The sequence below is a fragment of the Achromobacter sp. AONIH1 genome (assembly GCF_002902905.1).
Classification (GTDB): Bacteria; Pseudomonadota; Gammaproteobacteria; order Burkholderiales; family Burkholderiaceae_B; genus Achromobacter.
Genome location: NZ_CP026124.1, coordinates 3,779,618 through 3,836,612, shown reverse-complemented (window position 1 = coordinate 3,836,612; position 56,995 = coordinate 3,779,618). Strand labels below are relative to the sequence as shown.

Below are 56,995 nucleotides of genomic sequence, written 5' to 3'. Positions count from 1 at the left end.
CTGTACGGCCGCGCTGCCGCCGTCAGCAAGAGCGACTTCGCCAGCTTCACCTTCGCCGTGCGCGCGCTGGAGGCCGTGGCCGCGCCCCGCCATGGCGCGGTCGAGCTGCATTTCACCTATGACGAGGAATTCGGCGGCCTGCTGGGACCGGGCTGGCTGCTGCGACAGGGCCTGACCAAGCCCGACCTGCTGATCGCGGCCGGCTTCAGCTACGCCGTGGTGTCGGCGCACAACGGCTGCCTGCAGATGGAAGTCACCGTGCACGGCGAAATGGCGCACGCGGCCGTGCCCGAGACCGGCGTGGACGCGCTGCAGGGCGCGGTCCGGGTCCTGAACGCGCTGTACGCGCAGAATGCGCGCTATCGCGAGGTCCGCTCGCAGGTGCCGGGCATCACCCACCCCTACCTGAATGTCGGCCGCATCGAAGGCGGCACCAACACCAACGTGGTGCCCGGCAAGGTCAGCTTCAAGCTGGACCGCCGCATGATCCCCGAGGAAAACGCCGCCGAGGTGGAAGCCGACATCTACCGCATCATCGAAGACGCCGCCGCGACCTTTCCCGGCATCCGCGTCGAGATCAAGCGGCTGCTGCTGGCCAACGCCATGCGTCCGCTGCCCGGCAACAAGCCGCTGGTGGACGCCATCCAGCGGCACGGCCGGGAGATCTTCGGCGAGGACATCCCGGCGCTGGGCACCCCGCTCTACACCGACGTGCGGCTGTACGCCGAGGCCGGCATCCCCGGCGTGATCTACGGCGCCGGCCCGCGCACGGTGCTGGAGTCCCACGCCAAGCGCAACGACGAACGCGTCGCGCTGGAAGACCTGCGCCGCGCCACCAAGGTCATCGCCCGCGCGCTGGCCGACCTGCTGCAGCCGCAGTAGCCCCTGTCCCCAAGCCTTGATCCGCGCTCCGCAGCCCCCGGCCGCGGGTGCGCGCGGCATCCCGCGATTCACCGTCGAATTCCCATTTCCGAATACACAAACCAAGCCAGCCAGAAGTCAGACTAGGCACATACGTAACGCAGCAGTTGTATCCACCAGGAGACCACGCATGCCGTCCACGCCGTCCGCTTACTCCCAGGGGTGTCCGCCAGACCGGCATCCCGTCGACCAACGCCTTCCCAATATCAAGCTGGCCGCCCTGGGCCTGCAGCACGTGCTCGTGATGTACGCCGGCGCCGTCGCGGTGCCGCTCATCATCGGCCGGGCGCTGCAGCTCAGCGCCGAGGAAGTGGCCATGCTGATCTCCGCCGACCTGTTCTGTTGCGGGCTGATCACGCTGATCCAGACGCTGGGCGCCACGCGCTGGTTCGGCATCCAGCTGCCCGTCATGATGGGCGTCACCTTCGCCTCGGTCGCGCCCATGGCGGCCATGGCCACGGCCGAGCCGGGGCCGGCGGGCGCGCAGCTGCTGTTCGGCTCCATCATCGGCGCGGGCGTGGTGTCCATCCTGATCGCGCCCGCCGTCAGCCGCATGCTGCGCTTCTTTCCGCCGGTGGTCACCGGCACCATCATCGCCGTCATCGGCATCACGCTGATGCGGGTGGGCATCAACTGGATCTTCGGCAACCCCGTCGGCCCGACCGCGCCCGCCATCGTCGACCCGGCCTACGCCAAGTGGCTGGCCGACGTGACCGCGCCCGGCGGCCAGGCGCCGCCCCTGCCGCAGGGCTTCGCCATCCAGCCCTCGGTGCCCAACCCGAAGTACGCCGACCCGGTCGGCCTGGGCATCGCGGCCGTGGTGCTGCTGTCCATCCTGCTCATCGTCAAGTACGCGCGCGGCTTCGTCGCCAATATCTCGGTGCTGCTGGGCATCGTGGTCGGCGCCATCGCCGCCTCGGCCGCCGGCATCATGACCTTCGAGAAAATGGACCAGGCCGCCTGGTTCGACATCGTGCTGCCCTTCCACTTCGGCATGCCCCGATTCGACATCATGATGATCCTGACCATGTCGCTGATCATGGTGGTGGTGATGATCGAGTCCACCGGCATGTTCCTGGCGCTGGGCTCCATGACGTCGCGCGAAATCACCCAGAAGGACCTGGCCCGGGGCCTGCGCACCGACGGCCTGGGCACGCTGCTGGGCGGCATCTTCAACACCTTCCCGTACACCAGCTTCTCGCAGAACGTGGGACTGGTCGCGGTGACCGGCGTCAAGAGCCGCTATGTCTGCGCCGCCGGCGGGCTGATCCTGCTGGTGCTGGGCCTGCTGCCCAAGATCGCCGCGCTGGTCGAGTCGCTGCCCACCGTGGTGCTGGGCGGCGCCGGCATCGTCATGTTCGGCATGGTCGCCGCCACCGGCATCCGCATCCTGTCGGGCGTGGACTTCAAGACCAACCGCAACAACGCCATGATCGTGGCGGTCTCGATCGGCATCGGCATGGTGCCGCTGATCGCGCCCCACTTCAAGCAATGGATGCCGCATTCCGTGCATCCGCTGGTGGAGTCCGGCATCCTGCTGTCGTCGGTGACGGCGGTGCTGCTGAACCTGTTCCTGAACGGCGCGCAGCATGATGAACGCGCGGTGATCGCGGCGGCGAGCCAGGCGGAGAGTCATTGAAGGGGTGAGCCGCCAGGTGTGCCGTAGCTGACATACCGCCAACGGCACCCTCATGACGTTTCATCTCCATTTACGGCCCGTCGCGGATTTGGTCCGACAATCGGTGGAGCTGGACGCATGTGGATTGAGAGTTTGCTTGCATATTGATAAAATGCAAGCAAATCCATCAATTGGAGGATTTGAAACATGCCATCCGTGACCATCCGTAATGTACCGGACGAGGTGCATCGCGCCATCCGCGTGCGAGCCGCTCAACACGGGCACAGCATCGAAGCGGAAATGCGAGACATCCTGGAAAGCGCTGTAAAGCCGGCTGGCCGGGTCAAGTTGGGTTCCCTGCTGTCCGAGATCGGACGCAAGGTCAAACTGACCGAAGAAGAGCTCGCCCTTTTCGACAGCGGGCACGACCAGGCGCAAGCCCGAGCAGCGAGTTTTGAATGATCCTGCTCGATACGAACGTCATTTCGGAACCGCTGCGCCCCTCGCCCGAGATTCGTGTCATTGATTGGATAGACGCGCAGCCGCTGGAAACGTTGTACCTGTCAGCCATCACTGTCGCCGAACTGCGTGCGGGCATCGCGCTGATGCCCGCAGGCAAGCGCCGTACCGCGCTGCACGAGCACATCGAAAAACGCGTATTGCCGATGTTTGCCGGGCGCGTCCTGCCGTTCGATATGGCCTGCACGAATGCCTACGCCGAACTGATAACAAAGGTGCGCGAGGCAGGAAGCGGTATCCAGACCGCCGACGCCTGCATCGCGGCGGTGGCGCTTGCCAACGGATTTGCCGTTGCCACGCGCGACACCAGCCCCTTCCTGGCCGCCGGCCTGGACGTTATTGATCCTTGGAAGCACGCGTAGGGCCCAGGTCGCGCAAACGCGACCTCCCGCCCTACGCGTCCCTGGTCACCCGCAAGATCTCCTCCGGCGAAGTCCGCCCCTCATCCACCCAGCGCTGCCCGTCTTCCCGCATGCTGCGCATGCCGGAGGCCGTGGCCGCGATCCGCAGTTCGCGCTCGTCGCGGCCCTCGTGGATCAGACGGCGGGCCTCGTCGTCCACGCTGAACAGCTCGTGGATGCCCGAGCGGCCGCTGTAGCCGGTGTGGTTGCAGGCGGCGCAGCCGACCGGATGGTAGACGCGGCGGCCCTCGAGTTCGGCCGGCTGCTTGCAGGCCGGGCACAGCTGACGCACCAGGCGCTGGGCCAGCACGCCCAGCAGCGACGAGGCCAGCAGGAAGGGCTCCACGCCCATGTCGGTCAGGCGGGTGACGGCGGACACGGCGTCGTTGGTGTGCAGCGTGGCCAGCACCAGGTGGCCGGTGAGCGAGGCCTGCACCGCGATCTGCGCGGTTTCGAGGTCGCGGATCTCGCCGATCATGATGACGTCGGGGTCTTGCCGCAGGATGGCGCGCAGCGCCAGCGCGAAGCTCATGTCGATCTTGGCGTTGACCTGGGTCTGGCTGATGCCGGGCAGGTCGTACTCGATCGGATCCTCGACGGTGAGGATGTTGCTGGTGGACGCATCCAGCCGGCTCAGCGCGGCGTACAGCGTGGTGGTCTTGCCGCTGCCGGTGGGGCCGGTGACCAGCACGATGCCGTGCGGCTGGCGGATCAGGCGGTCGAGCCGCTCCAGCACGCCGGCGCTCATGCCCAGGCGTTCGAGCTTGAGCCGGCCGGCTTCCTTGTCCAAAAGGCGCAGCACGGCGCGCTCGCCGTGACCGGTCGGCAAGGTGGACACGCGCACGTCGATGGGCCGTCCACCCACGCGCAGCGCGATGCGGCCGTCCTGCGGCAGGCGTTTCTCGGCGATGTCCAGGTGGGCCATGATCTTGATGCGCGAGATCAGCGCGGCATGCAGCGCCTTGCGCGGGCTGACCACGTCGCGCAGCGTGCCGTCGACACGGTAGCGCACCACCGAATGGGTCTCGAAGGGCTCGATGTGGATATCGCTGGCGCCGTCGCGCGCGGCCTGGGCGAACAGCGCGTTGATCATGCGGATGACGGGCGCGTCGTCCTGGGCCTCCAGCAGGTCGGCCACCTCGGGCATGTCCTGCAGCAGCCGGTCCAGGTCGATCTCGTTCTCGGCCACGCCCATGACCGAGGCAGCGTCCTCGGCATGACTGTAGGCGGCCGTCAGCAGCGTTTCCAGCGCCTCGTCCTCGACCTGCGCCACCTCCACGTCGCCGTGGCAGCGGCGGATCTCGCGCAGCGCCCATTCCGGCGTGCGCGGGCTGACCGTCAGCTGGGCGCGGCCGCCGCGCAGCGACAGCACAGCGCGCTGGGCGCGCGCCCAGGCATAGGGCAAGGGGTGGGCGCTCATGCGGCCGCTCCCGCCGTCGCTTGCAAGGCGGCGTTCATAGGTGCGACACCACTTCGCTCTTGTAGCCCAGCTCGCGCAACAGGCGGGTGGCGGTGGACACCGTGCCCGGATCCTTGGCGACCTGACTGCGCACCACGTAGCCCATGCCGCCGGGACCGGCCTGCACATAGGCCTGCAGGCCGCTGCCACGCACGCGCTGGGCGATGCGCTCGGCGTCGGACTGCGAGTCCACCGAGGCGAATTGCAGCGTGGCGCTGGATTTGTCGGCCTCGCCATACAGCGAGGCGGGGTCGCGCGCCACGCTCACGCCCAGCGGCATGCTGACGCGGAACGGCTGGGCCGGATCGCTGGTCTGGCGCGCGGCCGGATACTGGCGCACGGCGAAGGACTCCACCGTCGCGGGCGGCGGGCGACGCATGGTCTCGGCCAGGTTCTCCGGCCGCATGTCGTAGGCATTGCCCGACACCGACGGCGCCGAGCCCGGCGCCGTCAGCATGGGCGCCTGCTGGTTGGGCAGCAGCCAGTGATCGCCCGGCTGCGCGCCGGCCTGGGCGCGGCGCATGTAGTCGTAGCGATCCATGGTGACGCCGGCGGCGCGGTTGGCGTCGCGCATCACGTAGGGGCGCAGGAACACCATCAGGTTGGTCTTGGTGCGCTTGCGGCTGTCGTAGCGGAACAGATTGCCCAGCACCGGAATGGCGCTCAGGCCCGGAACGGCGTTGGAGCTGAGCGTGACGCTGTCTTCCAGCAGGCCGCCCAGCACGATGATCTGGCCGTCGTCGACCAGCACGCTGGTGTCGATGGCGCGCTTGTTGGTGACGATGCCGTTGGTGATCGACGAACGACTTTCGTCGATGCTGCTGACTTCCTGGTAGATGTCCAGCTTGACCGTGCCGCCTTCGGAGATCTGCGGGCGGATGTTCAGCTTCAGGCCCACGTCCTCGCGCTCGATGGTCTGGAACGGGTTGTTGCTGCCGTTGCTGCCGTTGGTGACGTACTGGCCGGTCACGAAGGGCACGGTCTTGCCGACCAGGATGCTGGCGGACTGGTTGTCCAGCGTCAGCAGGTTCGGCGTGGACAGGATGTTGGCCTCGCCGGTGTTCTGCATGGCGCGCGCCAGCACGCCCAGGTTGATGACCTTGTTGCCCAGCACGTCGACCGTGCCCTTGACCACGCCCAGCGTCATGCCGCCGCCCAGCGCGTCGATCGAGGTCGGCCCCTTGCCGGACAGGCCGCTGCCGCCCAGGTTGGTGCCGCCGATGAAGCTGGTGCCGCCGCTGTTGATGTTGCCGGCGCCGGTCATCCACTGGATGCCGAACTCGGCCGCCTTGGCCTCGCTGACTTCCACGATCAGGCTTTCCACCAGCACCTGCGCGCGGCGCTGGTCGAGCTGGTCGATCACTTCGCGCAGACTGCGGTACAGCGGCTCGGGCGCGGAGATGATCAGCGAGTTGGTGGCCGGATCGGCCTGGATGGTGGCGCCGCCGGCGGAATACGACACCGCCTGGTTGCCGTTGTCGTCGCGCGCGATGCGGTCCTGCTCGCCGGACAGCCCGCCCTTGCTGGACGACGTGGACGAGGACGCGCCCATCCCCTGCGGGTTGCCCTGGTTCATGGACGTGCGCTGGGCGCGCGCGCCGCCGCCCTGCGCGCCCGGCCCGGTCGCGCCTTGCGGGGCCCCGGCGCCGGTCGCGGCGTTGGCCTGCCCGGTCAGCAGGCCGCCCAGCACTTCGGCGATGCGGGTGGCCTGGGCGTTGCGCATATAGACCACGTGCAGGTTGCCGCCTCGGTTCTGCTGCGCGTCCAGCTTCTGGATCAGCTCGCGCGCCAGCTTGGTGCGCGCGGGACTGCCGGCGCGCACCAGCACGCTGTTGCTGCGCGGGTCGGCCACCACCGCGATGCGCTGGGTCGGGTCATTGCCCTGCGTGTCCAGCAGCTGCGAGGCCAGCACGGCGATGTCGGACGCAATGCCGGAGCGCACCGGCACCACGTCGGTGTCGATGGAGCTGGGCACGTCGATGCGGGCGATCACCGCCGCGATGCGCTCCAGGTTGTCGGCGTAGTCGGTGACCACCAGCGTGTTGTTGCCGGGATAGGCGTTGACCGGATTGTTGGGCGGCACCATCGGGCGCAGCACCGGCACCAGGTTGGCGGCGTTCTCGTACTTGAGCGGGAACACGCGGGTCAGCATCTCGCCGCCGCCTCCCGCGCCGCGCGCGAAGCTGGACACCGACACCGGCGCGCCCTTGGCCGCCGGACGCGGATCGCCCACCACCGCGCTGCCCTGCAGCTTGGCGTCGGCTTCGGGCACCACGCGGGTCACGCCGTCCACATCGACAATGGCGAAGCCCTGCAGGCGCAGCGCGCCGGTCAGCATGGACAGGGCCTGGTTGCTGTCCACCGGACGGTCCGAGACCAGCGTGAGCTTGCCCTTGACGCGCGGGTCCACCAGGAAGTTGCGCTGCGTGAAGAGCGACAGCGCGCGCAGCACGGCGGGAATATCGGTATCCACGAAATTCAGGCTGACACGATTGTCGGCCTGTTGGGCGTAGGCGGGGCTGGCCGCCGGCCCGATCTGGCTGGCGGCCAACAGGACCGCCAGGCTGAGTTGCGCGAATTGACGCATGACGAAGGTGTGCCTGAGACGTGAAATCGTGTGAAAAAACGTGAATTCGCGTCGGAGTATACGGGGTGACACTGCAACACTACGGTCATATTCCAAGGGCAAGGTGGCGGCCTGGAAACCCTTTGAATATGCGGCTCTCCGGGCGATTCTCCGCACCGGGATCTGAACCAGGAACATGCCATCCTTTCGTTACGAAGCGACTGACGCGCTCGGAAAAATCGTGCGCGGCACGGTCGAGGCCGACACCGAGCGCGGCGCCCGCAACCAGCTGCGCGGCCGCGGCCTGCTGCCGCTGTCCACCGCCCCCGCCGCGCGCGCCGAGGGCCTGGGCGGCGCGCTGCGCGCGCGCCTGTCCGACGCCGACCTGGCCTGGCTGACGCGCCAGCTGGCCAGCCTGCTGGCCGCGCGCCTGCCGCTGGACGCGGCGCTCAGCGCCACGCTGGACCAGGCCGAGAAAAAGCACATCGCCACGGTGCTGCTGGGCGTGCGCGACGACGTGCGCGCCGGCCACAAGCTGTCGGCGGCGCTGGCCGCTAGGCCGCGCGACTTTCCCGAGATCTATCGCGCGCTGATCGGCGCCGGCGAGGAATCCGGCGACCTGGCGCAGGTGATGGAAAAGCTGGCCGACTACATCGAGGAACGCAACGCGCTGCGCGGCAAGGTGATGACGGCCTTCATCTATCCCGTCGTGGTGGCCTGCGTGTCGGTGATCATCGTGGTGTTCCTGCTGGGCTATGTGGTGCCGCAGGTGGTGTCGGCCTTCAGCCACGCCAAGCAGCAGTTGCCCATGCTGACCCGCGTCATGCTGGCGCTGTCGGACTATGTGCGCGAATGGGGCCTGGTCACCGGCGCCGCGCTGGTCGTCGCCTTCGCGCTGTGGCGCTACGCGCTGCGCGCGCCGGCGGCGCGCACCGCCTGGCACGCGCGCGTACTGCGCCTGCCGCTGATCGGGCGCTTCGTGCTGGGCGTGAACGCGGCGCGCTTCGCATCCACGCTGTCCATCCTGTGCGGCAGCGGCGTGGCGCTGTTGACCTCGCTGGAGGCCGCGCGCCGCACGCTGAGCAACGACGTGCTGCGCCAGGCCGTGGACGAGGCCTCGGCGCGCGTGCGCGAAGGCGCGCCGCTATCGACCGCGCTGGACACGCAGAAGGTATTCCCCAGCCTGCTGGTGCACCTGATCGGCAGCGGCGAGAAGACCGGCCAGCTGCCCGAGCTGCTGGACCGTGGCGCTCGCAACCTGTCGCGCGACCTGGAGCGGCGCGCCATGGCCATGACCGCGCTGCTGGAGCCGGCCCTGATCCTGGTGATGGGCGGTTTCGTGCTGCTGATCGTGCTGGCGGTGATGATGCCGATCCTGGAGATGAACCAGCTGATCCGCTAGACGCCGCCCCATGGCCGGCATGGCGCGCCGCCCGGATGGCCGTCACGTCATCCAGACAAGCCGGAAAAACAAAGGCCGCGCGACCCGATGGGCGGCGCGGCCTGAGCCGGACGACAGGAACGCGTCAGAGCGCTTCTTCGTCGGCTTCGCCGGTGCGGATGCGGATGGCCTGCTCGACCGGAGTGACGAAGATCTTGCCGTCGCCGATCTTGCCGGTGCGCGCGGCCTTGACCACGGCCTCGATGGCCTGCTCGACACGGTCGTCGGGCAGCACCACCTCGACGCGGATCTTGGGCAGGAAATCGACCACGTACTCGGCGCCGCGGTAAAGCTCGGTATGGCCCTTCTGGCGGCCGAAGCCCTTGACCTCGGTGACGGTCAGGCCGCTGACGCCGACCTCGGCCAGCGCTTCGCGAACTTCGTCGAGCTTGAAGGGTTTGATGATGGCGGTGACTTGTTTCACTTTGCTTGTCCTGGTTTTTCGATCTGCGTGGAAGGCCGGGCGCGGCCGGGGCGCTCGCGGCGCCTATTTGCCGATGGCTTCGCGGAATCCGTTGGTGACAGGATAACGCCAATCCCGGCCGAACGCGCGCGGCGTGATGCGCGGTCCGGGCGGCGCCTGGCGGCGCTTGTACTCATTGATGCGGATGAGGCGCACGACCTGCTCCACCGCCTCGGGCGGATAGCCGGCGGCGACGATCTCGCCAGCCGATTCGTTGTGTTCCATGTAGCGTTCCATGATGCCGTCCAGCACATCATAGGGCGGCAGGCTGTCCTGGTCGGTCTGGTCGGGACGCAGCTCGGCCGAGGGCGGCCGGGTGATGATGCGCTCGGGAATGACCTCGCCGTCGCGGTTGCGCCAGACGGCCAGGCGGTAGACCAGGGTCTTGGGCACGTCCTTGATGACGGCGAAGCCGCCGGCCATGTCGCCGTACAGCGTGCAATAGCCGGTGGTCATCTCGGACTTGTTGCCCGTGGTCAGTACCAGGCGGCCGGTCTTGTTGGACAGGGCCATCAGCAGCGTGCCGCGCACCCGCGCCTGGATGTTCTCTTCGGTGGCGTCCACCGGCAGGCCGGCGAACTGCCCCGCCAGCAGGCCCTCGAAGGCGTCCACGGCCGGGCCGATGGCGATGTCGTCATAGCGCACGCCCAGCCGCCGCGCCATGTCGGCGGCGTCGATCTGGGAAATGTCGGCGGTGTAGCGCGTGGGCATCATGACGGCGCGCACATTGTCGGCGCCGATGGCGTCCACCGCCACGGCCAGCACCACGGCCGAATCGATGCCGCCGGACAGGCCGATGATGGCGCCGGGGAAACGGTTCTTGCCCAGGTAATCACGCACGCCCAGCACCAGCGCGTTCCAGACCTGCTCTTCCAGGCAGTACGGCGCCACGTCGGCCTGCGCCGAGGCCGGCTTGACGCCGCCCTGGGCGTCGACCTCGACGAAATTCACGCCCTCGGCGAAATCGGGCAGGCGCGCCGCCGGCTCGCCGGCGGCGTCCAGCGCGAAGGACGCGCCGTCGAACACCAGTTCGTCCTGGCCGCCCACCATGTTGGCGTAGATCAGCGCGTAGCGGTTCTCGCGGGCGCAGCGACGCGCCACTTCCAGCCGCTCTTCCTGCTTGCCGGTGTTGTACGGCGAGGCGTTGGGCACCAGCAGCACCTGGGCGCCGGCCTGGGCGGCGGCGCGCGGGGCTCGGTCGAACCAGATGTCCTCGCAGATGTTGACGCCGAAGCGCACGCCCTTGACGTTGAACACCAGCGCTTCGCCGTGAGCCGAGAAATAGCGCTGCTCGTCGAACACCGAATAGTTGGGCAGCTCGCGCTTGCAGTAGGTGCCCAGCACGCGGCCCTCGCACAGCACCGAAGCGGCGTTGTACAGGCGGCCCTGGCGCGCCTGGACGTGGCCCACCAGCACGTGCAGTCCGGCCAGCCCGGCCAGATCCTGCCGCAGGCGGTCCAGCACGTCCTGCTGGGTCTGGACGAACAGCGGGCGCAGCAACAGGTCCTCGGGCGGGTAGCCGGTCAGGACCAGCTCGGGCGTGACCAGCACGTCGGCGCCTTCGGCATGCGCCTTGCGGGCGGCCTCCAGCACCTTGGCGGCATTGCCCGCCAGGTCCCCCACCAGGGCGTTGATCTGCGCAATTCCTACACGGGCGGCGCTCATGGACAGCGTTTCCAAATACGTGACAATCGATCGGAAAATTATCGCATGAGGCGGCCTGGGCGGGCGGCCGGGGCTAGCGTGGCAATTCCTGCCCCTGCGGCCCGACGCCGTCGCGGCCCATTTCCCGCATCGCGCTCTCGCGCAGGCGGCCGCCCATTTCGCCGATGTCCGCGCCGGAGGGCTGCTGGTACAGGCGCATGCCCAGCTCGGGCAGGATGGCCAGCAGGTGGTCGAAGATGTCGCCCTGGATGCGCTCGTATTCCACCCAGGCGGTGACGGCGGTGAAGCAATAGACCTCGACCGGGATGCCATCGGACTGAGGCTCCATCATGCGCACCATCATGGCCATGTCCTGGCGCACCTCGGGATTCTGCTTCAGGTAGGCCAGCGCATACATGCGGAAGGTGCCGATATTGGTCAGGCGGCGGCGGTTGGCCGGCACGGCGGCCTGCTCGCCCATGTGCTGGTTGGCCTGGGCGATGTCGCTGGTCTTGGCCTGCAGGTAGTCGCGCAGCAGCCGGAAACGCATCAGGCGCCCGGCTTCCTCGTCGGTCAGGAAGCGCACGCTGGCCGCGTCGATGCGCAGCGTGCGCTTGATGCGGCGCCCGCCCGACTCGAACATGTGGCGGTAATTGCGGTAGCTCTCGGAGAACAGCTTGTAGGTCGGCACCGTGGTGACGGTGTTGTCCCAGTTCTGCACCTTGACCGTGTGCAGGGCGATGTCCTTGACGAAGCCGTCGGCGTTGGACTGCGGCATCTCGATCCAGTCGCCGATGCGCAGCATGTCGTTGCTGGTGAGCTGGGTGCTGGCCACCAGCGACAGCAGCGTGTCCTTGAACACCAGCAGCAGCACGGCCGACAGCGCGCCCAGGCCGGAGATCATCCACAGCGGCGAACGGTCGATCAGGATCGAAAGCACCAAAACGGTGCATATGGCCATCAGCACCAATTTGCCGATCTGGATATAGCCCTTGATCGAGCGCGTCTGCGCCCGCGTGGTGGCCGAATAGGTGTCCTGCCAGGCGCTCAGCACGCCGGACAGGGCCACGAACACGCAGATCCAGGCCCCGGCGTGCGCCAGCCGGCCGACGATCTCGGCGGCGCGGTCCACGTGCGGCACCAAGTCGATGCCCATCGACACCACGGCAAAGGGCACGGCGTACCACAGGTTCTGGTAGGCGCGGCGGCGCTGCAGCGCCTTGTCCCAGTCGTCATGGCCGGTCAGCACCAGCAGGCGGTGAGCCAGCAGCAGCACCACCCGCGCCACCACCCACTGCACGAACAGGGCAGTCAGCACCAGCACGCCGACGCCGATCAGGGTCTGCGCCCAGACTTCCTTCGGCAGCTGGGCGTCGATTTGGGTCACCAGGTCTTCCCAGTCCATGGGCATAGGGTTTCCACTCACTCAAACGGATCGAATCAAAGCCGAATTATCCGACACCCGTTCCCGTGCCGGGGTTCCTCGGACCGACACGGCCCGCCGGCGCCGCCCTGGCCCCCGCCGGAGACAGCGCCGCGCGCCGGCGTCCGGCCCGCGGACGCCCCCGGCAGGCCCTATAATCCCGCCCATCATGGCAAACACCCCCTCCCCCGACCAAAACCAGTTCGCCAACAAGGCGCAAGCCTGGTCCGCCCGGTTCTCGGAACCGGTTTCCGAACTCGTCAAACGCTACACCGCGTCCGTGGATTTCGATAAGCGCCTGGCGCGCCACGACATCCAGGGTTCGCTGGCCCACGCCGACATGCTGGCCGCCCAGGGCATCATCAGCGCCCAGGACCTGTCCGACATCCAGCGCGGCATGGCCCAGATCCGCGCCGAGATCGAGGCCGGCAGCTTCCAGTGGCTGCTGGACCTGGAAGACGTGCACCTGAACATCGAGAAGCGCCTGGTGGAGCTAGTTGGCGATGCGGGCAAGCGCCTGCACACCGGCCGTTCGCGCAACGACCAGGTCGCCACCGACATCCGCCTGTGGCTGCGCGAGGAAATCGACACCCTGATCGAGCTGCTGCGCCAGCTGCGCCGCGCCCTGGCCACGGTGGCGCTGGACAACGCCGGCACCATCATGCCCGGCTTCACCCACCTGCAGGTGGCCCAGCCCGTCACCTTCGGCCACCACCTGCTGGCCTACGCCGAGATGTTCGGCCGCGACGCCGAGCGCCTGGCCGACTGCCGCAAGCGCGTCAACCGCCTGCCGCTGGGCGCGGCCGCGCTGGCCGGCACGTCCTACCCCATCGACCGCGAGCGCGTGGCGCGCACGCTGGGCTTTGATGGCGTCTGCCGCAACTCGCTGGACGCCGTGTCCGACCGCGACTTCGCCATCGAATTCTGCGCCGCCGGCGCGCTGGTCATGACGCACGTCTCGCGCCTGTCCGAAGAATTGGTGCTGTGGATGAGCCCGCGCGTGGGCTTCATCGACCTGGCCGACCGTTTCTGCACCGGCAGCTCGATCATGCCGCAGAAGAAGAACCCCGACGTGCCCGAGCTGGCGCGCGGCAAGGCCGGCCGCGTCAACGGCAACCTGGTCGCCCTGCTGACCCTGATGAAGGGCCAGCCCCTGGCCTACAACAAGGACAACCAGGAAGACAAGGAAGGCCTGTTCGACACGGTGGACACGCTGCGCGACACGCTGACCATCTTCGCGGACATGGCCGGCGGCATCAAGGTCAAGGCCGACAACATGCGCGCCGCCGCGCTGCAGGGCTTCGCCACCGCCACCGACCTGGCCGACTACCTGGTCAAGCGCGGCCTGCCCTTCCGCGACGCCCATGAAGTCGTGGCCCACGCCGTGCGCGACTGCGAACAGCGCGGCTGCGACCTGGCCGACCTGACGTTGGCCGAGCTGCAGGCCTACAACGCCGGCATCGGCGAGGACGTACATCAGGTATTGACGCTGGAAGGCTCGGTCGCGGCCCGCAAGCACGTGGGCGGCACCGCCCCCGAGCGTGTCGCCGAGGAAGCCCGCCGCGTGCTGGCGGAGACGGCTGGCGAATAACACCCGCCGCGCATCCGCAGCGCCACGACATCGGCCCTGGACAATTCCAGGGCCGATTTCTTTTGTGCCCAAGCCCGCCGCCCCGCACGCCGTGGACCCCTTCGGGGATCAGGGGCATTGAGCGGCCCGCCCCCGCAGGCTCCTATACTCAAGCGTTTTTTTGCGCCGACGCTCCCGCCGCCACCTGGCTGCGGAACGTTCGCCGCAAGCCGGCTACCCCCGAAAGCGCGATCACGCCGTTTTCCCAGCCTTTGGCGTCGCGCCCGACAGGATCCCACTCCTTCCTCGACCCCGACGCCACATGCCGACCGCCGCCTCAGCCAGCACACCCGCCCCCGCCGACGAAGAAGGCTTCGACATTCCCCGCCGGTATTTCGCGGCGGCGGCCATCCTGATCGGCGTGCTGATGTCGGCGCTGGACAGCTCCATCGTCAATATCGCGCTGCCCACCATCTCGGCCGATCTCGGCGTCAGCGCCGCCTCGGTCATCTGGGTGGCGAACGGCTACCAGGTGGCCAGCGCGGCGGCCATGCTGACCTGTGCCTCGCTCGGCTCCCGAATCGGCGAACGGCGCTTCTACACCGCCGGACTGGCGCTGTTCACGATCGCCTCGCTGGGCTGTGCGCTGGCGCCCAGCTTTCTTGTCCTGGTGGCGATGCGCATCCTCCAGGGCCTGAGCTACGCGGTGCTGATCAGCGTGGGCTACGGCATGTACCGGGTGATCTTCCCGGCGCGATCGCTGGGCACCATCTTCGGCGTGAACGCGCTGGTATTCGCGGTAGGCACGGCGCTGGGGCCGGCGCTGGGCGGACTGCTCGTGTCGTATGCCTCATGGCCCTGGCTGTTCTACATCAACCTCCCGCTCGGCATCGCGGCCATCGCCTTCTCGCTCATGGCGCTGGGCAAGGACACGCAGCGCGAACGCGGCTTCGACGTGCTCGGCGCCGCGACCTCGGCGGCGGCCTTCGGCCTGTTCGCGCTCGCCGTCGACCAGATCGGCCGCTGGAGCAACCGCAGCGTGCTGCTGCTCGCCGGCGCAGCGGCGGCGCTGGCGGTTGTGTTCGTCCGTAGCCAGACCCGCGCCCGCAGTCCGCTGCTGCCGCTGGACATCTTCACATCGCGCCGCTACAGCTTCGCGGTGCTGACCTCGGTCACCATGTTCGTCTCGCAAGGCATCGCGCTGGTGGCGCTGCCCTTCGTGCTGCAGGCCGCACACGGCTACAGTGTGCTGGAATCCGCGCTGGTGTTCACGCCCTGGCCCATCGCGGTGGCGCTGTGCGCGCCCATCGCCGGCCGGCTGGTGTACCGGCTGAACGCGACCCAGGTCTCCAGCGCCGGCGTTTTCATGTTCTGCCTGGGCCTGGGCTCGCTCATGCTGCTGCCGGAACACGCGACGATCACGGACCTGGTGTGGCGCATCGCGCTGTGCGGCATGGGCTACGGCTTCTTCCTGCCGCCGAACAACAAGGAAATGTTCGCCAACGCGGCGCGGAACCGCACCGGCACGGCCTCTGGCGTGCTGTCGACGGCCCGGACCACGGGCCAGTCCATCGGCGCGGCCCTGGTCGCCGTCGTGATCGCGCTGACGGGCGGCATCGGCGACGGCGCGGGCGCGTCGTTTGCCACATATGTGTTCGCCCTGGCCTGTGCGATCGCGGCGCTGTCGCTGGTCGCCAGCCTGGCGCGGGTGTATCGGCGGCGGGATGGGGCGCAATAGGCCTCCCTCACTCGACCCTCACCCCCTCCCCCAACATTTCCAGCGTCGCGTCCACCTTCGGCAGCAGTTGCCGGCTGGTCTGCCAGACCAGTCGCAGCGGCAGGCCCGGCGCTTCCCAGCCGGGCAGCACCTGGACCAGGCGGCCGTCGCGCAGGGCGTCGCCGGCCAGCCAGGTCGCCAGCTGGGCGATGCCGCAGCCGGCGATCACGGCGTCGAGCTGGGCCTCGGCATCGCCCAGCGTGATCGCGCCTTCGATCGGCATGCTGCCCATGGCGGCGGCCAGGCCGGCGGGCGGCATCTCGCCCAGCGGCACGCGCCAGGCGGCCGCGCCATCGGCTCGTGCGTACGCCACGGCATCATGGCGCGAAAGTTCGTCCACGTCCTTCGGCGCGCCACGGCGGTCCAGGTAGTCCGGCGCGGCGCAGAACACCAGCCGTTCCACGCCCAGCTGGCGATGGCTCAGGCCCGGCATGCGCCGGTCGGGGCCGCCGATCCGCACGGCCAGGTCGATGCCCTCTTCCGCCAGGTCCACGAAACGGTCGGTGAACGTGACGCGCGGCTGCAGCCGTGGATGGCGGCGCGCGAATTGCAGCAGCAGGGGCAGGACCTTGCGCTTGCCGAAGGTGGCGGGCAGGTCCACGCGCAGGCAGCCCGCCGGCTCCTGCCGCTGCGCGGCCAGCGCCGCCTCGGCTTCCTGCAGCTCGTCCAGCACCCGCACGCAGGTCCGATGAAAGGCCGCGCCCGCGTCCGTCAGCGCCAGCCGCCGGGTGCTGCGCTCGAACAGCCGCGCGCCCACCCGATCCTCCAGCCGCGCCACGCTCTTGCCGACGGCCGACGCGCTCAGGCTGAGGCGGTCGGCGGCGGCGGTGAAGCTGCCGGCGTCGGCGACGCAGACGAAAACCTCGATGCCTTTCAGGCGTTCAGACGGGATCATTCCAGGCGCTCCAAGGGGTCGTGCTTACCCCGATACAGGAATTAAATTCCTAAATCTAAGGAATATATACCTTGGATAGGATTTTCATTCTTCAATATCGTTCAGGGCTGGATACACGCAACCCATCTGCCCCATGCCACACCCGATTTCCCCCGCCACGCCGGCCACGGCTTCCGGCCCGGCCATCATCATCCTGGCCCTCGCCGCCTTCGTCATCGTCTCCACCGAATTCCTGATCGTCGGCCTGATCCCGGCGCTGGCGCGCGATTTCGGCGTGTCGGTCCCGCAGGCCGGGCAACTGGTCGCGCTGTTCGCCTTCACGGTCATGCTGGCCGGCCCGCCGCTCACGGCCGCGCTGGCGCACGTGGAACGCAAGCGCCTGTTCGTCGCCATCCTGCTGGTCTTCGCCGGCGCCAATGCGCTGGCCGCGCTGGCGCCGAACCTGTGGGTGCTGGCGCTGGCGCGCTTCATTCCTGCGCTGGCGTTGCCGGTGTTCTGGGGCACGGCCAGCGAGGCCGCCGCGCGCATGGCCGGGCCGCTGCGCGCGGGCCAGGCCGTGTCGCGCGTCTACCTGGGCATCTCCGCCGCCCTGCTGTTCGGCATCCCGATCGGCACGCTGGCGGCGGCCGCCATCGGCTGGCGCGCCAGCTTCTGGGGGCTGGCGGCGCTGTCGTTGCTGCTGGCCGCGCTGATGGCGCGCCACATGCCGGCGCTGAGCCAGTCCGCCAGGACGCCCCTGCGCGACCAGGCCCGCATCCTGAAAGATCCTCTGCTGCTGGCCCATATCGGCCTGTCGGTGGCGGTGTTCACCGCCATGTTCACCGCCTACACCTACCTGGCCGACATCCTGGAGCGGCTGGCCGGCGTGGCGCCAGCGCAGGTCGGCTGGTGGCTGATGGGCTTCGGCGCGGTCGGCCTGATCGGCAACGCGTTGGGCGGCAAGGCAGTGGACCGGCATCCGCTGCGCGCCACGCTGGCCTTCACGCTGCTGCTGGGCCTGGGCACGCTGGCCAGCATGCCGCTGGCCGCAAGCCTGGGCGGCCTGCTGCCGGCGCTGGCGGCCTGGAGCATCGCCAACACCGCGCTCTATCCCATCTGCCAGGTGCGCGTGATGCAGGCCGCGCCGCAGGCCCAGGCGCTGGCCGGCACGCTCAACGTGTCCGCTGCGAACGCCGGCATCGCGCTGGGCGCGGCGCTGGGCGGGCTGGCGATTCCGCGCTGGGGCCTGGACAGCGTGGGCTACGCGGCGGCGGCCGTGGCACTGCTGGCGGCGCTGATGATCGCGCCCATCGCGCGGTTGCGGCCGGCGCGTCCTGCCTAAATGGACCGCCGCGACCAGCCCGCCGCCGTCCGGGCCTGCCCGGCGGCGTCCGCGCGCGGCGTCGCCGAGTCCTTTATGATCCCGCCATTCCAGCATTCTCAATGGCATCCATGGATTCCTTCCGCGCCTTGTCCCGCCGCATCGGCCCGAGCCTGCGCCTTGCCCCCCTGGTCGCGCTGTGCGCGCTGTCGCTGGCCGCCAGCCACGACGCATCCGCACAGACGGCACGCAAGCCCTCGCCCTACGAAATGCGCCTGGAAGGACCGCCCATCGAGTCCGGCCCGGACGACCCCAAGGCGCCGGCCTACCTGGACCGCGTCGGCAGCCGCGAGGACTTCATGCGCCTGGCGCGCGTCTACAACCCCGACACGCCGCTGGAGATGCCGCACCTGATCTTCGTGATCGACCGGCGCCAGGCCAACCGCATCTACTACATCAACACGCCGCGCTACGTGCTGCACGAGCAGTTCGCCCGCCGCGAGGGCCTGGCGCCCAAGCTGGACAAGGCCACGCTGATCTCGCAGTACAAGGATCCCAAGCGCCGCTTCCTGTTCGGCACGCTGAGCTGGCAGCGCGACCTGCCCGGCTATACCTACGAATTCTGGGAGGGCGACCGGCTCACGCCCGAGCTGCTCAAGCAGACCGATGACGTGGTGCGCGCCTCGTTCTATGAAGCGCCGCGCTTCAAGGCCAACTCCACGCTGCACGAACAGACCGCCGAACGCGCCGGCCTGGCCTTCGTGACCCAGGAGGCCCTGCTGCGCGAGCAGCCCTTCCTGCCGCTGAACACCGGCCGCGCCCAGGGCCGGCTGCGCATCATCAAGTCGGTGGAGCAGACCGGCGACCTGTCGCCCCAGGACATCCTGGTGCTGGACGAGGTGCCGGTCTGGCTGCCGCCGGTGGCAGGGCTGGTGACGCAGCGCCCGTCCACGCTGCTGTCGCACGTCAACCTGCTGGCCAAGGGCTGGGGCATCCCCAACGCCTATGTGCGCGATGCGCAGGCGGCGCTGCGCCAATACGACGGCCAGTGGGTGGAGCTGAATGTGAGCGCGCAGGACTACCGGGTGCAGCCAATGGCCCGCCCCGACGTCGTCCCCCACGTCACGCCGCCCAAGCAGGCCGCGCGCAAGCTGCCCAAGCCGGACCTGTCGGTGACCGCACTGAAACCGCTGTCCGCCCTGAAAGCCCGCGACAGCCGCTACTGTGGTGTCAAGGCCGCCAATCTGGGCGCGCTCAAGTCCGCCCTGCCGCCCGCCACCCGCGTGCCGGACGGCTTCTGCGTGCCCTTCTCGCAATACGAGGCCTTCATGCGACGCCTGCAGGTGGCGCAGAAGATCGCGGCGCTGGAACAGCGCCACGATTTCCAGACCGACGCCAACGCGCGACGCGAAGCCTTGGCGGCGCTGCGGGCCGAGATCGCCGGCGCCGAGCCGGACGCGGCGCTGGCGCAATCCTGGCTGGCGCAGTGGAACAGCCAGCTCAAGGGTCAGGGCGTGTTCGTGCGCAGCTCGTCGAATTCGGAAGACCTGCCCGGCTTCAGCGGCGCGGGCCTGTACACCACGGTGCCCAACGTGACCCAGGCCGAGGCGCTGGCGCGCGCGGTGCAGACCGTATGGGCCTCGGTTTACAACTTCGAGGCCTATGAGGCGCGCCGCGCGGCCGGGCTGGGCCAGGACGCCGTGGCGATGGCGGTGCTGGTGCAGCTGGCGGCGCCATCGGACAGCTCGGGCGTGATGATCACGCGCGATCCCTTCGACGCCGGCCGGCGGCACGTGACCTACATCTCGGCCAAGCGCGGCCTGGGCATCAAGGTGGTGGAAGGCAAGCGCCAGGCCGAGCAGGTGATGTATTCGAGCTGGTCCAAGGCGGTGCAGGTGCTGAGCCGCTCGGCCGAGGACACGCAGCTGGTGCCCGACGCCGCCGGCGGCGTGCGCGAGGTGCCGCTGCAAGGCTCGCGCCAGGTACTGACGGATGCCTTGATCGCGCGGCTCGCTACCGTGGGCCGCCAGGTCAAGCAGGCGCTGGGCGGCGCGGACCAGGACATCGAATGGGCCGTGGTCGGCGACGAACTCATCATCCTGCAGTCGCGCCCCTACGTGGACGGCTCGGCCCGCAAATGAATATGGCCCGGGACGGCCTGACGCCGTCCCGGGCCATATGGGCAGTGCGATGCGCTAGATGTGCAGCGCGTGGCCCAGCGCCTTGAGCGCCGCTTCCTGCACCGCCTCGCCCAGCGTGGGATGGGCGTGGATGGTGCCGGCCACGTCTTCCAGCGTGGCGCCCATCTCCAGCGACTGCGAGAACGCCGCCGCCAGTTCCGACACGCCGCGCCCGACCGCCTGCCAGCCCAGCACCAGGTGATTGTCGCGCCGCGCGACCACCCGCACGAAGCCGTCGGTGGACTCCAGCGTCATGGCGCGGCCGTTGGCGGCGAAGGGGAAGGACGCCACCAGGCAATCCAGCCCCGCCGCCTCGGCCTCGGCCGGCGACAGGCCCGCCGTCACCACTTCCGGATCGGTGAAGCAGACCGCCGGGATCGCGGCCGGCTGGAAGTGGCGGCGCTTGCCCGCCACCAGCTCGGCCACCATCTCGCCCTGCGCCATGGCGCGGTGCGCCAGCATGGGTTCGCCGGCCAGGTCGCCGATGGCCCAGACGTCGCGCATCGAGGTGCGGCACTGGTCGTCGATCAGCAGCGCGTTGCCCTTGCGGTCCAGTTGCAGGCTTTCCAGCCCCCAGCCTTGCGTGCGCGGGCGGCGTCCCACCGCGATCAGCACGCGGTCGGCGGCCAGCTGCGTCTCGGCGCCGGCGGCATCCTGCAGCCGCACGGCATTGCCTTCGGCGTTCAGGCCCAGCACCTTGCGGCCCAGGTGCAGCTCGATGCCCATGCGCGCCAGCGCCGCCGCCACCGGCTTGGTCAGCTCGGCGTCGTAGGTGGGCAGGATGCGGTCCTGCGCTTCCACCACGGCCACCTCCGCGCCCAGCTTGCGGTACACGGTGCCCAGCTCCAGGCCGATATAGCCGCCGCCGACCACCACCAGCTTCTTCGGGATGCTGTCGGGCGACAGCGCCTCGGTGGACGAGACCACGATGCCGCCGAACGGCACCGAGGGCAGCGGCGTGGGCTCGGAGCCGGCGGCCAGCAGCAGGTTCTCGCACTGGATGCGCAGGCGGCCACCGTCGGCGGTCGCCACCTCGACGGTCTTGCCGTCCAGCAGCGTGGCCCAGCCGCGCACCACTTCGACGCCGTTCTTCTTCAGCAGCGCGCCCACGCCGCTGGTGAGCCTGGAGACGATGCCGTCCTTCCAGACGACGGTGCGCGCGATGTCGATGGACGGCGCCTGCACCGAGATGCCCAGCGCCGACTCGCCGGCGTAGTGGCGCGCCTTGTCGAATTCCTCGGCCGCGTGAATCAGCGCCTTGGACGGGATGCAGCCGATGTTCAGGCAGGTGCCGCCCAGCCGGTCGCCTTCGACCAGGATGGTGGGCACGCCCAGCTGACCGGCGCGGATGGCGGCCACGTAACCGCCCGGGCCGCCGCCGATCACCAGCAGGCCCGTTGTTTTTGTGATCTGGCTCATGCTTACTCCACGAAAAGCAGCGCGGGTTGTTCAAGCAGCGCGCGCACCGCCTGGATGAAGCGCGCCGCGTCCATGCCGTCGACCACGCGGTGATCGAACGAGGACGACAGGTTCATCAGCTTGCGCGCCACCACGGCGCCGTTGCGGATGGCCGGCCGCTCGACGATGCGGTTCACGCCCACGATGCCCACCTCGGGATGGTTGATCACCGGCGTGGTGACGATGCCGCCCAGCGGCCCCAGGCTGGTGATGGTGATGGTCGAGCCGGACAGCTCGTCGCGGCTGGCAGCGCCGGTGCGCACGGCCTCGGCCAGGCGGATGATCTCGGCCGCCATGGACCAAAGGTCGCGCGCCTCCGCGTGGCGCATCACCGGCACCATCAGTCCGCCGTCGCTTTGCGTGGCGATGCCGATGTGGACCGCGCCGTAGCGCGTGACCACGCCGGCCTCGTCGTCGTAGCGCGCATTGATCTGCGGGAAATCGCGCAGCGCCACCACCATGGCGCGGGCCAGCAGCGGCAGCAGCGTGAGCTTGCCGCGCGTGGCGCCCCACTTCTGGTTGAGGCTGGCGCGCAGCTCTTCCAGTTCGGTCACGTCGATTTCCTCGACGTAGCTGAAGTGCGGAATGCGGCGCTTGGACTCGGCCATTTTCTGCGCGATCTTCCTGCGCAGCCCGATCACCGGCACGTTTTCCTCGTCGTTGCGCTCGGCATAGGCCACGCCGCCACGGGCCTGGCCCGCCGCGCCCTGTCCTTGCAGATAGGCGTCCAGATCCTCGTGCAGGATGCGGCCGGCCGGGCCGCTGCCGTGCACATAGCGCAGCTCGATGCCCAGGTCCCAGGCGCGCTTGCGCACGGCGGGCGAGGCCAACGGCTTCTCGCCAGGCTGGCGCGCGACAGCGGCGGGCGCTTGCCGCGCGGGCTTGGACGGCGCCGGCGCGGCGGCCTTGGCGGGCGCAGCCGCCACAGCCGCGGCAGGCTTGGGCGCGTCGACGGGCGCTTGCGGCGCGGCGGCAGGCGCGGCTGCGGCGGCGGCCGGCGCCTTGGCTGGCGGCGCGTCCGCGCCCGGCTTGAGGTTGCCCTCGCCTTCGACTTCCAGGCGGATCAGTTCACCGCCCACGGCCATGACCTGGCCCACTTCGCCGCCCAGCGCGACCACGCGGCCGACCACCGGCGCGGGAATCTCGACCGTGGCCTTGTCCGTCATGACGTCGGCCAGCGGCTGGTCCTCGGCGACCATGTCGCCGACCTTCACATGCCAGGCGACCAGTTCGACTTCCGCGATGCCTTCGCCGATGTCGGGCATCTTGATGACATGAATACCCATTCTCTCAACCCTCCATCGCGCGCTTGAACGCTTCGCCAACCCGGCGCGGGCCGGGGAAGTACGCCCATTCCTGCGCGTGCGGATACGGCGTATCCCAGCCGGTCACGCGCTCCACGGGCGCCTCCAGGTGATGGAAGCAGTGTTCCTGCACCAGCGCGATCAGCTCGGCGCCGAAGCCGCAGGTGCGCGTGGCTTCATGCACCACCACGCAGCGGCCGGTCTTCTTGACCGAGTTGACGATGGTGTCCAGATCCAGCGGCCACAGGCTGCGCAGGTCGATGACCTCGGCGTCGATGCCGGTTTCCTCGGCCGCGGTCAGCGACACGTGCACCGTGGTGCCGTAGGTCAGCACGGTCAGCGCGTTGCCGGGCCGCACGATAGCGGCCGAATCCAGCGGCACGGTGTAGTAGCCGGTGGGCACCACGCTGCCCGGCCGTCCGGTCCAGGGCGTGACGGGCCGGTCGTGATGGCCGTCGAAGGGGCCGTTGTACAGGCGCTTGGGTTCCAGGAAGATCACCGGATCATCGTTCTCGATGGCGGCGATCAGCAGGCCCTTGGCGTCGTAGGGGTTGGACGGCATGACCGTGCGCAGGCCGCAGACCTGCGTGAACATGGCCTCGGGGCTCTGGCTGTGGGTCTGGCCGCCGTAGATGCCGCCGCCGCAGGGCATGCGGATCGTCATCGGCGCGATGAACTCGTTGACCGAGCGGTAGCGCAGGCGCGCCGCCTCGGACACGATCTGGTCGGAAGCCGGATAGAAGTAGTCGGCGAACTGGATCTCGCACACCGGCCGCAGGCCGTAGGCGCCCATGCCCACCGCCACGCCGACGATGCCGCCCTCGGAGATCGGCGTGTCGAACACGCGCGAGCTGCCGTACTTGGTCTGCAGGCCTTCGGTGCAGCGGAACACGCCGCCGAAATAACCCACGTCCTGGCCGAACACCACCACGTTGTTGTCGCGCTCCAGCATCACATCCATGGCCGAGCGCAAAGCCTGGATCATGGTCATCGACGCGGACGCCGGACCGATATTGTTGTCGCTTGCCATGATCAGACTCCGAGCTGCTGGCGCTGCCGGCGCAGGTGCTCCGGCATGTCCTTGTACACGTCTTCGAAAATGCTGGCGGCGCTGGGGACGTGGCCGTCCACCAGGGTGCCGTAGCTTTCCGCTTCCTTTTGCGCGGCCAGGATCTCGGCGTCGAGTTCGGCGCGCACGGCTTCGTGCTCGGCTTCGGACCAGATGCCGCGCAGGATCAGGTGCTTCTTGAAGCGTTCGATCGGATCGCCCAGCGGGAAGTGGTTCCAGTCGTCGCCCGGACGGTACTTGGAAGGATCATCGGAGGTGGAGTGCGGGCCGGCGCGGTAGGTCACCCATTCGATCAGGGTCGGGCCCAGATTGCGGCGGGCGCGCTCGGCGGCCCAGCGCGAGGCCGCGTACACGGCCAGGAAATCGTTGCCGTCCACGCGCAGCGAGGCAATGCCGCAGCCCACGCCACGACCGGCGAAGGTGGCGCCCTCGCCCCCGGCGATGGCCTGGAACGTGGAGATGGCCCACTGGTTGTTGACCACGTTCAGGATCACCGGAGCGCGGTACACATGGGCAAAGGTCAGCGCGGTGTGGAAGTCGGCCTCGGCGGTGGCGCCGTCGCCGATCCAGCCGGAGGCGATGCGCGTGTCGCCCTTGATGGCCGAGGCCATGCCCCAGCCCACCGCCTGGATGAACTGCGTGGCCAGGTTGCCCGAGATGCTGAAGAAGCCATTCTCGCGGTCGGAGTACATGACCGGCAGTTGGCGGCCCTTGAGCGGGTCGCGCTCGTTGGACATGAGCTGGCACATCATGGTGACCAGCGAGACCTCGCGCGCCAGCAGGATGCTCTGCTGCCGGTAGGTCGGGAAACACATGTCGCCCTGTTCCAGCGCCAGCGCGTGGGCCGACCCGATGGCCTCCTCGCCCAGGCTCTGCATGTAGAAGGATATCTTCTTCTTGCGCTGCGCGGTCAGCATGCGACCGTCGAAGATGCGCGTCTTCAGCATGGTCCGCATGCCGGCGCGCAGCAACTCGTCGCTGATGTCCGGCGCCCACGGGCCAACGGCCTGGCCGTCCTCGTCGATCACGCGGATCAGGCTGTAGGCCAGATTGCCGGTGTCGATCGCGGCGACATCAATGGGGGGTTTGGGAACCTCGCCGGCGGGCGAGACGCGCAGATAGGAAAAGTCTGTCTTGCAACCCGGACGCCCTGTGGGCTCGGGGACGTGCAACTTCAACGGCCCGTACTGGCTCATAAATTGTCTCCACGCTTGATCGTGTCATGCGCTTATTTTTTGCCACGGATACGGAACAGGGAGGTAGCCTTGCACCGCATCGACGCCGGCTCGACCACTAGATGATGTTCGCGGCCGGCCGGTGAAAGACGATAGCACACTCACAGGTACAGTTGGACGATCCGCACGGACCCTGGCGCCAGCGGGGATATCCCTCCCGCAGGCCACGAATGACAGGCGCGGGCGCGCCCTCAGCCCGCCAGCAGCCGCTCGACCCGCGCGGCCACGTCAAGCAGCCGCCAATCATCATGCCAGCGGCCGCAAAGCTGCAGGCCGATGGGCAGCCCCAAAGACGACCGCCCACAAGGCAGCGACAGCGCGGGGTGGCCGCTCAGGTTCATGGGATAGGTGTAGGGATACCAGGCGCCGCGTATGGTCCCCGCCGGCTTGCCGGCGATCTCGACAATGCCATTGGGATCCTGCGTAACGGACAAGGGCGGCGCCGACAGCGTCGGCGATACCAACACATCGTGGCGCTCGAATACTGCCTGCAACGCGGCGAACGCCTGCGTGCGCGCCGCCCACGCTTCCAGAAGCGCGTCCGCGCCGTGCAGGCGGCCCCGCTCCACCGTCGCCACCAGCGAAGGATCCAGGCGGTCCCGAAACGTCTCCAGCCTCGCGCCCACGCGCGAGGCCGTCACTGATTCCAGGATTACCAGGAAATGCCGCTCCAGCGACACGAAGTCCAAGGAAACCGGCTCCACCCGCGCGCCATCCGCCTCCATGCACCGAACAACGGCGTCCGTGGCTGTCAGCACTTCCGGATCCACCGGATTGCCACAGGAAGGCAGATACGCGACACGCAGGCCCGCCAGCGACGCGCCTGCCGGCGCAGCAGGCGCCGGCAGCGCCAGTTGGCCATAGGGATCGCGGCGGTCCGCGCCTTGCAGCACGCCATATAGCAAGGCGGTATCGGCAACGTTGCGAGCCATCGGCCCCACATAGGAATTCGCGCCGAACAGGTCGGCCGGCTGCAGGTTGGGAATCGCGCCCAGCGTGGCCTTCATGCCCACGATGCCGCAGCACGAGGCAGGAATGCGGATCGACCCCCCGCCATCGGTCCCAAGCGCCAATGACCCCATGCCCGCCGCCACGGCCACCGCAGCGCCGCCGCTGGAGGCGCCGCAGGTATAGCGCGCATCGACGGGGTTGAGCGTGCGCCCGAACAGGGGCGCGTCCGTGCTTTGCTTGTGGCCGAATTCGGGTGTGGTGGTCTTGCCGATGAGGATGGCGCCAGCGGCCTTCGTCCGCGCCACCGCCACCGCGTCCTCGCGCGGCACGAAATGTTCGAAGAGGGCCGAACCCATGGTGGTGCGCACGCCGGCAGTCAGGGTCAGATCCTTGACCGAATACGGCAGGCCATGCAGCGGTCCCAGCGCATCACCCCGTCGCACCGCCGCCTCGGCGGCGCGCGCCTCGGCCAGGGCGGACTCCGCCGTCACCGTGATGAAAGCATTCAGGTCGGCCCGCGCCGCGATGCGGTCCAGCGCGGCCGACACCGCCTCCACCGGCGACACTTCGCCGCATCGGACCAGCTCGGCCAGCGTCAAGGCATCCATGTCCATCAAGTCGTCCATCATTGCTCCCCTGTCATAAAGTGTTGCGGTCATTTGCGGGCGCGGGCGCGGGCGCGGGCGCGCGTCGGCGTCCGTGCCCAGGCGGGCGCCCGCCTTCACGCCTGCGCAAGGCCATTTCAGGGAGGACAGGCGCTAGACCATCCAGCGACCGCCATCGATCAGCAGCGTCTGCCCGGTAATGAAACGCGCTTCCTCCGATGCCAGGAATGCCACGGCGGCGGCCACATCCTGCGGTTCGCCCACAAAACCCGCCGGCGTCTGCGCCACGATGCGGCGCAGGATCCCGGGAGATAGACGCTCATGCGCCCGGGTACGGATGGCGCCGGGACACACGGCGTTGACGGTCACACCCGCTGGCGCCAGCTCACGCGCCAACGAGCGCGTGAAGCCGACCACGCCCATTTTGGCGGCCGCGTAGTCCGCCAGCCCCACATCGCCCGCGAAGGCCGCGTCGCTGCTCATGTTCACGATGCGACCATAGCCCCGCGCGCGCATGCCCGGCGCCACTCGTCGCGCGGCGCGCATCGCCGTCAGCAGCGACACCTCCAGCACGAACCGCCAGGTCGCCTCTTCCGACTCGGAGAAGGGTCCCGACCGTTCGCGCGCGCTCTGGCCCACGTTGTTGAACAGGATGTCCGGCGGACCGAGTTCGGACTCCACGCGGTTCAGGAATCCGTCCATCACGGCCACATCGGTGCAGTCCCCCCCGACGGCCAGCGCCGCATGGCCGGCGCGGCGCGCCTCATCCACGTCCAGATCCAGCACGGCCACCCGCGCGCCCTCCGCCGCGAAACGTTGGACTGCCGCCGCGCCGATACCTTGTCCACCTCCCGTCACCACGACGATCCTGCCCTGGAAACGCGCGTTCATGACATGTCCCTCCCACCCTCGCCGGCGTTCCGCCGCCAGGATCGTTTCAATGAAAGCTCCGGCCGCCGTCCACCGCCAGGGTCGCGCCGGTGATGTAGCTGGCGCCAGGGCCGCTGAGAAACAGGATGGTCTCGGCCAGCTCCTGCGGCTGGGCGACACGGCCCAGCGCATAGCGCGCGCGAATGGCGGCCAGGGCCGCCTGGGAATCGGGCGCCTCTTCGTAACTGGAACGAAGCAGCGGCGTATCCACCGCGCCCGGGCACACGGACACAACCCGGATGCCAAAGACGGCCAGCTCCATCGCCAAGGCCTTGCCGAACATATTGAGTCCGGCCTTGGCCGCGCAATAGGCGCTGCGTCCAGGCAAGGGACTCAGACCGGCGGCAGAAGACACGTTGACGATGACGCCGCCCCCCGCCCGCTTCAGATGCGGCACGGCCGCGCGGCATACGCGCATGGGGCCGCCCAGATTGACGGCCATAACGCGGTCCCAGTCGTCGTCTCGCATCGATTCCAGATCCGCCCTCAGATCAATGCCCGCGCAGTTGACCACACCATCGATACCGCCAAGCGCGCCGGCCGCCTCTTGCACAGCCCGATCGACGGCCTCGCTGTCCGTCACGTCGCAGACCAGCGCCGCGGCCAGCGACGGCAACTGCCGGCCGGCTTCTGACAGCGCCGCCGCATCACGATCCAGGATCGCCACCGCCGCGCCCCGGCTCGCCGCCAGCCGCGCGAACGCCAGGCCGATGCCGCTGGCGCCGCCCGCCACCAGGTAACGCCTGCCCGCGCTCATGCCGCGCGCCGCAGGCGCGGCCGGATGTCGTCGGTCATGACATCGCAACGGTCGATCCAGACCCGGTCGTGCGACTTGGCATAGCGGATCATCTCGTCCAGCACATACAGGCGCGAGGGCTGGCCGATGATTTCCGGATGCATGCCCAGCATCATCATGCGATCCTCGGCGTACAGCAGATCGAATTCCCGCTTCCAGGACTCCAGCACGGCGGACGGCGATTGCAGCGTGCGCCCTGGCAGCACGATCGAATATTGGAAGAACGGCGCATCATCCAGCACCCAGCGGAACGGCAATTCCACGATATCGGTGGTCTGGCCGCGTACTTCCAGCAGATACGGGGAATCGTCGTCGAAGAAATTCGACGAGTACTCGAAGCCGTATTCCTGGATCAGATCCAGCGTGATCTCGCTGAACTCCGCCGCGGGCGAACGCCAGCCGCGCGGACGATAACCCGCCGTCCGGATCAGCGCCTCCATGCCCAGCGCCATTTCCTCCCGCTCCTCCCCTGGCGTCAGGTTGACGATCCAGCGGTGCGTGTGGCTGTGATGCGCCACTTCATGGCCCTGGTCGACGATGCCCCGGATCATGTCGGGATGCGCCAGCGCCACCACGCCGGGCACGAAGAACGTGGCCTTCACATCATGGCGGGCCAGCAGAGCCAGCACGCGCGGCACCCCGACCTTCCAGCCGTAGGCGCCCTGGGACATCAGGATCGGACGCTTCGCGTAGGAGGCATCGCGCGCCGTCCACATGGTCTCAGCGTCCACGTCGAACGTCAGGAACAATGGAAATCCCTTACTCGTCACGGACATTGCAGCTCCTTCCATTACACATGCTTGTGAAACCCCGTCCAGCGCTCGGCCAGGATCAGGGCAATGGCCGTCACCAGGATGAGCAGCGTGGAAACGGCCGCCACGGACGGATCCACGCCCTGCTCAACCGAGGTGAATATCTTGACTGGCAGCGTGTTCTGGCTGGCGGACAGTAGAAACACCGACACCGGCACGTTGTCGAGGGACGTGATGAAGGCGAACAGGCCGCCAGCCACCAGCCCGGGCTTGAGCAGCGGCAATGTCTCACCAGCCGGAAGGCCGCCAAACGCCCGGCGCCCAGCACGCAGGCCGCGTCCTCCAACGCCTCGTCCACCGAGGCCAGGCTGGCCAGGCTTGCGCGCACCACGTAGGGCACGGTGATGACCACGTGAGCCAGCCACAATCCCGCGCCGCTGCCGCGCAGCCCCGCCGCAGCGTAGTACTGCAATAGCGCCACCCCGAGCACCACTGAAGGAAGCGCCAGCGGCGCCATGAACAGCGCATTCAGCCAGGCCGCGCCGGGCACCATGCGGCGATGGATGGCGCAGGCGCCGGCCAAGCCCAGCGCCAACGAGGCCGCGGTCGAGCTGGCCGCCAGCCAGAGGCTGGTCCAGGCCGCGTCCAGGTAATCGGGATCGCTCAGCGCCGTCTCGAACCACTTCAGCGTCAGTCCCTTGGGCGGCAGCGTCAGGTACGCCGTATCGCTGAAGGCGGCGAGCACCACGACCAGCACGGGCATCTGCAGAAACAACACGACCAGAAAAGCGGTGCACGTCAGAACCGGCCCACTTGCGTGGCGATCGCTCATCGTTCGCCTCCCCAACGCTTAAGCACACGGCTGGACAGGCCGATCACCATCAGCGTCAAGGCGGTCAACGCAAACGCCATCGCGGCGCCCGACGGCCAATCCAGCGTCAGCAGGAAATCGTCATAGATCATGGTGGCCATGACCTTGTAGGTGGGCCCGCCCAGCATGCGCGGCGTGACCAGGGCGCTGATCGCCAGCACGAACACCATGATGGAGCCGGCCAGGATGCCATGCGCCGTCAACGGCAGCGTCACGGACCAGAATGTACGCAGCCGCCCCGCCTGCAGGGTGTGGGCCGCGTCGCGCAGATCCCTGGGCACGGCCTGGATCACGGGCACCAGCATCAGCACCATGAAGGGCAGGAAGATGTGCGTCATACCCACCAGGACACCGGTCAGGTTGAACATCAGTTTGAGCGGACGTTCGATCAAGCCCAGGTCCATGAGCGCATTGTTCAGCAGCCCTCGGTTGGAGAGCAGCACGATCCAGCCGAACGACCGCACGACCAGGTTCAGCAGCATGGGGAAGATCACCAGCAGCGTCAGCGCCAGCTTCAGGCGCGGACCGGCATGCGCGATGACCCACGCCAACGGATAGCCGGCCAGCAGGCAAAGAACAGTGACGCCCAATCCCAAGGCCAGGCTGCGGGCGATGATCTCCCGATAGAACGGGTCCGCGACCAGCCGCGCGTAGTTGCCCAGCGTGTATCCCGCCGCGATGCCCGAACCCGGCACGTACTCCCGCAAGCTGAGCGGCAGCATGAACAGCGCCGGCCCGACGAAGGCCAGCAACAGCACCAGCAACAGCGGCGATGTCAGCAGCGCGCCCGCCGAACGCCGATTCATGCCGCCGCCCGCTCGTGCGCGCGACGCGTGACGTATACGTGCTGCGGCAGCACCCGCAGCCACACTTCATCGCCCAAGCCCAGTCCGGACTGCGGGCCATTGGTGGCGGTATCGGCAACGAGCTCCCCACCGCCGGCCAGCGCCACCACGTACTGAACCCGCGCGCCCACGAAAGCGCGCAGCGCGATTCTGCCCGGCAGGCCCGCGCCGGTGGCATCCTTCGCGGGCTGTATGGAAAGATCTTCCTGGCGCAGCACCACATCCAGCTCGTCTCCCGCAAGCAATCCCTCGACACGTTGCGCCGGCAGACGATGCCCGCCCTGCAATTCGACCAGCGGACCGCCCGCATCCGCCGCCAGGCGACCGCGCAGCCGGTTGGGCCGGCCAATGAAACCCGCGACGAAGCCGGTGGCCGGATGGTGGTAGATGACCTCGGGCGTGTCGAACTGCTGCACCACGCCCCCAGCCAGCACGCAGACCCGGTCAGACATGCTCATGGCTTCGGCCTGATCGTGCGTGACGAACAACGTCGTGATGCCGACTTCGCGCTGCAGGCGCTTGAGTTCGATCTGCATTTCGTCGCGCAGCACCGCGTCCAGGTTGGACAAGGGTTCGTCGAACAGCAGGATGCTCGGACGCGGCGCGATCGAACGCGCTACCGCCACCCGCTGCTGCTGGCCGCCCGACAACTGCCGCGGCATGCGCGCGCCCAGACCCGAGAGCCGCACGCTGGCGAGCGCCTGCTCGACGCGGGCTCGCAAGTCTGCGCCATCCACGCCTTGCCGGCGCAGCCCGAATGCCACGTTCTCGAACACCGTCATGTGGGGAAACAGCGCATAGGATTGGAACACCAGCCCCACCTGTCGCCGGTTCGGTGGCAATCGCGTAATGTCGCGGTCATCGACCAGGATGCGGCCGCTGGTCGGCACAATCAGCCCGGCCACCATGCGCAATATCGTGGTCTTGCCGCAGCCCGATGGCCCCAGCAGCGACACGAACTCCCCATCTTTCACCGACAGCGATACCCCGGCGGCAGCCGCGTGCCCGCCATAGCGCTTTTCCAGGCGGTCCAATGTCAGTGCAGGCATGATCGTCCCCCTACGCCGGCAAGCTCAGCGCGCGATCTCGCGCTGCCAGCGGTTGATCCAGGCCGGCATGCCGCGCGCCACCGCGGCGGGGTCCGGCAGCCATAGTTCGTCGAAGTGCTTGCCCACCGCCACGATTTGCGATGCCTTGTCCGACAGGCGGACCTCGGTGTTGACCGGCCCTGCGTATTTCTTCTCGGCGAAACAGGTCTGCACTGTCTTGGATAGCAATGCGTCGATGTACCGCGTCGCCAGCTCGACGTTCCTGCTGCCCTTGGGAATCGCCACCGACGGCAGGATGCCCACCGCTCCCTCCTCCGGATACACCACCGCCAACGGCAAGCCGCCGTCGATGGCCGATCCCGCGCGATCCGAGTACCAGACCGCCACGGCGATCTCCTTGCGTTCGAACAGGGACACGATCTGGTCGGCTTGCGTGTACATCAGCGCCGACGCTTTCGCCAGCGGCGCGATGGCGGCGAATCCGGAGTCGAGATTGTCCAGCGTGCCGCCACGCATCCGATTCAGCGCCAGCAGCAACTGCGATCCGGCCGTGCCGCTGATATCCCCGATCGCCAGCTTGCCCGCATAGGCCGGATTCGCGAGATCCGCCCATGACCTGGGCGGCGTCCGCACCTGCGTGGTGTCATAGACGATGACGGTGGACCCCGTCATGAAACTCACGTAGTAAGGCGGATCGCCACTGAAAGCGGATGGCGCGACCGACTTCGCATTGGCGAGCCGGTCGCGGTCGATGGGCTCAAGCAGATGCTCGTTCTTGAGCTGCGTGGCGAACGAATTGTCGAGATACACCACGTCGAAATCGGACTTGCCAGCCGTAGCGCGCACCGCGGCGGCAAACTGGGCCGAGCTGCCAAGCTTGGTACGCACCCTGGCGCCGGTCTGCTCCTCGAAGGCCTTGATCTGGCATTCGCGCGAAGCATCCAGGAAAGAGCCTCCGAACAGGCCCACCACGAGGTCGGCCGCCAATGCGTGGGCGCTCCAGCCGCACATGCCGGCCACGGTGACGCATGCGAGCGCCTTGGAAATCTTGACGGCCATGAAACCTCCTCACGGGAAGACGGGACCAACCGGCACATCAAAAATATTGGACAAGATCCTTTCAATATGCCGCTTTCCGAAAATTTATCTTTCTAAAAAGATAATATCAATGAGGGTTTACACGCTGCTTGCCAAGGCAATCTGGAATGCGTTAAATGCTTCTCCAGACCGTAGAAAGCCGGCAGTTCCGGACGCATTCATGACGCATCACAACAAACCGGCGCGGACGGCCGACGCCGCCTCGCCATACTCTCACTTGCATCCCGACGACGACCTCATCGGCCGCGGCATCGCGCAGTGGCGGCGCGAAAGACCCGACATCGACAGCTCGGGCAAGGAAGTCGTCGGCCGGCTGATCCGGCTGGAAGAGGTCGTTCTGCGGGCCATTAATGCGTCGCAAGCGCCGCATGGCCTGAAATACATCGAATACGCGGTCCTGACCACCTTGCGCGTGGATGGCGCGCCCTATCAGCTGGCGCCGTCGCAATTGCAGGCGCGGCTGCTGTGCAGCTCCGGCGGATTGTCGAACATACTCAAGCGCCTGGAGACCCAGGGGTTGGTGCGCCGCACGACGGACAAGGCCGACCGCCGCGGCGTGCTGGTCACGCTGACCGTCAAGGGCAAGCACCTGGCGGACAAGGCCATGCCCGCGCATGCCCAGGCGGAACAGAACCTGCTGGCCATGTTCACGCCCGAAGAACGCGACACGCTGGCCCGGCTGCTGAGTCGGATGCTGGTCGTCAACGCGCCCGAGCTGGGGCGGGAGGAAGAAGCTTGATCATGCGGCAAGACGCCCTGCCTGGCGCCGGCCCGACAAAGCGCTCATATCCTGGAACCGCCGGGCAATAAGCAGTACCCCCACGCCGTGCGCACTGCGTGCGCTTGCTGCCCCCAAGGGGGGCTTCTTATCCTGGAACGGCCCGGCGACAAAAAAACCGGCCTTGCAAGCCGGTCGGATCGGACAATAAGCCATTGCGGCTCAGACGGGACCACTCCACTCCGTGACGAACTCTCGGAAGTCCGGACGCGTCGCCTGCGGCACCGCGCAGGCCGGCGTGCCCACCGCCAGATAGCCCAGGAAACGGTAGTCCAGCGAGTCCAGGCCCAGCGCGTTCTGCACGTCCTCGACATAGGTGCCCATGCCGGTGCTCCAGAACGCGCCATAACCCAGCATGTGGACGGCGTTCAGCAGGTTCATGGCGGCGGCGCCGGTGGCCAGCAGCTGTTCCTGTTCTGGGATCTTGGTGTTGTCGTGCGCGATCTTCTGCGCCACGGCGATGAACAGCGGCACGGCGGCCATCCATTCGCGCACGGACTTTTCCTTTTCGGGCGTCATGCGCGGATCGCCGCTGCGCTTGACCGCGCCGATGGCCACGTCGGCCAGCTTGCCGATGGCCTCGCCACGGATCAGCACGAAGCGCCAGGGACGCAACGCGCCGTGGTCGGGCGCCGACATCGCCGCCTGCAGGATCTGTTCCAGTTCGTCCTGCTTGGGCGCCGGGGCGCGCAGGAATTTGACGGAGCGGCGGGAAGTCAGGGCGTGCAAGGGGGAGGCGGTCTGGGTAGTCGTCATGGCGTCTGCGAAATCTGGAATTCCCTTGGCGCCGGCCTGGGACGGGACGACGCCAAATGGGAAAGAATCATATTCTCATATGTTACGCGATCCCCGCGTCCAAGGGCGCTATCCCCCGGCGGGCATCAAGGGAATCCGCGCGGCCGCCCAAGGACAGTCCGGGAAATCCTGGCATTGTGCCGGGCGCGCGGCGGGAATGGACCGTCAGCCCAGGTGCGTGTGCCGCTCCTGCCGCTCCTCGACCTGCATCTCGCTCAAGCCATGCAGAATGCCGCAGTCCTCGGCGTCGGGCCGCGCCGACAGGCAGCGCTGGCGCAGTTCCGTCAGCTGGGTCTTGAGCTGGGTCAGCTCGGCGATGCGCTCGTCCACGTGCGAGATGTGCTCGTCGAACAGCTCGTTGATCGGGCCGCAGCCGCCATTCTGATGATTGTCCGCCAGGGACAGGATGGCGCGGATCTCTTCCTGCGTCATGTCCAGCGCCCGGCAATTGCGGATCAGTCGCAGGCGCTCCAGTTGCAGCGGCCCGTAGCTGCGGTAATTGTTCAGCCCGCGCTCGGGCGCCGGCAGCAGGCCTTCCTTCTCGTAGTACCTGATGGTCTCGACCGTGGTGCCGGTCGCCGTGGCCAGTTCACCAATACGCATTTCCGCCTCCTGGATCGCATCCGATTGATGTAAGGGGGTTGACCCTATAGTAACTCCAAGGTGTCGAATAGGGTCACTGAGCATATTTCGAGGCGTGACGCGATGTCTTTAGCACCGATCAAACAAGAGCCACATCCCCGGTCCGGCCACGACCATGACCATGACCATAGCCATGATCACGCGCATGGCCACGATCACGCACATGGCGACCACAGCCATGACCATGACCACGACCACGACCATCAACATGTTCACGCCCAGGACAGCTGCTGCGCCCACGGCGCCGCCGTCCCGCTGACCGCCGCGACAGCCGCCGCCTCGACGCTGCAGGCCGGTCCCGGCCAGTTGCTGGCGCGCCTGCGCATCGGCCAGATGGACTGCCCGACGGAAGAAACCCTGATCCGCAAGAAGCTCGGCGGCCTGGACGGCGTGCACGCGCTGGACTTCAACCTGATGCAGCGCGTGCTGACCGTGGTTCACGCCGAAGGCGCGCTGGACCGCATCACGGCCGCCATCAAGTCGCTGGGCATGACGCCCGAGCCGCTGGCCGAGAACGCGCCGCGCCCGCCCGCGCCCGCCGCCAAGCCCGTGAACTGGTGGGCCATCGGCGGCGCCGGCCTGATGGCCGCGCTGTCCGAGTTCTCGCATTTCGCCGGCTGGTCCGTCTACGTCACCGCCGCGCTGGCCGTGGCCGCCATCCTGGCCTGCGGCCTGGACACCTACCGCAAGGGCTGGATCGCCGTGCGCAACGGCAATCTCAACATCAACGCCCTGATGAGCATCGCCGTCACCGGCGCGGTGCTGATAGGCCAATGGCCCGAGGCGGCCATGGTGATGTTCCTGTTCAACGTGGCCGAGCTGATCGAGGCGCGTTCGCTCGATCGCGCCCGCAACGCCATCCGCGGCCTGCTGGACCTGGCCCCCGAGACCGCCACGCGCCGGCAGCCCGACGGCACGTGGCAAGAGGTGCCGGCCGCGCAATTGCAGCCAGGCGACATCGTGCGCGTGCGGCCCGGCGAACGCATCGCCGCCGACGGCGAGATCGTCAGCGGCCGCTCGGCCGTGGACCAGTCGCCCATCACCGGCGAAAGCCTACCGGTGGAAAAAACCGAGGGCGACCCGGTCTACGCCGCCACGGTCAACGCCTCGGGCTCGTTCGAGTACCGCGTCACAGCCGCCGCCGGCAACACCACGCTTGCCCGCATCATCCATGCCGTGGAGCAGGCCCAGGGCGCGCGCGCGCCGACGCAGCGCTTCATCGACCGCTTCTCGCGCATCTACACGCCGGTGGTGGTGGGCGTGGCCGTGCTGGTGGCAGTGGTGCCGCCGCTGCTGTGGAGCCAGCCCTGGTTCGACGCCATCTATCGCGCGCTGGCGCTGCTGATCATCGCCTGCCCCTGCGCGCTGGTGATCTCCACGCCGGTCAGCATCGTCAGCGGCCTGACCGCCGCGTCGCGGCGCGGCATCCTGGTCAAGGGCGGCGTCTACCTCGAAGAAGGCCGCAACCTGCAATGGCTGGCGCTGGACAAGACCGGCACCCTGACCCACGGCAAGCCGGTGCAGACCGACCTGCAGGACTGGGAACCGTCCGATCTGAGCCGCCAGCCCGCGGCGCTGGTCGCCGCCAGCCTGGCGGCGCGTTCCGACCACCCCGTGTCGCTGGCCGTGGCCAATGCGGCGCGCGAGGCCGGCCATCAGCTGCTGGACGTGACCGACTTCGCCGCCCTGCCCGGCCGTGGCGTGGCCGGCGTGATCGACGGCGTGACCTTCCAGCTCGGCAACCGCCGCCTGATGCGCGAAGCCGGCGTGGCCAGCGACGCGCTGGAAGCGCGCATGGACGAACTGGAGCGCCAGGGCAAGAGCGTGATCGGCCTGACCGACGGCAGCCGCGTGCTGGCGCTGGCCGCCGTGGCCGACACCGTCAAGCCCACCAGCGCCGCCGCCATCGCCGAGCTGCACGCGCTGGGGGTGCGCACGCTGATGCTGACGGGCGACAACACGCCCACGGCCCGCGCCATCGCGGCCCAGGTCGGCATCGACGAGGCACGCGGCGACCAACTGCCCGAGGACAAGCTGGCGGCCATCGAAAGCAAGCTGAGTCCGGCCGGCAAGGTCGGCATGGTCGGCGACGGCATCAACGACGCGCCCGCTCTGGCGCGCGCCGACATCGGCTTCGCCATGGGCGCGGCCGGCACCGGCACCGCCATCGAGACCGCCGACGTGGCGCTGATGGACGACGACCTGCGCAAGATCGGCGTGTTCCTGCGCCTGTCGCGCGCCACGCACAGCGTGCTGGTGCAGAACATCGCGCTGGCGCTGGGCATCAAGGCCGTGTTCCTGGTGCTGGCCATGACCGGCAACGCCACGCTGTGGATGGCCGTGTTCGCCGACGTGGGCGCCAGCCTGCTGGTGGTGGCCAACGGGCTGCGGCTGTTGCGCGCCGCGCCGGCCGCGCGCGCGGCCTAGGGCCGGGTCGCCCCAAGCGGGCCCGGATCCGCCCTAGGCGGGTTCGACCTTCACCCGCCAGCCGGCCCCCAGCGGCGCCGCGCTGAACCTCACCGGCAGGAACTGCCCTATGACGCCGAAGTTGCTGCGGGCATGCGCGGTCAGCTCGGTGCAGGTGTACTGCGCCGGCTGGCCGCGCCGCCATACGGCCAGGGCCAGCGGCAGCGCCCACTGGTCCGCCAGGTACGGTCCCAGCGCTGCGTCGCTGTCCAGGTAGGCGCGCACGTCCCGCGCCAGTTCCTGGGCCACCGTTTCGGCAGTCAGGCCCTTGACGCCGAAGCGCGTGAATACCTCGCAGACCTGCTCGTGCTCCAAGGTCGCCAGCAGCGCGTTGCCCGGTCCTTCGTGCTGGCGCGTGGCGGCCACGCGCAACTGATCCGCGGTCCAGCCCAGCGCTTCGCCCAGATGTTCCAGCTCGCGCCGCGCGACGGCGCGCGGCAGCGCCGGCGCATGGCATTCGGCATAACTGGCGCCGGGCGCGCCGCGCGCGATCAGGTCGAACGGCTCCAGCTGGTCGGCGGCCGGCCAGATCCGCGCCTCGATCTCGCCGCCGCCGGCCGGGTAGAACCCCATCCTGAGCAGGTTCAGTTCCGCCTTGGCGCCCAATCGGGCCAGCAGGGGCGCGTAGCTGCGCGCCAGGAAATGGAACGGCGGCGCGGCGGGGTTGTGCGTGCCGCCGCCCAGCGACAGGCGGCTGGGCCCGTTGGCCATCATCAGCGCCGGCCACAGCGTCTGCAGCAACAGCCCGCAGCTGCCCGCCGTGCCCAGATGGAAACGGTAGTCGCCCGCGCGCGGCTTGCCGGGCGCGAAGCTCAGCGATTGCGAATTCAGTTCCGCGCCCTGCACCTGCGCGCCGCTGATCTCGGCCGCGGCGATGACGCAGCCCAGGTGCTGGCGCATCAGGCCGGGCTTGGCGCGCCCGGCGCGGATGCGGTTCATGGAAAAAGGCTGGCCCGTGCACATGGACAGCGCCAGCGAAGTACGCAGCAGTTGGCCGCCGCCCTCCCCGGCGGCCCCATCGATCTCGATCACTTTTGTATCCTTCAAATCATTATTTCAAGCGGGCGCGGCATCGAAATGCAGCACCGCCTCGCGCAGGTAGCGATCCAGCCGCGCCAGGTCCGGCCGGTCGCCGGCGACGGGGACATGCGCCTGCGCCGACTCCAGCTCGCGCAGGATGAAGTCGTGCAGGCCCGGCCAGCGCGGGCTGGTGGCGGCCTCGCCCGCCCGCATCTTCACCGCCAGCAAGGCGTTGAGCTCTTCCAGCAGCGCCGGGTCGGTCACCATCTCGCTCGCCAGCTCGGCGAAGCGCATGGGCGGCGCGCCGCGCCCTTCCCGGATCCAGCGCGCCGCCAGCAGCGGCCGCAGCACGTACAGGTATTTCTTGTAGCGCACGACCTCGCCCAGCAGGTGCTCGCGCAGGTTCTTGCGGGCCATGGACACGTAATGGTGATAGCCGCGCACCAGCGAGAACTCCTCCTCGGCCAGCGCGCGCAGGCGCGGCGCCCAGGGTTCGACCGCCCGATAGACGATGGGCGAGCGCAGCCATTCCAGCAGCGTGGGATTGGAATCGCGCAGCAGGCCCAGCGTCTTGCGCAGGTCCCAGCCGTTGATGTCCAGATCGCCGCTGATCGGCTGCTCGATGACGTCGCGCCCGGGCAGCACGGTCAGATACCAGGGCAGCCGGTGCACGTAGACGAAACGCACGTCGTAATCGCTGTCGGGCGAGGCGAAGCCCCAGCCCCGGCTGCCCGACTCGCAGGCGTACAGCACCGTCACCTGGTGCTGGCGCTCGATGTCCGCGAGTTTCTCGGCGATGAGCGCCCGCATGTCGTCCGACACCGGATGCGCGCTCAGGACGCTTTCCTGCTTCATGTTCCTCTCCTTGTGGAACGGGGCGTCCGCCCCACTCCGTCAACCTTTCACGCACACCACCTGTTTCAGGGTGTGCACCACTTCCACCAGATCGCGCTGCGCCGCCATGACGGCGTCGATGTCCTTGTAGGCCATCGGGATCTCGTCGATGACGTTGGCGTCCTTGCGGCATTCCACGCCTTCCGTCGCGCGCACCTGGTCTTCCACCGAAAACAGCTTCTTGGCCTTGGTGCGGCTCATGACGCGGCCGGCGCCGTGGCTGCAGCTTTCGAAGCTTTCCGGGTTGCCCAGGCCGCGCACGATGTAGCTGCGCGCGCCCATGCTGCCCGGGATGATGCCCAGCTCGCCGCGCTTGGCGCTGACCGCGCCCTTGCGGGTCACGAACACGTCCTCGCCGAAGTGGCGCTCGCGCTGCACGTAGTTGTGGTGGCAGTTCACCGCCTCCACGTGCGACTCGAAGGGCTTGGCGATGACCTTGCGCACGGTCGCGATCAGGTTGGCCATCATCACCTCGCGGTTGCGCAGCGCGAACTTCTGCGCCCACGACACCGCGCGCACATAATGGCCGAAATACTGGGCGCCTTCCTCGAAATAGGCCAGATTCTCGTCCGGCAGGTTGCTCTGGTGGCGCTGCGCGTCCTTCTTGGCCAGCTCGATGAAGTGCGTGCCGATGGCGTTGCCCACGCCGCGCGAGCCCGAGTGCAGTATGAACCAGACGAAACCCGCCTCATCCAGGCAGACCTCGATGAAGTGGTTGCCCGTGCCCAGCGTGCCCAGGTGCTTGCGGTTGTTGGTGTTGCGCAGGCGCGGATGCAGCTCGCACAGCGCGTCGAACTCGTCGGCCAGCGTGGCCCAGACCTGGTCCACGGACACGGGCGGGTTCTCCCAGCTGCCCGTGTCGCGACGGCCGCGCGGCGCCGAGCCGTGCGGCACGGCCTGCTCGATGGCCGAGCGCAGCGGACCCAGGTTGTCGGGCAGATCCTCGGCGCGCAGCGTGGTCTTGGCCGCCATCATGCCGCAGCCGATGTCCACGCCCACCGCCGCCGGAATGATGGCCTTGAGGGTCGGGATCACCGAGCCGACGGTCGCGCCGATGCCCAGGTGCACGTCCGGCATGGCCGCGATGTGCTTGAACACGATGGGCAGGCGGGCGGCATTGGCCAGCTGGCGCTTGGCGTCGTCTTCGACGGGCACGCCCTTGGTCCACATTTTCACCGGCACGCCGCCGGCGACTTCTTCGATGTTGTAGTTCTGGTTCGTCATGTTGATCTTCTTTTTGCTGCTGAACAATTTACCGGCTTTCCAGGGAAAACCGTCTGGATGAGGATGATGCCTTGCATGCCGCGCCTGGCCCGGGAAAGCCCAGGACCGGCCCGGCTGGAAAAAATGCGCGACCAGAGTGGCAGGACGTAGCCAGCGCCGGTTTCCCGGCTGGGGATTCGAACCCCGCGGCGCACCGATGTAGTCCTGCCGGCATTCGCGCGTAATCGATACTGCTTGTTCCTTGGGATCCGCCGGGCGCGCTATTGCACGCCCAGCGTCACCGCTTCAATCTCGCCGACCCAGTGGCCGGCGCCCATGCGCCCCTCGGCGAAGTTGGCGATCATCTCGAACACGGCGTCGGAAAAACCGCCCACGTTCAGGATGTCCGCGCGTTCCGCAGCCTGCGTGGTCGCATGCGGCTGGATGTCGATGCACACCAGCCGCGCGCCCGGGTTGCGCTGCTTGAGCGTCTCCCATTCACGCATGGTCGCGGTGGCGCCACTGCGCCGCGCATCCATCCAGGACTCGTTGTCCGAGACCAGGATCACCAGGTCCACCTGCGCCCGCTCGCGGTTCAGGCGAGCCAGCGGCGCGCTGCAGCTGGTGCCGCCGCCGCCGATGCCGGCCAGCTTCTGCGCGTTGGTCATGACCGAATCACGCGGATTCATGCGCAGGTCGACCACGTCGAAGTCGAACGGCAGCACACGCGCCCGGCGATTCTTGCGTAGCACGGCGGCGGCCACCAGGGCGGCCACGTCGACGCAGCGCACGGTCGACGTCGCCGAACCGGCCCAGCCCGTGACCGAGGAACGCATGGACCCCGACACGTCGGGACACACGACCACCCGCCCGTGCAGGCTGGGCACGTTGCCGATCGCCAGTTCCATCGCGTCCTGCAGCGCGTCCTGCACCACCGCCGGCACCGCCTCGCCCGCCGCCTTGAAGGCCGACATCAGCTGGTAAGGCAGCACCCGCGCCCGGGCCACGGCCTGCGGATCGCGCAGCTTGGCGGCGATGGCCTTGGCCATGCCCGGCTGCTCGAACACGCCGTGGCGCGCGAAGGTGTTCAGGTTCTGGCGCACCATCTGCCAGGATCCGGCCCGTGCAACCTGCGCCCACTGCGCCGGCGTCATGCCGAGCGCAGTCAGCATCTGGAACGGCACATCCGGCGGCTCGCCCGTGGCATCGCGCTTGAAGCGTTCGAGCGCCTGCGTCGCGGGCGGCAGCGCGGCCTCGTCATGGGGCTTGCCGATCAGCCAGGCGAACCAGGCCGCGCGCCAGGCCTCGGCGGGCTTGGGATGCACCATCTTGACCACGTCCGCCAGCGAAGGCGCATTGCCCACGGCCGCGTTCAGCAGCTGCTTTTCGGTGGCCTCCAGCAGCCAGCGCTGCACCAGCTTCTTGGGCCGCGTGCCCAGCGACTTGCGCCCCACGGCGCCGCTGCGCAGGATCTGCACGAAGTTGCGCAGCATCTTGCCGCTGTCGATCACGCGCGGAAACACCTGCGCCAGCAGCTCCAGGTCGCGCACCGCCAGGATCGCGGCCAGCAAGGCCGGCATGTCCTTCATATGGCCGGACTCGCGGGCATAGACCGCCGTCCTGGCCACGAAGGCCGGATCCACCTCGGCCGCCAGCGTCATCACGCGATCCAGTTGATCTTGCGCCTGGGCGTAGAACGTCTGACGCAGGCAGCCGGTGGCGGCGAGCTGGGCCAGCTGGTGGCGCGGGCTGAACGCATAGGCCGGCGCCAGTTCGTTATTGGTATCCAGGGCCGCCGGCAGCATCGCGCCGCGCTGGGACTGGAAGAGTTGCGTGTTGACCATGGAGCATTCTCCTTCTTGCATACGATTTGTCGTCTATGCCTTTCCTTATGCAAAGGGCGTGCCAGCTTTTAGGCCAGCGCTGGAGAAATTTTCTAAGCCATTGATTTTCCATAGATTAAATATTTTTCGCAGCGATAAACAGAATCCAGGCTGATGCTTCACTTCTGATTTGTATAGAATATTAGCTAGCCATTTATCTAATCAGCTATCCCGACCCATGCAAAAGAAGAACGTCGTCATCGGCTTCCTGGGCACCCAGCTGGATGCCGGCCAGGGCGCGGGCCGCTGGTCGAAATGGCGGCCCACGGTATCGCTGGTCCAGCACGAGGACACGCTGATCGACCGGCTGGAGCTGTTCTATCCAACGCGCCACCAGGCCCTGGCGCGGCTGGTGGAGCAGGACATCGCCAATCTGTCGCCCGACACCGTCGTGAATCTGATCCCGATGGACTTCGCCGATCCCTGGGACTTCGGCGAGATGTACGCAGCGCTGTACGACTGGACGCGCGGCTACCGCTTCGATCCCGAGCGCGAGCAGTATTGGGCGCACATCACCACCGGCACCCACGTCGCGCAGATCTGCATGTTCCTGATGGTGGAATCGCGCACCATTCCCGGCGTGCTGTTGCAGACCTCCCCTCCCAGGAAGCAGGCGGGCGAGAATCCCGGCAAGTACACGCTGATCGACCTGGACCTGTCGCGCTACGACGTGCTGGCCCGCCGCTTCAGCCAGGCGCGGGACGACGCGCTGGAATTCCTCAAGAGTGGCATTCCCACGCGCAACAGGGCCTTCAACAGGCTGATCGAAGAGATCGAACGAGTGGCGGTGCGCTCGCAGGCGCCCATCCTGCTGACCGGCCCCACCGGCGCGGGCAAGTCGCATCTGGCTCGGCGCATGTACGAACTGAAGAAATCCCGCCATCAGGTCCAGGGCGAGTTCGTCGAGGTCAATTGCGCCACGCTGCGCGGCGACGGCGCCGCCTCGACGCTGTTCGGCCACAAGAAAGGCGCCTTCACCGGCGCGGCCGCCGACCGGGCCGGCCTGCTGCGCACCGCCCACCAGGGCGTGCTGTTCCTGGACGAGATCGGCGAACTGGGCCTGGACGAACAGGCCATGCTGCTCAAGGCCGTTGAAGAAAAACGCTTCCTGCCCATGGGCAGCGACCGCGAGACCAGCAGCGATTTCCAGCTGATCGCCGGCACCCACCGCGACCTGCGCGTGGACGTGGCGCAGGGGCGCTTTCGCGAAGACCTGTATGCGCGCATCAACCTCTGGTCCTATGCCCTGCCCGGCCTGGCGCAGCGACCCGAGGACATCGAGCCCAACGTCGATCACCTGCTGATGCGATCCGCCGAGGAAACCGGCGCCGTGGTCCGCTTCAATGCCGAGGCGCGGACGCGCTATCTGAAATTCGCCAAGTCGGCCGAGGCCAAATGGACCGGCAACTTCCGCGACCTGTCGGCCAGCGTGACACGGCTGGCGACGCTGGCCGACGGCGGACGCATTCCGGTTGAGCTGGTCGACGCCGAGATCCAGCGCCTGCACTGGCTGTGGCAGCGCGGCGCGCCCACGGGCAACGACGGCGGCAAGATCCGCCTGGACGCCGTGCTGCCCGACGGCGCGGCCGACGCGCTGGACCTGTTCGACCGCATGCAGCTGGAAGCCGTCATCGGCGTGTGCCGGGAATCGGACTCGCTGTCCGAGGCGGGCCGCAAGCTCTATGACCGCTCGCGCACCCAGCGCACGGTGGTCAATGACGCCGACCGGCTGCGCAAGTACCTGCTGAAGTTCGGCTTGAACTGGGAAAGCGTTTCCGGCCGGGAAGGCTGAAGCCGGCCGGGTTCCACCAAATACAAGGCCCCGGGACAGCGCGCCGCCCCGGGACCGGACCTGAGCATACGTCCGGACTCAGCCGGCCTGCTCTTCCTGCGGCCAGTCGCGCAGCACCGGCGCGTCCGGCGCGCCCGGGCCGACCTCGCGCAGATGGTCATGCTGCAACAGCGCCATGCGATAGGCATCGCGATAGGCGCCGTTGGAGAAGAACTCCTCCTTCAGCAGGCCCTCGATGCGAAAGCCGCAACGCTCATAGATATGGACGGCGGCGGCATTGTCCTTGTCCACCACCAGGTAGACCTTGTGCAGGTTCAGCACGCGAAAGGCATAGCCCACCGCGATGCGCGTGGCCGCCTTGGCGTAGCCGCGCCCCTGGTAGCTGGGTGCGATGATGATCTGGAATTCCGCGCGGCGGTGGATATAGTCGATCTCGACCAGCTCGACCAGCCCGGCCGGCTCGCCGGTGTCGCGCTCGATGATGAAGCGCCGCTCATTCTGGTCGTGCAGGTGGCGGTCGTACAGCGCGACCAGTTCGTCGTAAGCCTCGTAGGGCTCCTCGAACCAGTACCGCATGATGACGTCGTTGTTGTTGATCTTGTGCACGAAGTGCAGGTCGCCGCGCTCCAGCGGGCGGATCTTGATATCGGACATGACCGACATGATGAGTACCTCCGGGTGTGCCTGGATCTTATCCGAAGCGGGCAATATCTGCCTCGAAACGGCCTGATACCGCCATTTCCGCACCTGCATCAGCCATGGGTGGCGCTTTCCAGCGCATTGTTCCCGGAATGCCGCGTCATTGGCCGGTCTTGGCCTTGCCTCCCTTGCCCGCCCCGCCCTCGCTGAAGGCCGGCAGCCGCAGCTCGATGCGGCGCATCAGCTCGCTTGCCGCCGACGACAGCGGCCGGCCCAGCCGCAGCAGCGCCTGGCATTCCGGCGCGCTCAGGATCGGATGCGCGATGGGCAGGGCCACCAGCTCGCCGCTGGCCACTTCGTGATGCACGCCCAGGTTGGGCATCAGCGTCACGCCGGCGCCGCTCATCGCGTACTGCTTGAGCACGCGCAGCGAGTTGGTGGTCAGGCTGGGCGTCAGGTGGATGCGCTCGGTGAACTCCAACAGATCCACCGCCTGCCTCAACCCGTAGGGCGCGGACATCAGCGCGAAGGGATACGGCAGGATGTCGGCGATGGTCAGCGGCGCGCGGTGGCGCGCCAGCGCATGGTCCGGACGGGTCAACAGGCAGACCGGGTGCTTGCGGCTGGCGCGGCAGCGCAGGCGCGGATCCACCGGCGGGTTGTAGGCCAGGCCGATATGGGCGGCGTCCGAGGCCACGGCCTCCACCACCTCGTTGACCGAGCCGACGTTGACGCTGATATTGATGCGCGGATGCTCGATGCAGAACGGGCCGACCACATGCTCCATCAGGCTGTCGATGAAGCCCTCGCTGATCATCAGTTGCACGCTGCCGCGCTGCATGCCGCGCAGTTCCTGCAGCCGCGCGCCCAGATGCTCCTGCTGCGCGCGGCAGGCGCGGTAGTACTCCAGCAGCATGTCCGCCGCCTCGGTCGGCGTCAGTCCGCGCGAGCGGCGCTCGAACAGCGCCACGCCCAGCTCCTTCTCCAGCAGCTGGATCTGGCGGCTGACCACCGATGCCGCCGTGTCCAGCTTCTCGGCCGCGCCTCGCACCGAGCCGCAGGCGACCACCTCATGGAAGTAGCGCAAGCGGCCCTGGCTGATTTCCTGCATATCGATTCCTTTCCCAATCGTTGCCCTATAAGCAACGATAATTCATATTCCAGGTCATTGCTTCGAACACACTGCCCTTCCGATAATTGCGCCTCCACGGCCCCTCCGGCGCCGAGGCTACCTTTATCGACCGCGGGCGCAGACCCGCGCAGGAGACATGCAATGCCCCATCCCGCCACGCCGGGCGCCGACCCGCGCCTGGGACCGCTGTACCGCAAGATCACGTGGCGCCTGCTGCCGTTCTTGTTGCTGTGCTACGTCTTTGCCTACCTGGACCGCATCAACATCGGCTTCGCCAAGCTGCAGATGCAGCAGGACATCGGCATCTCCGACGCCGTCTACGGACTGGGCGCCGGCATCTTCTTCCTGGGCTACGTGATGTTCGAGGTGCCCAGCAACCTGCTGCTGGCCCGCATCGGCGCGCGCCGCACCATCAGCCGCATCATGGTGCTGTGGGGCCTGACCTCGGCGTCCATGCTGTTCGTGCAGGGGGAATGGAGCTTCTACGTGCTGCGCTTCATGCTCGGCGTGTTCGAGGCCGGCTTCGCGCCCGGCATGATCTTCTACCTGACCTACTGGTACTCGCAGTCGCGCATGGCGGGGGTCATGGCGGTGGTGATGCTGGCCGGCCCCATCGGCGGCATCGTCGGCGGCCCGGTGTCGGCCTGGATCATGACGGCCTTCTCCGGCGCGCACGGCCTGGACGGCTGGCAATGGATGTTCCTGCTGGAAGGCCTGCCCTGTGTGCTGATCGGCATCGTCGCCTACCGCTACCTGGACGACAAGCCCGCCCAGGCCAAGTGGCTCAGCGCCGAGGAAAAGGCGCTGCTGGCCGCCGACCTGGACGCGCGCTCGGGCCAGCAGAAGCACGCCTTCCGCCAGGTGCTGCGCGACCCCGCCATCTACGGCATGGCGCTGACCTACTTCTGCCTGATCTGCGGCATCTATGCGGTCAGCTTCTGGCTGCCCACGCTGCTCAAGCTGGCCGGCGTGAAGGACACCATGGAAATCGGCCTGTACTCGGCCGTGCCCTATATCGCCGCGGCCGCCTTCATGCTGCTGTTCGCGCGCAGTTCCGACCGCATGCAGGAACGCCGCTGGCACACCCTGGTGCCCGCCCTGCTGGCCGGCGTCGCCCTGTGCGTGGCCACCGCCGCGCCGACCCAGTTCGCGCTGTCGCTGGCCGCCATCACGCTGGCCACCGGCTTCATGTGGGCTTCCTACACGGTATTCTGGGCGATTCCGTCGCAGTACCTGAAGGGCGAGGCCGCCGCCGGCGGCATCGCGCTGATCAACAGCATCGGCCTCCTGGGCGGCTTCCTCAGCCCGTCCATCATCGGCTGGGTCAAGGAATCGACCGGCTCGCTGGCCGGCGGCCTGTACGCGATCTCCGCCCTGCTGGTGGCCGGCGCCCTGCTGCTGCTGGTCAACCGCCCGTCCCAATCCGCGCACGCGACCGCGCGCGCCTGAACGCCACGACAGGAAACCCAACATGCACATCCTGGTTGCCGGATTCCAGCACGAAACCAATACCTTCGCGCCGTCCAAGGCCGGCTACGACAACTTCGTCCGCGGCGAGGGCTTTCCCGCCATGGTGCGCGGCGAGGCCATGCTGGCGCTGCGGCAGGTGAACATCCCCGCCGGCGGCTTCATCAACGCCGTCGTGGCGCAGGGCCACACGGTGCGCACCGTGATCTGGGCCGGCGCCAGCCCGTCCGCCCACGTCACCACCGACGCCTATGAGCGCATCGCCGGCGAGATCGTCGAAGCGGCGCGCGAAGGCGGCTACGACGCCGTCTACCTGGACCTGCACGGCGCCATGGTCGCCGAGCACCTGGACGACGGCGAAGGCGAGCTGCTGGCGCGCGTGCGCCAGGCCGTCGGCCCGGCCGTGCCCGTCATCGCCAGCCTGGACCTGCACGCCAACGTCACCGCCCAGATGCTGGGCGAGGCCGACGGGCTGGCCGCCTTCCGCACCTATCCGCACGTGGACATGGCCGACACCGGCGAGCACGCCGCCCGCCTGCTGCTGGCCCGCCTCGAAGCCGGCGCCAACTGGCACCGCGCCGAGCGCCGCCTGCCCTTCCTGATCCCGATCAACGGCATGTGCACCCTGTTGCAGCCATCGCGCGGCGTCTACGAGGAACTGGCGCAGCTGGAACAGGCGCCGGGCGTGGTGTCGATCTCCTTCGCGCCGGGCTTCCCCGCCGCCGACTTCGACGAATGCGGCCCGGTGGTCTGGGCCTACGGCACCGACGCGGCCGCCGCCGAACAGGCCGCCGAGACGCTGTACCAGCGCGTGCTGGCGCTGGAACCGCAATGGTCGCCCGACTTCCTGGAACCCGCCGAGGCCGTGCGCCGCGCCCAGGCCCTGGCCGCCGGCGCCTCGCGCCCGGTGGTCATCGCCGACACGCAGGACAATCCCGGCGCGGGCGGCGACGCCAACACCACCGGCATGCTGCGCGCGCTGGTCGAGGCCGACGCGCAGAACGCCGCGCTGGGCCTGTTCTACGACCCCGAAGTGGTGGGACAGGCAGTGGCCGCCGGCGTCGGCGCCAGGCTGCGCCTGCGCCTGGGCGGGCAATCCGGCGTGGCCGGCGACGGCCCCTTCGAAGGCGAGTTCACGGTCGAGACGCTTTCGCCGGGCCGGCTGCGCTTTGACGGCCCCATGATGAACGGCATGGACGTGGACCTGGGCGCCGTGGCCACGCTGCGCATCGGCGGCGTGCGCGTGGTGGTCAGCGCCACCAAGACGCAGATGCTGGACCGCAACCTGTTCCGCGTCGGCGGCGTGCAGCCCGAAGAGATGTCCATCCTGGTGGTGAAAAGCTCGGTCCACTTCCGCGCCGACTTCCAGCCCATCGCGCACGAGGTGCTGGTGGCCAAGGCCCCCGGCCCCATGCAGGCCGACCCCGCCGACCTGCCCTGGACGCGCCTGCGTCCCGGCATCCGCGTCAAGCCGCTGGGCCGCGCCTTCGCCGGCTGAACGGCATGCGCCCGCGCCGGCACGGAGCCGGACGCGGGCGCATGATGTGTTGCGCGGCCCCTGCCGCCCCCGGCCTCGTGTCGCGGGGCGGTTTGCTTTCAGGGTCCGGCTTTAAGGGTCCGACTTTAATGGTCCAGCTCCAAGGGCCTGACTTTAAGCGTCTTGCCTCAAGGGCTTTACTTCAGCTTGACCTGCTGCGGAGTCACGAAGTCCTCCAGCGACAGTCCCTTTTCCTTGAGGATCGCCTCCAGCAGCGGCTGGAGCTTGCCCAGGCTTTCCTGCACCGTCTCGCGCACGGTGTCCACCACCACCTGGGTGCCGCGCTCGATCTCGATGTTGACGGCGTCGCCGACCTGCTTGTCCTCGAACACCGTCATGCGGCGCGTCTCGGGAATCAGCCAGACCTCGAACCAGCCCTCGGCGCGGTTGACCTCGGACACGGTCAGGCTGGCGCCGTTGATGGCGATATAGCCCTTGGCGAACACGTACTTGCGGAAGTCCTCGGGAATGCTGAAGCGCATCAGCCGGTTCGTGTCCGACGACTTGACCATCACCACTTCAGACGTGAAGTCCACGTGCCCCGACAGCGGATGCCCGCCAATCTCGGCGCCGTCCTTGGCCGCGCGCTCGACGTTGGCGCGGTCGCCTTCCTGATAGGCGCCCAGCGTGGTGATGGCCAGGCTTTGCAACATGACGTCAAAGGTGGCCTGGTCCGGGCCCGTCAGCTCGGTCACGGTCAGGCAGACCCCGTCGGTGGACACGCTGGCGCCCACCGCCAGATCGGTGCAGAAACCCGGCGGGAAATCGAGCGTGAAAGTGCGCAGGCCCTCGCGGTCGGCGATCTTGGCGATCTTCGCGGTGCCTTGGACTATGCCTGTGAACATACGAATCCTGATGCGGGGCGCAGCGCGCCCGTGAAACAAAACATCAACGTTAACCGATATTTGGCTTCGGGCCGGGTGATGTCCCTGGTGGCGGCGGGGACGACGGCGAATGGGCATAAGCAGAGCAGCCCATCGGAACACTCATAGTCTTGACTGCCTATGCGGCAGCGAACAAGGCGAGCACGTTCTGGATCAACACCTACAATTTCTAAGCTGCCTGTGCGGCAGCGAACTTGCCCTTCGATTAGGTGGCCGGTACGGATCATTTCTAAGCTGCCTATACGGCAGCGAACGGTGCCCGCGGCTCCCAAGTCGGCACGGACTGTTTCTAAGCTGCCTATACGGTAGCGAACCGGCCGGTGGATAAACGAGTCGTACCCGGGGATTTCTAAGCTGCCTATACGGCAGCGAACACGACTTCGCCGAGCCATTCCGCGTCCGATTTTTTCTAAGCTGCCTATACGGCAGCGAACTGCGGGTGTTGGTGGTGGACATGGACAAGCAATTTCTAAGCTGCCTATACGGCAGCGAACGTCGTCGCCTCGGACCTTCGTCTTGCTCAGCTTTTCTAAGCTGCCTATACGGCAGCGAACTTCGAAGATCTCTTCCTGGTCCGGCGGCGTCTCTTTCTAAGCTGCCTATCGGCAGCGAACTTCGACGCGGACAGAAAAATCTGATTGCGGCCTTTCTAAGCTGCCTATACGGCAGCGAACCGGATGTAGCCGTAGTGGCCGGCCATGGTGTTTTTCTAAGCTGCCTATACGGCAGCGAACGAGCAAGCCGGCAACGTCTCCGGCCGCGAGCTTTTCTAAGCTGCCTATACGGCAGCGAACGCTGGTTGGGTTTCGATCGCATCGGCCGGACTTTTCTAAGCTGCCTATACGGCAGCGAACCACGGCCTGGCGCAGCACGTCGATCTTTCGCATTTCTAAGCTGCCTATACGGCAGCGAACGCCTCAGCACGGCTGGCGATGTATTCCTTGAATTTCTAAGCTGCCTATACGGCAGCGAACCTGACCTGCGCCGGGAAGGCGCTTGCTTCGATTTTCTAAGCTGCCTATACGGCAGCGAACTGGGAAGCAGGCAAGCGCGCCATCCCTGCCATTTTCTAAGCTGCCTATACGGCAGCGAACCTGGGCGGTATCACCCGCGCCCTCAAGCTGCTTTTCTAAGCTGCCTATACGGCAGCGAACGTCATTCCTGTTGATGACAAGGCCGATCCTGATTTCTAAGCTGCCTATACGGCAGCGAACATCCGCCACGTCGGCTACTTCCCTGAGATGGATTTCTAAGCTGCCTATACGGCAGCGAACTGCCTGGATGCGGGGCCGTTCCGGGTGTTGATTTTCTAAGCTGCCTATACGGCAGCGAACACATCGTCGGCTGGATCCCGCCAACGAAGCAGTTTCTAAGCTGCCTATACGGCAGCGAACGCTACAAGCATGAGATGAATTCTTGGATCGCTTTTCTAAGCTGCCTATACGGCAGCGAACCAGACCCGCTTGCGTCCACAAGTAGTGCAAAATTTCTAAGCTGCCTATACGGCAGCGAACCATCGCCAGGCGCACATTCGTGGATCCGTCTGTTTCTAAGCTGCCTATACGGCAGCGAACTGTGCATCAAACTCCACAGCCGCTTGATTCTAAAGAAAATACCACTCCCCGGGTTCCAAACACCCAAATTTTCACCCCTTCCGTAAGTCCTTGATTTTTATGGCGCCGTTAAATCCCACAAAAAAAGGGTTCGGCGCATGCAGTCCTTCCACATCAGGATCCACGCCCCTGCCCGGCAGTCTTCCGCAATACTGTGGAATATTCTCGCCCCCGCCAAAACCGCCTGGGTCGGCCCGCAGCCATGCCCGCATCCCGTCACAACAAATAGCGCACCCCTCTCCCGAAAAGACAGGACGCGTACAGGCCGATGAAGCGTCGGCGCACGTGTCTCCCCAAAACAAAAAAACCGAGGCCGCGCACCCGGCGCGGCCTCGGCCTTGCTACAAAAACCACGCCAACGCGTCAGTGCTTGATCGCAATCGTCTTCAAGGTCGTGAAGCCATACAGCGCCTCGAACCCCTTCTCGCGGCCATAACCCGACTGGCGCGAACCGCCGAACGGCAGTTCCACCCCACCGCCCGCGCCGTAGTTGTTGACGAAGACCTGGCCGGCGCGCAGCTGGCGGGCCAGGCGCAGCTGGCGGGCGCCGTCGCGCGTCCAGACGCCGGCGACCAGGCCGTAAAGCGTGCCGTTGGCCAGCGCGACCGCTTCCTCTTCGGTGTCGAAAGCCATGGCGGCCAGCACCGGGCCAAACACTTCCTCCTGCGCCAGGCGGCTGTTCGGCGGCACGTCGCGGAACAGCACCGGCACCTGGTAGTAGCCGGACGCGGACGCGCCGTCCTTGAGCTTGCCGCGCGCCGCCACCTTCAGGCCCTCGGCCTCGGCTTCGGCGACGAAGCCGCGCACGCGGTCGTGCTGGCGGGCGCTGATCAGCGGGCCCACGTCCAGGTCCTGCGCCGCCGGGCCGGTCACGGTGGCGGCGAAGGCCTCGGACAGGCGCTTGAGCACGGTTTCGTACACGCCGCGCTGGATCAGCACGCGGCTGCCGGCCGAGCAGGTCTGGCCGGCGTTCTGGATGATGGCGGCCAGCAGCACCGGCATGGCGGCGTCCAGGTCGGCGTCGTCGAACACGATCTGCGGCGACTTGCCGCCCAGTTCCAGCGTGACGGGCACGTGGTTGTCGGCGGCGGCGTGCGCCACCATCTTGCCGGTCTGCGGCGAGCCGGTGAAGGAGATGTGATCGATGCCCGGATGGGCCGACAGCGCCGCGCCGGCCTCGTGGCCGTAGCCGGTGACGATGTTCAGCGCGCCGGCCGGCAGGCCGGCCTCGGCCGCGATCTCGGCCAGCTTGAGCAGGGACAGGCAGGCATCCTCGGCCGGCTTGACCACGCAGGCGTTGCCGGCGGCCAGCGCCGCGCCCACGCTGCGGCCGAAGATCTGCAGCGGATAGTTCCAGGGCACGATGTGGCCGGTCACGCCATGCGCCTCGCGCACGGTCAGCACGGTGAAGCCGGGGTTGTAGGGAATGGTCTGGCCGTGCAGCTTGTCGACCGCGCCGGCGTAGAACTCGAAGTAGCGGGCCACGGCGGCGGCGTCGGCGCGCGCCTGCTTGATGGGCTTGCCGGTGTCGGCCGATTCCAGTTGCGCCAGTTCTTCCTGGCGGTCGAGCAGCGCGAAGGCGATGCGCATCAGCAGACGGCTGCGGGCGGCCGGCGCCATCTGCCCCCACTCGCCCTCGAACGCCGCGCGCGCCGCGCCCACGGCGCGGTCCACGTCTTCCTGGCCCGAGCGCGCGATCGTCTCGAACTGCTGACCGTCGGACGGGTTCAGCACGGGAATGGTGTCACCGGTGGCGGCGGCCACCCATTGATTGGCGATGAAGTTCTTTTGGCTCACGATGTGCGCAGTAAAGTGGCGGCCGGACGGCCGGTTGCTGAAATGGCTGGCGGCTGCGCCGCCGAGTCTCCCGGGCGTCTCCGGCGGGAGCCGGAAACGCGGCCCGCGCGTCGATCGCACAGGCCTTGTGATTTGATGGAAAATTACGGGAGCGCCCGACAACTTGTCAATTACATTGACAGCTTTTGTCCCAAGCTTCAGGAATTTTCCAGCCCGACTCGGGTTATCCCTAGGATTGCGCGCCCCCGCGCCGCACCGGTCTTGTCAACGCGCATGACAAGCCGCAAGCCCAGACAGAAGGAGCGCAGCGATGAGCAACACGCGTGACCCGCAGCTCGATGCCCTGCTGCAGGCCGCCAGCCGGCCCAGGCCCGAACTGGATGCGCTGGCCGAGGTCGCGTCCGGCCTGGGCTATGTGCGCGCCGAGCGCTTCGCCGAACGCGTCTACGAGAGCCTGTTCTACGCCATCGCCACCGGCAAGATCGCGCCGGGCAGCAAGCTGCCCGCCGAGCTGGAACTGGCCGCGCTGTTTGACGTGTCGCGCCCGGTCGTGCGCCAGGCGCTGGACCGGCTGCGCGAGGACCAGCTGGTGGACTCGCGGCGCGGCTCGGGCACCTATGTGCGCGCCAAGCCCGACCTGATGGGCGGCATGCCCGCGGTCGACCCGGCCCGGCGCGTCGGCCACATCCTGGAAGGGCTGGAGCTGCGCATGGTGATCGAGCCCGAGTGCGCCTATTTCGCGGCCCTGCGCCGCAGCGAGCGCGATCTGCAGGAAATGGACCGCATGCTGGCCGGCTACGAGGATGCGGACGCGTCCGGCAACATCGCCCACCACCACGACTTCGGCTTTCATCGCGCCATCGCCGCCGCCACCGGCAACCAGCGCTTCGTGCAGGTGCTCAAGTCGCTGGAGTACGACGTCAGCCACGCGGTCAACGTGATGCGGCAGCTGGTCCATATCGAACCCTGGAAGCGCACCCGCGCCGCCATCGACGAACACCGCCAGATCTACCGCTTGATCCGCGAGCAGGACGCAGAGGGCGCGCGCAACATCATGCGCTCGCACATCGAGAAGGCCCGCAGCCGGATGCTCAACAGCGGGCCGGAACAGTAGGCGTCGCCGCGACGCACAGTGTTACGAAAAAACTGTGCGGATTCACATGCCCTGAAACGTCTATAGGTATGGACCGGGAAATCCCCCGGCCTCGCCGGCGGTTCGCGCACGCCGCCGGCCAGCCCAACGGACGGAGTGGCGCCTTGCAATCCTCGGACAAACCCAGCACCGGCACGATGGACGCCAACGGTCGTCGGCCCTGGCTCGGCGCTTCGGCGCCGGAATCGTCGCCCGCCGCTGCCGCCGCCCCGCCCAGCCTGCGCTGGCGCGGCCCGTGGCGGACCTGGCTGTTGCTGTCCTGGGCGATCTGCACGCTGGCCTCGCCCACCTTCGCCTTCGTCGTCGTTTTGCTCTGCATCGATGCCCGCAGCGACAACCCGTATTTCTGGTGGTCGCTGCCCCTCATCGTCGCTGCCGGCAATGCCGTCGCGATCCTGCGCACCCACTATCGTCATGGCCGCCGAGGCTATGCCGACCGCGCCGCGCTGGCGCGCCAACACGCCGCCACCGCCCAGGCCACGGCCGGCGCCCTGTTCCTGGCGGCGGGCGCCGCCTCGGGGCTGCTGCCGGAACTGGCCGCCATGTTGCTGGGCACACGGGACGCCGGACCGGCCGCCCTGGGCGGGATCGCGCTCGCCATGGGATTCGGCGTGGCCTCGCATGTGCATGCCGGAGCGCTGCATGCCTGGCTGGCCTTTCGCGAGCCGGCCGCCGCCATGGCGGCGCCGGCCAGCGCGCGCTGACGGCGGCTCGAAGCCGCCTGGGAACCGTCATCTAGCGCGCCTTGAGCGCGGGTCGACGTCGCCATCAGTACAGCATCGCGCATCCGCGCCAGGCGCCGCCACGCCGGCGCACAAGCGCGCGTCAAGCCTGCGCCCGCGCGCCGCACTGTCCGCAGAAACTCGCGCCGGGCGCAAGCGTCGCCCGGCATTGCGCGCACGCGGCCGGCGTCAGCGATGCACCGCATTGCGCGCAGAACCGACCGCCCGCGGCCTGCGCCGCGCCGCAAGCGCCGCAGGCAAGCGCGGCCTGGCGGGGTTGAGGATTCAGGTTCGGATCGCCGTAGGATCCGTTCTGGCCGTGCCGGTTGCCGTGTGAACCGTAGCCGTGACGGCTGCCATGGCCGCCTCCCAACAGATGCTTCAGTATGCCCATGTCGGACTCCAAATCGCCTTGCGGCATTGACCTGGGCTTGATTGAAAAGCCTGAAGTTACTTTAGAGTCAAACATCGCCGGCACATTGGGCAGACGTCCGCAGGCCTCATCCTTACTTCCTGCAGATGAGCAAGGCCAGGCAAATCATGCCGATCAGGGTTCCTCCGATGGAGAAAGCGGCGCGCTCTGCACGCTCGGATTCAATCAGCAGCCCAAGGGCGCAGGCCGCCAACAACAAAGAAATCAAGAGTCCCAGAAGGAATGGACGCCAACTTCGACGCGCCGAATTCGAAGCCGCACGCCAAGCACACTTCAGCTTGTTCATGGAGATTTCGAGAAAATTAGTGCCGGATGCTTGATGCTAGCAAATGTTTCACTGACGGAAAACAGTTTTCCAGGAAAGCGGACAATCGGCGCGATATACGCATCATGACGAATGGCCGACGGCGACGGACCGGCCGTCGCGCAGACCCGACGCATGGAAGCATCAGACGCGCAACGCCATGCACAGACATGCCTCGCGGACAACATCCCAAGACATGGCCACGCAGCCCCCGGCGATCCTTGCGGGCCAAGAAGAATCCGTCCTCGATTACCGGCATTTTGCGAGCGATCCGAATTGTGCTGCGTGCCGCCCGCAATCAAGATCGCAGATCCCCTGGACCACTCTGGCGCAGAGCCAGCAACGTCATCCTTCTCGCAGGCACAAGGACACAGGCTCTCCATAAAACTTATATATACGAATAAAACTTATTATTTACTTATAATTTTGTACAATGAACGCGATCCTCTGGACCCAGAAGGCGGCGAAGCAACTACGCAAGTTGGACCACCAGCACCAGGTGACCATCCGGGATGGCGTAGAGACGCTGAAGGCCATGCCTGCGTGCCAGAACGTCAAGGCCCTCACAAATCATCGGCACGGCTACCGCCTACGGATTGGCAACTACCGCGTCCTGTTCAATTGGGATGGCGCCATCAAGGTCGTCGAGATTGAGGAAGTGAGAAAACGCGATGAACATGCCTACTAACATCCAGATCATC

49 protein-coding genes and 1 CRISPR repeat array (2 of these 50 cut by a window edge) are annotated in these 56,995 nt (G+C 67.8%); of the genes, 20 read left to right on the top strand and 29 right to left on the bottom strand.

Annotated elements, in window-relative coordinates; translation table 11 throughout:
- The 4 genes from C2U31_RS17625 to C2U31_RS17610 all read left to right on the top strand — a co-directional run.
- Positions 1–882, top strand: partial view of an ArgE/DapE family deacylase gene (locus C2U31_RS17625; protein WP_103273948.1) — the 3' portion only. It extends 348 nt beyond the left edge of the window; only the last 882 of its 1,230 coding nucleotides appear in the window; its start codon lies off the left edge, out of view; it ends in the stop codon at positions 880–882.
- Between the two features lie 169 nt (positions 883–1,051).
- On the top strand, positions 1,052–2,560 hold the full coding sequence (locus tag C2U31_RS17620) for a nucleobase:cation symporter-2 family protein (protein WP_103273947.1): 1,509 nt from the start codon (positions 1,052–1,054) through the stop codon (positions 2,558–2,560).
- A gap of 186 nt (positions 2,561–2,746) precedes the next feature.
- A complete protein-coding gene (locus tag C2U31_RS17615) occupies positions 2,747–3,001 on the top strand; it encodes a plasmid stabilization protein (RefSeq protein WP_103273946.1) in 255 nt (84 codons plus the stop codon).
- Positions 2,998–3,420, top strand: a complete 423-nt coding sequence (locus C2U31_RS17610; protein WP_103273945.1) for a type II toxin-antitoxin system VapC family toxin — start codon at positions 2,998–3,000, stop codon at positions 3,418–3,420. Before C2U31_RS17615 ends, C2U31_RS17610 begins: the two co-directional genes overlap by 4 nt.
- A gap of 31 nt (positions 3,421–3,451) precedes the next feature.
- Here C2U31_RS17610 and gspE read toward each other — a convergent pair whose 3' ends face one another.
- Positions 3,452–4,879: a type II secretion system ATPase GspE gene (gene gspE, locus C2U31_RS17605; RefSeq protein ID WP_103273944.1), complete on the bottom strand. Its 1,428-nt coding sequence runs from the start codon at positions 4,877–4,879 to the stop codon at positions 3,452–3,454.
- A 34-nt stretch (positions 4,880–4,913) separates the two neighbouring features.
- Positions 4,914–7,505 carry a type II secretion system secretin GspD gene (gspD, locus tag C2U31_RS17600; protein ID WP_103273943.1) on the bottom strand — a complete coding sequence of 864 codons (2,592 nt, stop codon included), beginning with the start codon at positions 7,503–7,505 and terminating at the stop codon, positions 4,914–4,916.
- Positions 7,506–7,680: 175 nt separating this feature from the next.
- Between gspD and gspF the strand changes: the two genes are divergently transcribed.
- Positions 7,681–8,886, top strand: a complete 1,206-nt coding sequence (gspF, locus tag C2U31_RS17595) for a type II secretion system inner membrane protein GspF (RefSeq protein ID WP_103273942.1) — start codon at positions 7,681–7,683, stop codon at positions 8,884–8,886.
- 124 nt (positions 8,887–9,010) lie between these two features.
- Here the strand turns inward: gspF and C2U31_RS17590 are convergent, their stop codons facing one another.
- The 3 genes from C2U31_RS17590 to C2U31_RS17580 all read right to left on the bottom strand — a co-directional run bounded on the left by C2U31_RS17590 (position 9,011) and on the right by C2U31_RS17580 (position 12,437).
- Positions 9,011–9,349 carry a P-II family nitrogen regulator gene (locus tag C2U31_RS17590; protein WP_103273941.1) on the bottom strand — a complete coding sequence of 113 codons (339 nt, stop codon included), beginning with the start codon at positions 9,347–9,349 and terminating at the stop codon, positions 9,011–9,013.
- 63 nt (positions 9,350–9,412) lie between these two features.
- Complete coding sequence (locus C2U31_RS17585) at positions 9,413–11,053, bottom strand: NAD+ synthase (protein ID WP_103273940.1); 1,641 nt, start codon at positions 11,051–11,053, stop codon at positions 9,413–9,415.
- A 73-nt stretch (positions 11,054–11,126) separates the two neighbouring features.
- Positions 11,127–12,437, bottom strand: coding sequence for a mechanosensitive ion channel family protein (locus C2U31_RS17580; protein WP_369869789.1), 1,311 nt, complete (start codon positions 12,435–12,437; stop codon positions 11,127–11,129).
- A gap of 187 nt (positions 12,438–12,624) precedes the next feature.
- Between C2U31_RS17580 and argH the strand changes: the two genes are divergently transcribed.
- Positions 12,625–14,046, top strand: coding sequence for an argininosuccinate lyase (gene argH / locus C2U31_RS17575; RefSeq protein WP_103273938.1), 1,422 nt, complete (start codon positions 12,625–12,627; stop codon positions 14,044–14,046).
- Positions 14,047–14,347: 301 nt separating this feature from the next.
- Complete coding sequence (locus C2U31_RS17570) at positions 14,348–15,763, top strand: MFS transporter (protein ID WP_103273937.1); 1,416 nt, start codon at positions 14,348–14,350, stop codon at positions 15,761–15,763.
- 7 nt (positions 15,764–15,770) lie between these two features.
- Here the strand turns inward: C2U31_RS17570 and C2U31_RS17565 are convergent, their stop codons facing one another.
- Positions 15,771–16,697: a LysR family transcriptional regulator gene (locus C2U31_RS17565; RefSeq protein ID WP_103273936.1), complete on the bottom strand. Its 927-nt coding sequence runs from the start codon at positions 16,695–16,697 to the stop codon at positions 15,771–15,773.
- 133 nt (positions 16,698–16,830) lie between these two features.
- Between C2U31_RS17565 and C2U31_RS17560 the strand changes: the two genes are divergently transcribed.
- Together C2U31_RS17560 and C2U31_RS17555 are read left to right on the top strand one after the other, a co-directional pair.
- A complete protein-coding gene (locus C2U31_RS17560) occupies positions 16,831–18,018 on the top strand; it encodes an MFS transporter (protein WP_103273935.1) in 1,188 nt (395 codons plus the stop codon).
- 110 nt (positions 18,019–18,128) lie between these two features.
- Positions 18,129–20,138 (top strand): PEP/pyruvate-binding domain-containing protein, encoded by a 2,010-nt coding sequence (locus C2U31_RS17555; protein WP_103273934.1) that lies wholly within the window; start codon positions 18,129–18,131, stop codon positions 20,136–20,138.
- Between the two features lie 54 nt (positions 20,139–20,192).
- Here the strand turns inward: C2U31_RS17555 and lpdA are convergent, their stop codons facing one another.
- The 9 genes from lpdA to C2U31_RS30805 form a co-directional block, all read right to left on the bottom strand.
- A complete protein-coding gene (gene lpdA / locus C2U31_RS17550; protein WP_103273933.1) occupies positions 20,193–21,596 on the bottom strand; it encodes a dihydrolipoyl dehydrogenase in 1,404 nt (467 codons plus the stop codon).
- Between the two features lie 2 nt (positions 21,597–21,598).
- Entirely contained in the window at positions 21,599–22,921 is a 1,323-nt protein-coding gene (locus C2U31_RS17545) for a dihydrolipoamide acetyltransferase family protein (protein ID WP_103273932.1), read from the bottom strand.
- 4 nt (positions 22,922–22,925) lie between these two features.
- A complete protein-coding gene (locus C2U31_RS17540) occupies positions 22,926–23,969 on the bottom strand; it encodes an alpha-ketoacid dehydrogenase subunit beta (protein ID WP_103273931.1) in 1,044 nt (347 codons plus the stop codon).
- Between the two features lie 2 nt (positions 23,970–23,971).
- A complete protein-coding gene (locus C2U31_RS17535) occupies positions 23,972–25,204 on the bottom strand; it encodes a 3-methyl-2-oxobutanoate dehydrogenase (2-methylpropanoyl-transferring) subunit alpha (RefSeq protein ID WP_103273930.1) in 1,233 nt (410 codons plus the stop codon).
- Between the two features lie 230 nt (positions 25,205–25,434).
- The gene (locus tag C2U31_RS17530; RefSeq protein WP_103273929.1) at positions 25,435–26,823 is read right to left on the bottom strand and encodes an amidase; all 1,389 of its coding nucleotides are present in this window, start codon (positions 26,821–26,823) and stop codon (positions 25,435–25,437) included.
- A gap of 129 nt (positions 26,824–26,952) precedes the next feature.
- Complete coding sequence (locus C2U31_RS17525) at positions 26,953–27,690, bottom strand: SDR family NAD(P)-dependent oxidoreductase (RefSeq protein ID WP_103273928.1); 738 nt, start codon at positions 27,688–27,690, stop codon at positions 26,953–26,955.
- A gap of 46 nt (positions 27,691–27,736) precedes the next feature.
- A complete protein-coding gene (locus C2U31_RS17520) occupies positions 27,737–28,486 on the bottom strand; it encodes an SDR family NAD(P)-dependent oxidoreductase (protein ID WP_103273927.1) in 750 nt (249 codons plus the stop codon).
- Positions 28,483–29,301: a polysaccharide deacetylase gene (locus tag C2U31_RS17515; RefSeq protein ID WP_103273926.1), complete on the bottom strand. Its 819-nt coding sequence runs from the start codon at positions 29,299–29,301 to the stop codon at positions 28,483–28,485. Before C2U31_RS17515 ends, C2U31_RS17520 begins: the two co-directional genes overlap by 4 nt.
- Positions 29,302–29,315: 14 nt before the next feature.
- Complete coding sequence (locus tag C2U31_RS30805) at positions 29,316–29,561, bottom strand: ABC transporter permease (RefSeq protein ID WP_199770841.1); 246 nt, start codon at positions 29,559–29,561, stop codon at positions 29,316–29,318.
- A 231-nt stretch (positions 29,562–29,792) separates the two neighbouring features.
- Here C2U31_RS30805 and C2U31_RS30800 point away from each other — a divergent pair, with 231 nt between their 5' ends.
- Positions 29,793–29,930, top strand: a complete 138-nt coding sequence (locus C2U31_RS30800) for a hypothetical protein (RefSeq protein ID WP_199770840.1) — start codon at positions 29,793–29,795, stop codon at positions 29,928–29,930.
- A 175-nt stretch (positions 29,931–30,105) separates the two neighbouring features.
- Here the strand turns inward: C2U31_RS30800 and C2U31_RS17505 are convergent, their stop codons facing one another.
- From C2U31_RS17505 to C2U31_RS17495, 3 genes are read right to left on the bottom strand one after another with little or no spacing between them, the layout of a single operon-like run.
- Positions 30,106–30,954: an ABC transporter permease gene (locus C2U31_RS17505; RefSeq protein ID WP_103273925.1), complete on the bottom strand. Its 849-nt coding sequence runs from the start codon at positions 30,952–30,954 to the stop codon at positions 30,106–30,108.
- Positions 30,951–32,042: an ABC transporter ATP-binding protein gene (locus C2U31_RS17500; RefSeq protein WP_103273924.1), complete on the bottom strand. Its 1,092-nt coding sequence runs from the start codon at positions 32,040–32,042 to the stop codon at positions 30,951–30,953. Before C2U31_RS17500 ends, C2U31_RS17505 begins: the two co-directional genes overlap by 4 nt.
- Before the next feature lie 24 nt (positions 32,043–32,066).
- Positions 32,067–33,101, bottom strand: coding sequence for an ABC transporter substrate-binding protein (locus tag C2U31_RS17495; protein WP_103273923.1), 1,035 nt, complete (start codon positions 33,099–33,101; stop codon positions 32,067–32,069).
- Positions 33,102–33,300: 199 nt separating this feature from the next.
- On the opposite strand from C2U31_RS17495, the gene C2U31_RS17490 reads away from it, so the two are divergent.
- Positions 33,301–33,879 (top strand): MarR family winged helix-turn-helix transcriptional regulator, encoded by a 579-nt coding sequence (locus C2U31_RS17490; protein ID WP_103273922.1) that lies wholly within the window; start codon positions 33,301–33,303, stop codon positions 33,877–33,879.
- A 201-nt stretch (positions 33,880–34,080) separates the two neighbouring features.
- Here the strand turns inward: C2U31_RS17490 and C2U31_RS17485 are convergent, their stop codons facing one another.
- Positions 34,081–34,674 carry a nitroreductase gene (locus tag C2U31_RS17485; RefSeq protein WP_103273921.1) on the bottom strand — a complete coding sequence of 198 codons (594 nt, stop codon included), beginning with the start codon at positions 34,672–34,674 and terminating at the stop codon, positions 34,081–34,083.
- Positions 34,675–34,878: 204 nt separating this feature from the next.
- Positions 34,879–35,316 (bottom strand): Cd(II)/Pb(II)-responsive transcriptional regulator, encoded by a 438-nt coding sequence (cadR, locus tag C2U31_RS17480; protein WP_103273920.1) that lies wholly within the window; start codon positions 35,314–35,316, stop codon positions 34,879–34,881.
- Between the two features lie 102 nt (positions 35,317–35,418).
- Between cadR and C2U31_RS17475 the strand changes: the two genes are divergently transcribed.
- Positions 35,419–37,782: a cation-translocating P-type ATPase gene (locus C2U31_RS17475; protein WP_103273919.1), complete on the top strand. Its 2,364-nt coding sequence runs from the start codon at positions 35,419–35,421 to the stop codon at positions 37,780–37,782.
- Positions 37,783–37,815: 33 nt separating this feature from the next.
- Here the strand turns inward: C2U31_RS17475 and rtcA are convergent, their stop codons facing one another.
- From rtcA to C2U31_RS17455, 4 genes are all read right to left on the bottom strand, one after another.
- Positions 37,816–38,853, bottom strand: a complete 1,038-nt coding sequence (gene rtcA, locus C2U31_RS17470) for an RNA 3'-terminal phosphate cyclase (protein WP_103273918.1) — start codon at positions 38,851–38,853, stop codon at positions 37,816–37,818.
- A gap of 24 nt (positions 38,854–38,877) precedes the next feature.
- Positions 38,878–39,696 carry a nucleotidyltransferase domain-containing protein gene (locus C2U31_RS17465; protein WP_103273917.1) on the bottom strand — a complete coding sequence of 273 codons (819 nt, stop codon included), beginning with the start codon at positions 39,694–39,696 and terminating at the stop codon, positions 38,878–38,880.
- A 39-nt stretch (positions 39,697–39,735) separates the two neighbouring features.
- Positions 39,736–40,959, bottom strand: a complete 1,224-nt coding sequence (locus tag C2U31_RS17460) for an RtcB family protein (RefSeq protein WP_103276427.1) — start codon at positions 40,957–40,959, stop codon at positions 39,736–39,738.
- A gap of 260 nt (positions 40,960–41,219) precedes the next feature.
- The gene (locus tag C2U31_RS17455; protein ID WP_103273916.1) at positions 41,220–42,782 is read right to left on the bottom strand and encodes a TROVE domain-containing protein; all 1,563 of its coding nucleotides are present in this window, start codon (positions 42,780–42,782) and stop codon (positions 41,220–41,222) included.
- Positions 42,783–42,999: 217 nt separating this feature from the next.
- On the opposite strand from C2U31_RS17455, the gene rtcR reads away from it, so the two are divergent.
- Complete coding sequence (rtcR, locus tag C2U31_RS17450; protein ID WP_103273915.1) at positions 43,000–44,613, top strand: RNA repair transcriptional activator RtcR; 1,614 nt, start codon at positions 43,000–43,002, stop codon at positions 44,611–44,613.
- Between the two features lie 78 nt (positions 44,614–44,691).
- Here the strand turns inward: rtcR and speG are convergent, their stop codons facing one another.
- Both speG and C2U31_RS17440 read right to left on the bottom strand, forming a co-directional pair.
- Positions 44,692–45,276 carry a spermidine N1-acetyltransferase gene (gene speG, locus C2U31_RS17445; RefSeq protein WP_103273914.1) on the bottom strand — a complete coding sequence of 195 codons (585 nt, stop codon included), beginning with the start codon at positions 45,274–45,276 and terminating at the stop codon, positions 44,692–44,694.
- Positions 45,277–45,412: 136 nt separating this feature from the next.
- Positions 45,413–46,363: a LysR family transcriptional regulator gene (locus C2U31_RS17440; protein ID WP_103273913.1), complete on the bottom strand. Its 951-nt coding sequence runs from the start codon at positions 46,361–46,363 to the stop codon at positions 45,413–45,415.
- 162 nt (positions 46,364–46,525) lie between these two features.
- On the opposite strand from C2U31_RS17440, the gene C2U31_RS17435 reads away from it, so the two are divergent.
- Both C2U31_RS17435 and C2U31_RS17430 read left to right on the top strand, forming a co-directional pair.
- On the top strand, positions 46,526–47,833 hold the full coding sequence (locus C2U31_RS17435) for an MFS transporter (RefSeq protein WP_103273912.1): 1,308 nt from the start codon (positions 46,526–46,528) through the stop codon (positions 47,831–47,833).
- Between the two features lie 22 nt (positions 47,834–47,855).
- Positions 47,856–49,349, top strand: a complete 1,494-nt coding sequence (locus tag C2U31_RS17430; protein WP_103273911.1) for a M81 family metallopeptidase — start codon at positions 47,856–47,858, stop codon at positions 49,347–49,349.
- A 176-nt stretch (positions 49,350–49,525) separates the two neighbouring features.
- On the opposite strand, the gene C2U31_RS17425 is transcribed toward C2U31_RS17430, so the two are convergent.
- Positions 49,526–50,233: a riboflavin synthase subunit alpha gene (locus C2U31_RS17425; RefSeq protein WP_103273910.1), complete on the bottom strand. Its 708-nt coding sequence runs from the start codon at positions 50,231–50,233 to the stop codon at positions 49,526–49,528.
- Positions 50,234–50,378: 145 nt separating this feature from the next.
- A CRISPR array of direct repeats spans positions 50,379–51,846; the repeat unit is 28 nt; unit sequence TTTCTAAGCTGCCTATACGGCAGCGAAC.
- 402 nt (positions 51,847–52,248) lie between these two features.
- Positions 52,249–53,682, bottom strand: coding sequence for an aldehyde dehydrogenase family protein (locus C2U31_RS17420; protein ID WP_103273909.1), 1,434 nt, complete (start codon positions 53,680–53,682; stop codon positions 52,249–52,251).
- Between the two features lie 310 nt (positions 53,683–53,992).
- Here C2U31_RS17420 and C2U31_RS17415 point away from each other — a divergent pair, with 310 nt between their 5' ends.
- A complete protein-coding gene (locus C2U31_RS17415; RefSeq protein WP_103273908.1) occupies positions 53,993–54,796 on the top strand; it encodes a FadR/GntR family transcriptional regulator in 804 nt (267 codons plus the stop codon).
- Between the two features lie 143 nt (positions 54,797–54,939).
- The gene (locus C2U31_RS17410) at positions 54,940–55,539 is read left to right on the top strand and encodes a hypothetical protein (protein ID WP_103273907.1); all 600 of its coding nucleotides are present in this window, start codon (positions 54,940–54,942) and stop codon (positions 55,537–55,539) included.
- Between the two features lie 121 nt (positions 55,540–55,660).
- On the opposite strand, the gene C2U31_RS17405 is transcribed toward C2U31_RS17410, so the two are convergent.
- Positions 55,661–55,951 (bottom strand): zinc ribbon domain-containing protein, encoded by a 291-nt coding sequence (locus C2U31_RS17405; protein WP_103273906.1) that lies wholly within the window; start codon positions 55,949–55,951, stop codon positions 55,661–55,663.
- Between C2U31_RS17405 and C2U31_RS30585 the strand changes: the two genes are divergently transcribed.
- From C2U31_RS30585 to C2U31_RS17395, 3 genes are all read left to right on the top strand, one after another.
- Positions 55,950–56,384, top strand: a complete 435-nt coding sequence (locus tag C2U31_RS30585) for a hypothetical protein (protein WP_158658398.1) — start codon at positions 55,950–55,952, stop codon at positions 56,382–56,384. The two genes, C2U31_RS17405 and C2U31_RS30585, sit on opposite strands and share 2 nt — an antisense overlap.
- A 343-nt stretch (positions 56,385–56,727) precedes the next feature.
- Positions 56,728–56,982 (top strand): type II toxin-antitoxin system RelE/ParE family toxin, encoded by a 255-nt coding sequence (locus C2U31_RS17400; RefSeq protein ID WP_103273905.1) that lies wholly within the window; start codon positions 56,728–56,730, stop codon positions 56,980–56,982.
- A protein-coding gene (locus C2U31_RS17395; RefSeq protein WP_103273904.1) for a helix-turn-helix domain-containing protein crosses the window boundary here: on the top strand, positions 56,966–56,995 show its beginning. The gene runs 297 nt beyond the window's last position; only the first 30 of its 327 coding nucleotides appear in the window; its start codon is at positions 56,966–56,968; its stop codon lies off the right edge, out of view. Before C2U31_RS17400 ends, C2U31_RS17395 begins: the two co-directional genes overlap by 17 nt.

Bases quoted from the DNA above. Each gene is read 5' to 3' on its own strand.
- C2U31_RS17620 (WP_103273947.1), top strand. From the start codon at position 1,052: ATGCCGTCCACGCCGTCCGCTTACTCCCAGGGGTGTCCGCCAGACCGG.
- C2U31_RS17615 (WP_103273946.1), top strand. From the start codon at position 2,747: ATGCCATCCGTGACCATCCGTAATGTACCGGACGAGGTGCATCGCGCC.
- C2U31_RS17610 (WP_103273945.1), top strand. From the start codon at position 2,998: ATGATCCTGCTCGATACGAACGTCATTTCGGAACCGCTGCGCCCCTCG.
- gspE (WP_103273944.1), bottom strand. From the start codon at position 4,879: ATGAGCGCCCACCCCTTGCCCTATGCCTGGGCGCGCGCCCAGCGCGCT.
- gspD (WP_103273943.1), bottom strand. From the start codon at position 7,505: ATGCGTCAATTCGCGCAACTCAGCCTGGCGGTCCTGTTGGCCGCCAGC.
- gspF (WP_103273942.1), top strand. From the start codon at position 7,681: ATGCCATCCTTTCGTTACGAAGCGACTGACGCGCTCGGAAAAATCGTG.
- C2U31_RS17585 (WP_103273940.1), bottom strand. From the start codon at position 11,053: ATGAGCGCCGCCCGTGTAGGAATTGCGCAGATCAACGCCCTGGTGGGG.
- C2U31_RS17580 (WP_369869789.1), bottom strand. From the start codon at position 12,437: ATGGACTGGGAAGACCTGGTGACCCAAATCGACGCCCAGCTGCCGAAG.
- argH (WP_103273938.1), top strand. From the start codon at position 12,625: ATGGCAAACACCCCCTCCCCCGACCAAAACCAGTTCGCCAACAAGGCG.
- C2U31_RS17570 (WP_103273937.1), top strand. From the start codon at position 14,348: ATGCCGACCGCCGCCTCAGCCAGCACACCCGCCCCCGCCGACGAAGAA.
- C2U31_RS17565 (WP_103273936.1), bottom strand. From the start codon at position 16,697: ATGATCCCGTCTGAACGCCTGAAAGGCATCGAGGTTTTCGTCTGCGTC.
- C2U31_RS17560 (WP_103273935.1), top strand. From the start codon at position 16,831: ATGCCACACCCGATTTCCCCCGCCACGCCGGCCACGGCTTCCGGCCCG.
- C2U31_RS17555 (WP_103273934.1), top strand. From the start codon at position 18,129: ATGGATTCCTTCCGCGCCTTGTCCCGCCGCATCGGCCCGAGCCTGCGC.
- lpdA (WP_103273933.1), bottom strand. From the start codon at position 21,596: ATGAGCCAGATCACAAAAACAACGGGCCTGCTGGTGATCGGCGGCGGC.
- C2U31_RS17545 (WP_103273932.1), bottom strand. From the start codon at position 22,921: ATGGGTATTCATGTCATCAAGATGCCCGACATCGGCGAAGGCATCGCG.
- C2U31_RS17540 (WP_103273931.1), bottom strand. From the start codon at position 23,969: ATGGCAAGCGACAACAATATCGGTCCGGCGTCCGCGTCGATGACCATG.
- C2U31_RS17535 (WP_103273930.1), bottom strand. From the start codon at position 25,204: ATGAGCCAGTACGGGCCGTTGAAGTTGCACGTCCCCGAGCCCACAGGG.
- C2U31_RS17530 (WP_103273929.1), bottom strand. From the start codon at position 26,823: ATGATGGACGACTTGATGGACATGGATGCCTTGACGCTGGCCGAGCTG.
- C2U31_RS17525 (WP_103273928.1), bottom strand. From the start codon at position 27,690: ATGAACGCGCGTTTCCAGGGCAGGATCGTCGTGGTGACGGGAGGTGGA.
- C2U31_RS17520 (WP_103273927.1), bottom strand. From the start codon at position 28,486: ATGAGCGCGGGCAGGCGTTACCTGGTGGCGGGCGGCGCCAGCGGCATC.
- C2U31_RS17515 (WP_103273926.1), bottom strand. From the start codon at position 29,301: ATGTCCGTGACGAGTAAGGGATTTCCATTGTTCCTGACGTTCGACGTG.
- C2U31_RS30800 (WP_199770840.1), top strand. From the start codon at position 29,793: ATGAACAGCGCATTCAGCCAGGCCGCGCCGGGCACCATGCGGCGATGG.
- C2U31_RS17505 (WP_103273925.1), bottom strand. From the start codon at position 30,954: ATGAATCGGCGTTCGGCGGGCGCGCTGCTGACATCGCCGCTGTTGCTG.
- C2U31_RS17500 (WP_103273924.1), bottom strand. From the start codon at position 32,042: ATGCCTGCACTGACATTGGACCGCCTGGAAAAGCGCTATGGCGGGCAC.
- C2U31_RS17495 (WP_103273923.1), bottom strand. From the start codon at position 33,101: ATGGCCGTCAAGATTTCCAAGGCGCTCGCATGCGTCACCGTGGCCGGC.
- C2U31_RS17490 (WP_103273922.1), top strand. From the start codon at position 33,301: ATGACGCATCACAACAAACCGGCGCGGACGGCCGACGCCGCCTCGCCA.
- C2U31_RS17485 (WP_103273921.1), bottom strand. From the start codon at position 34,674: ATGACGACTACCCAGACCGCCTCCCCCTTGCACGCCCTGACTTCCCGC.
- cadR (WP_103273920.1), bottom strand. From the start codon at position 35,316: ATGCGTATTGGTGAACTGGCCACGGCGACCGGCACCACGGTCGAGACC.
- C2U31_RS17475 (WP_103273919.1), top strand. From the start codon at position 35,419: ATGTCTTTAGCACCGATCAAACAAGAGCCACATCCCCGGTCCGGCCAC.
- C2U31_RS17465 (WP_103273917.1), bottom strand. From the start codon at position 39,696: ATGAAGCAGGAAAGCGTCCTGAGCGCGCATCCGGTGTCGGACGACATG.
- C2U31_RS17460 (WP_103276427.1), bottom strand. From the start codon at position 40,959: ATGACGAACCAGAACTACAACATCGAAGAAGTCGCCGGCGGCGTGCCG.
- C2U31_RS17455 (WP_103273916.1), bottom strand. From the start codon at position 42,782: ATGGTCAACACGCAACTCTTCCAGTCCCAGCGCGGCGCGATGCTGCCG.
- rtcR (WP_103273915.1), top strand. From the start codon at position 43,000: ATGCAAAAGAAGAACGTCGTCATCGGCTTCCTGGGCACCCAGCTGGAT.
- speG (WP_103273914.1), bottom strand. From the start codon at position 45,276: ATGTCGGTCATGTCCGATATCAAGATCCGCCCGCTGGAGCGCGGCGAC.
- C2U31_RS17440 (WP_103273913.1), bottom strand. From the start codon at position 46,363: ATGCAGGAAATCAGCCAGGGCCGCTTGCGCTACTTCCATGAGGTGGTC.
- C2U31_RS17435 (WP_103273912.1), top strand. From the start codon at position 46,526: ATGCCCCATCCCGCCACGCCGGGCGCCGACCCGCGCCTGGGACCGCTG.
- C2U31_RS17430 (WP_103273911.1), top strand. From the start codon at position 47,856: ATGCACATCCTGGTTGCCGGATTCCAGCACGAAACCAATACCTTCGCG.
- C2U31_RS17425 (WP_103273910.1), bottom strand. From the start codon at position 50,233: ATGTTCACAGGCATAGTCCAAGGCACCGCGAAGATCGCCAAGATCGCC.
- C2U31_RS17415 (WP_103273908.1), top strand. From the start codon at position 53,993: ATGAGCAACACGCGTGACCCGCAGCTCGATGCCCTGCTGCAGGCCGCC.
- C2U31_RS30585 (WP_158658398.1), top strand. From the start codon at position 55,950: ATGTCGGACTCCAAATCGCCTTGCGGCATTGACCTGGGCTTGATTGAA.
- C2U31_RS17405 (WP_103273906.1), bottom strand. From the start codon at position 55,951: ATGGGCATACTGAAGCATCTGTTGGGAGGCGGCCATGGCAGCCGTCAC.
- C2U31_RS17400 (WP_103273905.1), top strand. From the start codon at position 56,728: ATGAACGCGATCCTCTGGACCCAGAAGGCGGCGAAGCAACTACGCAAG.